Raw genomic sequence first — 41,883 nt, 5'->3', positions numbered from 1 at the left:
CCGAAGGATATTACTGTTCGTTAATCGCGATAAAGAGTATGAGTTAGCTCATAAATTTTGTTGTTAAACACAACTAGAATTAACGTTGACGTTTTTGTTTGTTTAGTTTTCAAAGAACAATTTATTCGCCTGTTAATCGTTGGCGACTTTTGTTATTATATCTTCACGTTTGTGTGATGTCAACTGTTTTTTGAGATTGTTTTTTTTAAAACTGTTCTCGTATCAGCGACATGTAATAATATACCACCCCTCTTCATCGAAGTCAACTTCTTTTATAAGTTTTTTTCTAATCATATCAAGAATACGAAATTTTTCTCTGATAAAGGGTAGCAGAGCAAATGGGACAAGGAACTGTCCCTCCATTTAAACGATCACTCGCCAATTATGATTACATTCGGCGCGAATGATTTTCCTATCCATTAACTGCTGTGCTATTAACTCTGTCATATCAGTTTGAATTTCTTTTAAGACAGATTTATTTTGAAACATTGGGAAATTCCCCGCTCCTGAAGCACGGTAGCTGTTCATCACGACTGTAAACTTTCTTTCTGGAACAATTGGTTTGCCGTTAACGAGAAGCTTTGTAACCCGTTCTCCAATAGGATTAGAAATCTTCAATTCATATTCGATACCTTCCCACATATCGTAGTTATAATACTGCTGTTTTGGATACTCAAATTTCGGATTGATACTGATTTCCCCATCTTTCAGCGCAAAATATGTTGCCGACTGTTCAAGTGCTTCCTTTATATCCATGCCGCTTAATTCAATCACCTTCAGTGTATTCGGGTAAATATAATTTGCTACAATTTGCCGCATCGTTACATGATTAAGAAATCCACCCGGTTTATTATGAAAAAGGGCTGTACAGGAAATTTCTGCTCCCGAAACGTGAAGCTGTACGCTATTGATAAATTCAACATATGGATGTTCCTTCAGCCTTGCTTGGAATGGATCATGAATATACATATCACCCTCAACTACACCAATCGGTCGATTCAGCCACTCTTCTGTTTCATCATAAAGTGGTCGAAGCTGCGTGCATACTTCCTCATCGGCCTGTACCTGATCATCAACATAGATTAGAGAAGGTTCATGCGAGATCGAAACGATGCGCTCCTCATCTTTTGTAACGGTAATAACAATTTCACCAAGACAAGAACCTTTTGTCCCCGGTTGGATCACAGTTTTGCCCAGCACCTTTTCCGCAATTTCCCGATGCTGGTGGCCCGTAACGAGAACATCGATCCCTTCAAGTTCCCGGCACATGGCATAGCCTTGATTTTCCCCTGACTCTTTTTCTACTAGCTCCCCTGTTTGCAAATCACGCTCGAATCCACCATGATAACAGACAATAAGCAAATCAATCTCTTCATGACGGCGAATATAATTGACCCATTTCTGTGCAGAATGAAGAGCATCTTCAAACTGAAGCCCTTCAATATGGACAGACTCTTCCCAATGGGGTACGTAATGGGTTGTCAGACCTAAAAGCACGATCCGGAGACCTGCAATAACTTTGACCACATATGGTGTCCCTAAATAGCCCCCATCATCATTTATTATGTTGGCTGACAGCCAGGGGAACTCGGATTGGACCATTATATCCTTTAAGACAGACAGACCGAAATTAAATTCGTGATTGCCCAACGTCACCGCATCGTATTTCAAATAATTGGCTGCTGTGACCATTGGATTCTTCATCTTATCTCTAAATTTATGATGATAAAAGGTAAGTGGACTTCCCTGGATAAAATCGCCATTATCGATTAATATGACATGTCCTTCCTTCCGCTTCTCTTTTATGATCGTCGCCAGTTTGGCCAATCCTAGATTTTCTTCTTTCTGATCCCGAAATGATGTTGGAAAGACATACCCATGGATATCACTGGTTATTAAAAGTCGAATTTCTATGTTTTGCATTTGCACACCCTCCTTTGCAACGTAATGAAAGCTTGAGGAAATGTCCCTCAAGCTTCTTTTTCTTTCTTCACTTGCTCAATCCAGTCCTCTGGCATATCTTCTGAACGGATTTTATCAATCGGTACAAATACTTCAAAATGACGGTACAAATTGACGAACTCCGCCGGCAGCAGTCCACCGAACTCACCGTCTAAATTTAATTGCACCTTTTCCTCTGATGTTACTTTGATGCGATTTGCTAATGTATAGATAACATTCGGATCATTAATATGTTCTCCCCTGATGGCCAATGAAGCAATCCGAATAAAATCGGCAAGATTCGTATCCTTCAAAATTAAAAGCGAGAACATGCCATCATTAATAGAGGAGTTTGGTGACAGCTTTTCAAAACCGCCGACTGAATTGGTTAAGGCGACTAAAAAAAGCATAACCTCGCCTTCAAACAGCTTCCCGTCATATTCAATTCTCACTTGGGTAGCCTTTAAACCCGGCAGCATTTCCATTCCTTTTAAATAGTAAGCAAGTTGTCCTAGCATCGTTTTCAGTTTGCTTGGAACGTCATAGGTCAATTCTGTTAAACGGCCTCCGCCAGCGATGTTAATAAAATATTTATCATCCATTCGTCCGATATCCACAGGAATCGTATCGCCTTTGGCAATGATTTCAGCGGCTGCTGAAATATCACGGGGAATTTGCAATGCTCTGGCAAAATCATTGGTTGTCCCGACTGGAATGACACCCAGCTTTGGACGGTATTCCTGCTCAGCCATCCCATTCACAACTTCATTAATCGTTCCATCCCCGCCGGCTGCCACAACTAAGTCAAAGCGGCGTTCCACAGCACGCCGCGCCTCAGTAGTGGCATCACCGGCAGCGGTTGTTGCATGACAGGAGGTTTCATAGCCTGCGTTTTCCAAAATATCCAGCACTTCCGGCAAATGTTTTTTAAATGATTCGCGGCCAGAAGTAGGATTATATATCACTCTTGCTCTTTTCATACCCATCATCCCATTTTATAAAATAATGCAGAAATTTTTTATCACTTTTCATCTTTTCCATAATAGCCCAAACAAACGGACAAGGCAATTTTTTCACCCATTCTCCTGCCATTTGGAAGATTATTTCCAAACGAAAATTTGCATTAAAACGGTTCTTTTGTTAATCAAACGATTGATTAAGATATATGTTCGTACAAGGGGTGAACTCTTCAGATTTCCATCCAAAAACTGAGCTTTCTATGCCATAATTAAATGGTAATCACCTCTTATTTTCAACTTCTTCATCAACTTTTTTTAAGCTCTGTTAAACTTGATTGTTGATTTCCGTTCCAGGCACGCACGGTTCTGCGGGCGACCGACGAGCCTCCTCGACACTTCGTGTCTCCGGGGTCTCGTCTGTCTCGCTTCTCCCGCGGGAGTCTTCGTGCCTTCCACTCCAATCAACAAAGGACATAAAAATCAACATTGATCTTTAACACAGCCTTTTTTTAAAAAAATACTAGCAAAAAGGATGGTATTATGACATTTTTATTCGTATTTATTCTTGCCTACTTAATTGGTTCGATTCCCACAGCATTGATGGTCGGAAAGATTTTTTTCGACGTCGATATCCGCGAGCACGGGAGTAACAACCCAGGTGCCACCAATACGCTGAGGGTACTTGGGAAAAAGGCGGCCATTATCGTTCTGCTCATCGATGTAGGAAAAGGAGCCCTAGCTTCGTTGCTGCCGTTATTTTTTCATGCAGATATTTCCCCGTTCTATCCCGGACTTATAGCGGTGATTGGACATTGTTTTCCCATCTTTGCCGGATTTAGAGGCGGGAAGGCGATTGCGACCACAGCGGGCATGCTGCTGATAGCAGATGTGCAGCTTTTCTTTATTACTTATATTTGTTTCTTTCTTGTCATCTTTATTTCGAAATATGTTTTCTTTGGCTCCCTTTCTGTTGGAATGGTCCTGCTGATGTATTCTCTCATGGATGCAGATCCGAAAAATGACCTCATTTTTTTATCTTTTCTTCTATTGCTTATTTTTCTGCATCGGACAAACATTCGAAACTTTATCAATCATAAAGAACCAAAGATAAATGATAAGAATTTAGCAAAGGATCGAATACAACCAAAGAAGAAAATAAAATAGCAGAATAGTAATCTCGTATTAAGGACCATATTGGAAGTTCCAGTATTAAACAGGTTGTCAATACTCCCAGAAAACTATAAAATATAAAAGATTGTTAAAAAAGTTATTTTGATAAAATATTTGCAAAATAATGAAAAGGAGGGAAATAGATGTCTGATGGAGGATATCAACTGATTTCAATTGCGGTTTATATGGCTGCTATGCTAATCATCGGATGGTTTTCTTATAACAAGACAAGAAATTTATCTGATTTTATGCTTGGCGGGCGTTCATTAGGTCCAGCCGTTACGGCATTAAGTGCAGGGGCTGCGGATATGAGCGGCTGGCTCTTAATGGGGCTGCCCGGGGGGATTTATGTCACTGGTTTAGCTGATGCCTGGATTGCTGTCGGCCTGACACTTGGCTCTTATGCAAACTGGTTTTTCGTCGCCCCGCGCCTGCGCTCTTATACAAAAGTAGCAAACGATTCGATTACGATTCCCGGCTACCTCGACAACCGTTTTAAAGATTCAACAAAACTATTAAGAATTATATCTGGTATTGTTATCTTAATCTTTTTTACCTTTTATGTTTCTTCCGGAATGGTTTCTGGCGGCGTTTTCTTTGAAAGCTCCTTTGGCATCGACTATCATACAGGCTTATTAATTGTAGCTGGAATAACCGTTGCCTATACCCTTTTCGGAGGGTTCCTTGCAGTAAGCTATACGGATTTCCTTCAAGGATTAATGATGCTGGTGGCATTATTGCTCGTTCCGGCTATTGCTATTTTCCATACCGGAGGACCTGTTGAGACATTTGATACCATCCGGTCTATCGATCCGGCCTTGCTTGACTTTTTTAAAGGAACAACCACCGTCGGTATCATTTCTGCATTAGCATGGGGACTCGGCTACTTTGGCCAACCGCACATCATCGTTCGTTTTATGGCCATCAAAACCGTTAAGGAAACAGCAAGCGCCCGCCGCATTGGCATGAGCTGGATGATTTTTTCCTTACTTGGCACGGTTTTTACAGCCTTGATCGGGATTGCCTTTTTTGAAAAATTTCCGCAGTATAATCTTGAAAACCCTGAAGCAGTGTTCCTAACACTCGGACAAATCCTAGTTCACCCGCTTGTGGCCGGATTTCTGCTCGCAGCTGTACTGGCCGCCATTATGAGTACTGTCTCATCGCAGTTAATCGTTACTTCAAGTGCTCTGATACAGGATTTATATAAGGTGTTATTGCGTAAAAACGGAAGTGACCGTGAATATGTCTTTTTAGGAAGAATGGCCGTTCTCGTCGTTTCAATTATTGCAGCAGTCCTTGCCTTTGAACAGGATAATACCATCTTGAATCTTGTTGCCTATGCTTGGGCTGGCTTTGGCGGTTCATTTGGTCCGGTGATTCTCCTCAGCTTATTCTGGCGAAAAATGACCAACTGGGGGGCTATTGCAGGACTCATTTCCGGTGCCGCAACGGTCATTATTTGGGCAAAATTAACGGATATTGGCGTTATTCCATTCCAATTATACGAAATTGTCCCTGGCTTTATCGTGAACTTAATCGCCATTATTATCGTTAGCTTACTCACTTACAAACATAATGAGACGATTGAACAGGAATTTAGCGAAAGCGTACGATTGCTAAAAGACGAAAATTAAAACAAGAAGGATAGATAAGCGCATACCTGTCTTATCTATCCTTCTTTTCGATCTAAGGGAATGTCGGCACGGTCATCCGCTTCCGGCAACTTTTCAATCCATTGATTACGAATAGCAATTGACCCCCAGCTCGGCATTAGCTTTAACCCCCTTAAAATGGCCGCCTCGCAATGTGATATTAAATCCACTCTTAGGCTTGCAACTAAGGCAGTACCGTAATACGAGAGTGATGCCCCTAGCAGAAACCCTGTCTTCAGCATCATCAGCCTATCAGAAAAGGGGGGAATGGTTGATTTCGTCACCTGTGTATCCAAAAGCGAAGGTGATTGGAGATTATTTTCCGTTAGCACTTTTGAAAAAATCCCATAGTTTTTATTAATCACTTTTATGACTTCTTCTAAAAACTCCTTTACCTCTTGGCTCCTTACTACTTGATGAAATCCAAGACAAAGCCCCTTTGCCAGTCGAGTCATCGTTAAATTAACATAGACATTTCCTGCCTCTGCTACATTTAAAGGTCTCTTTTTACCAAGCACATTCAATGTGTAGCCTAAGCCCTTTATATATTCAACTTTTTTTGGAACAGCAAAATAGGGCGGTGGTTCAAAATTTCCTTTTTCTAAAAGAAGATCGGTTATTTTATTGTATAAATCCATAGCTTCAAGATTACATTGATAGTAATAATCGCGAATATCTCTGCGCACAGAAATACTGAGAGACAAACTATATCCCGATAGCCCAATATGGATTAAAGAATATAAATATTCCAGCCAAAAAGAATCCGTAAATAACGGTGGAGCCTCTAAATTTACATCTTCTTCAGTAAGACCGTGAGGCACAGGGAATTTTTCAGTTTTAAAAAGTTCCTTCATTTTTTTCAAATGCTTTTCAGATATTTCCAGTGAGCGCTGGTATAGAGAATGGATTTGAGCATCCTTTACCGTTGCTAATACATACTTGCCAACACAAACAGACATCGTTTCCTGCTCGAACTGGGTAATTAAATTGGTGATCTCTGCAGAAGTCAGCCTTCTATTATTTTTTTCCACATTTCTACCTCCAGGGAAATACATAAGTCATACCATTATTTGTTCCCTTATAACTCTTTTTATATGTAAAATAAACAGAAGGCTATGGCTGCATTTCTTAAATCCACACTTAAAAAGACACTGATGAACCTTCACCAGTGCCTTTCATTTTATAATTTATTTAATTCTTCGACTAATAACTTATTCACCATTTGCGGATTCGCTTGTCCTTTTGATGCCTTCATCACCTGACCGACAAGGGATCCAACCGCTTTTCCTTTTCCGTTTTTGTAGTCTTCTACAGACTTCGGATTGTTAGCGATGGCTTCTTGGACCCATTTTAATAAAGCACCTTCGTCAGATACCTGAACAAGGCCTTTTTCTTTGACGATTTTTTCAGCGTCGCCGCCGTTTTCAAATAGCTCTTTAAAGACCTGTTTGGCAATCTTAGAAGAAATCGTGCCATTTTCAATTAATTTGATCATGCCGGCAAGACCTTCCGGAGTGAGAGCTGCTTCATGTAATTCTTTTTGCTCCGCCTTCAATGACGCTGACACATCACCCATCATCCAGTTCGAAGCGAGCTTTGCGTCTGCACCTGCTGCAACAGTCGCTTCAAAGAAATCAGCCATTTCTTTCGTTACCGTTAAAACAGCCGCATCATATTCAGGCAGACCAAGTTCTTCAACATAGCGTTTTTGGCGCGCATCCGGAAGCTCCGGAATTTCCGCACGAACTCTTGCCTTCCACTCGTCGTCAATGATTACGTCAAGTAAATCCGGCTCAGGGAAATAACGGTAATCATCTGATCCTTCTTTTACCCGCATAAGAATCGTTGTATTCGTTGCTTCATCATACCGGCGTGTTTCCTGTTCAATCACACCACCGGAGCGTAATACGGCAGCTTGTCTGATTTCTTCATGCTCAAGCCCTTTGCGGACAAAGTTGAAGGAGTTTAAGTTCTTTAACTCTGCTTTTGTTCCGAATTCTTCTTGACCAACCGGACGAAGAGAAATATTCGCATCGCAGCGCAGAGAACCTTCTTCCATTTTACAATCGGAAACGCCAGTGTATTGAATGATTGATTTTAATTTTTCCAAATAAGCATAGGCTTCATTAGGAGTACGGATATCAGGTTCTGAAACAATTTCAATTAATGGTGTTCCTTGACGGTTATAGTCGCATAAAGAATAGCCGTAGCCATGATTTAATTTACCGGCATCTTCTTCCAAGTGAATGCGGGTAATACCGATCTTTTTCTTATATCCGTCGACTTCAATTTCAATCCAGCCGTGCTCACCAATCGGCTTATCAAATTGTGAGATTTGGTATGCCTTTGGATTATCCGGATAGAAGTAGTTTTTCCGGTCAAACTTTGTCTCTGTTGCAACCTGACAGTTTAAAGCCATACAAGCCTTCATGCCGTAGTCGACAACTTTTCTATTTAATACCGGCAGCACTCCCGGATATCCCAGTTCAATGACCGATGTATTTGTATTTGGCTCAGCACCAAATTTATTTGGGCTCGCGGAAAAAATTTTCGATTCCGTTTTTAACTCTACATGGACCTCTAGTCCAATGACTGTTTCAAATTCCAATGTTCTCCCCCCTTACAGTGCAGGCTTTTGCTTATGATAATCTGTTGCTTGTTCATAGGCATGTGCCACGCGGTATACTGTGCTTTCATCAAAGTGCTTTCCAATAATTTGCAGTCCTAATGGAAGACCACCCACAAATCCGCATGGAACGGATATTCCCGGTACACCTGCAAGGTTCACTGGAATAGTTAAAATATCGTTCGCATACATCGTTAACGGGTCAGAAATCTTTTCACCGATCTTGAAGGCAGGTGTCGGTGTTGTTGGACCAACGATCACATCATATTTTTCAAAGACATCTTCAAAGTCTTTTTTAATCAGTGTACGAACCTTTTGTGCCTTTTTATAGTAAGCATCATAGTAGCCGGAGCTTAATGCGAATGTGCCCAGCATAATACGGCGTTTTACTTCATCGCCGAAGCCTTCTGCTCTTGTATTTTTATAAAGGTCCATTAAACTTTCCGAGTTTGGTGAACGGTAGCCGTAGCGGACACCGTCAAAACGGGCTAAGTTTGCTGATGCTTCTGAAGAAGAAAGCAAATAATAAGCCGCTAATGCATATTTGGAATGCGGTAATGATACCTCTTCCCAAACGGCGCCAAGACCTTCTAATACTTTCAGTGCGTCTAATACAGACTGGCGTGCTTCTTCACCGACACCCTCGCCTAAGTATTCTTTCGGTACAGCGATTTTCAAACCTTTGATATCGCCTGTCAAGCCGGCGGTAAAGTCGGGCACTTCAATATTAGCTGAAGTTGAATCCATTGGATCCAAACCGCAGAGTACGTTCAATAAACGGGCATTATCTTCCACTGTGCGGGAAATCGGTCCAATTTGATCTAAGGAGGAAGCAAAGGCTACTAAGCCAAAGCGTGATACCCGTCCATAAGTCGGCTTCAATCCTACAACGCCGCAGAAAGATGCAGGCTGGCGGATAGAGCCTCCTGTATCAGAGCCTAATGAAAAGAGAACCTCGCCGGCTGCCACAGATGCTGCGGAACCGCCTGAAGAACCGCCTGGAACTGTATCGAGATTCCAAGGGTTGCGCGTTTTGCGGTAGTATGAATTCTCCGTTGAAGATCCCATCGCAAACTCGTCCATATTTAATTTACCGATCGTTATGGTTTCTGCATTATGTAAATGTTCCACTACTGTCGCATTGTAAATCGGGTCAAAATTTTCGAGAATTCGGCTGGCACAAGTTGTACGTAGGTCTTTCGTGACGATATTATCTTTTACTCCAATCGGCATGCCAAAAAGAAGCCCTTTGGATGCATCAGTACCAAGCTTCTCGTCAAATTTCTTCGCTGTTTCTCTGGCTCTTTCTTCATCTAACGTTAAAAATGCCTGTACCTTGTCATCTACTTCATGAATCCTTTTAAAAGATTCATCGACAAGGTCAGACACTGTGAGTTCTTTTTTTTGCAGCAGTTCCTGAAGATCTGCTACTGTATGATCAAACAAACTCAACCGTCTCTCCTCCTTAGTCTATAATGGCCGGCACCTTAATTTGACCATCTTCATGATCTGGTGCATTTTTCACTACTTCTTCCACCGGCAATCCCGGCTTCGCCACATCTTCGCGGAAAACATTTTTCATATCCAGCACGTGGGATGTTGGCTCAATGTTGTCTGTATCTAATTCATTTAATTGCTCGGCAAATGTGATAATGGCATCCAGCTGTTTGGCAAACTTGTCAGCCTCATCTTCGGTAATCGCAAGTCTCGCTAAATTCGCTACATGCTTTACTTCATCGATTGTAATTCTTGTCATTTCATGTCACCTCCAAGGTTATCGAACAATCGCACAATAATATTGATAATATCAAACTTTACCGCTCTAAACAAGAGGATCAGCCCTCGATATGCTAGCGTGGCTGACCCTTTTTTTCTACTTATTAAGAACCAAGGATTTTATTAAAAAAAGAAAAGATCCCCTTTTTTTCTTTCTGCTGCTCAGAAATGTCAAATTTCTTTGTGACAAAAATATTTTCCTTATCGACCGCTTCTTTATGTGCCAAGACGAGTCCAATATCTGAGTTATGGTCTTCATTGGTTACCATAGTATAAGGGATGTTATTTTGATCCGCTATTTTGATATATTTTGATAAATATCCATAATCGAGATGTCCATTTAACAGGAGCTGGGTTTCTTTATGATTCTTCATGGCCTGCTCTACTTCCTGGTAGACGGCATCCTCCTTTACTTGTTCCTGGGTCAGGGCAATTTCTACCCGTTCCCGCAGACCGCCAAGAAATTTTCTTCTTTCATCAGGATTCGTTTCCTTCGCGCCATGTATTCCCTGCGTAAGATAATCTTCAACATCCGGCTTATTCAAATCAGATCCCTCCTCCTTTTATATTTACTATTATGTATGCCTCAAATGCAAATAAAGTGAATATTGTCAGCATCCCCAATTTCTGTGAAAAGCATGCAGCGGCGGAGGGGGGGCGGATTGATATGAATATAGCAAAAAATCCTCCCGCACGGCAGAATCAGCATCTCTTACTGCCTCACGGGAGGATTTATCCATTCTAATGTTAAATGGTAATAATTAGTGGAACAGGAGAATCGTCCCCCTGTTTATACTTCTCTTGTATATACGTAGGTTTGGCCATTTGCTTTGATGTAGATTTTTACAGAGCTGGTGTCGGGATTTAGTCCATAGGACCAGTCTATATGCATAGTCCAACGCATATTAGGGGTAATGGACGTTGTGATGTTATTGCTCTCAAGCTCAGCTTTTGTGTAGGTTTCATCAATCGTTACGCCCTCGTAAACCTCAATTTTTTCCAATGAAACGGTATTGGAGCCATTATTATTAATAGCAAAATTGATTCTCTTAATCCAGTTGTTGCTATCTACGATACCGGCATAAGCATTCACTTCAAGATTTGGTACATAGTTATCAACGACAGTAATCGTAGCTGCAGCCGTTTTTCCATTAGCGGTTGTGACAACGATGACAGCCTGACCTGTGGCAACAGCTGTTACGTTGCCGGATCCATTAACCGTTGCGACAGAGTTATTGCTTGAGGACCAGTAAACAACTTTATTTGTCACATTGCTTGGGTAAAGCACAGCATTCAGCTGAATAGATGTTCCTTTTTGCAGCGTGACAGATGATGTATTCAATTCTACTCTGTCCGGATATCGATCTTCTGTCACAATGACCTTAACCGTTGCCGTCCATTGCGTATTAGCAATGGCTCCGGTCAGTACATATTCGCCTGACTTGTTTAAATTTAATCCGGAGACATTCCAGGTGACATTTTTGTATTCATAAGTTCCGTCATTGTAAAGAAGTTTAACCTGCGTTGGCAGCGGAACATCCTTCAATGCCGTTCCTTTTGCTACTTTAATATCCTGCAGTGCTTCCACATTCGTATTCTTTACAATCACCTTAATCGTCGTGTATCGGTATAGTCGGTCTACTTCACCGCTTAACACATAAGTACCGGCCTTATCTAAATCAAGACCTGTTGTATCCCAAGTAACATTTCTGTTTACCGTCATACTGCCATTGTAAGTTAGTTTGACTTGTTTTGGTAAATTGACATTGGCAAGGCTTGTTCCCTTCACAACCGTGATATCACTAGGCTGCTGTACGCTAGGATTATGAACAACCACTTTTACGCTTGCTTTTAAAGCCGTTCCCTCAACTGCCCCTTGCAGCGTATATTCTGCTGATGTGTTTAAATCTAATCCGGTTGTATTCCACTGTACCTTTCTTGTGCCGGCGGCTCCGTCATTATAAACGACACCCACAGTCTGCGGCAGATTGACCTCTGCTAAGACAGCGCCAGCGGGAACATGAATCGGATCGATGGCGTTCACATTTTTCACCGTAGATTCAGCAGCCAGTTTCATAGTTTTATAAAGCAGGAACGTAAAATCACCGCGTTTAATTTGTTCGTTTGTTCCATACTTCGTGGCAGAGATTCCACCGGTAATACCTGCACCATAAAGCGCCTCGATTTCATCCTTGAAGGAGATGGACAAATCGGTAAATGGAGTTGGTTTGGCATAGTTCTCTAAGTTAAATGCGTGTACAAGGATACTGGCCATTTGCCCGCGGGTCAGATAACTATCCGGAGAAAATACAGTATCACTGAATCCATTCATAATTCCTTCTTTAACTAGAGCATTCACATGTCCTTTCATGCGGCTGTTTACATCTTTAAATCCCGCATCTGGCGCATTGGCTGCGTCTAAACTCAAAGCTCTAGATAGAATAACCGCCGCGTCCCCCCTTTTCAAGGAGTCATATGTGCCAAATTCCGTTTTACTTGTCCCGTTAATTACCCCGGCATTGTAAAAATAACCAACGGATTCATCATACCTGGAGATAACATCTTTAAATGGATGCTGAGCGGCAGCCATTACCGGTGCTCCGAAGGCTAATAAAACAGATAGTATCACCGCCAGACAAATATAGAAGCCTTTTGCCGTTTTCCTCATGAAAAATCCCCCTTTTCAACTTGACCACTATTCAAAATTATCTTAATAATAAATCTACAATTAATATATAGTACCTTATAACTGTTAGAATTTTACATATTTTAACTAAAATTGGAGATTAGGCGCAGAAATAAGAACAATGGCATAATTTGATCGCGTAATTTACGATTCTACCATCTGCTCTACCAGCTATTCATACTTAAGAAATACACCCATAATCCCATATTTTAACAAAATTGTACTTTTATTTATTAACTGAAAAGAGGGTATGCGAAAACAAACGTGCCCCAATGTAAAACCCCCTTCAAAGAAGGGGGTTTTCTTAAATATTGGATACCCTCACACGATCGAAGCAGCGAAGCCGGACTGCCGCGCGAGGGGATATGGAAGTAATTAGGGAAACGGGAGAACCGTCCCCTTGTTTTATTTGGAAGTAAACTGTGCTTCCTCTGTTGAACCTTTTAGTGCCGTTGTGGAAGAGGTTCCTCCTGATACAATGGTTGCTACTTGATCGAAGTAGCCTGTTCCTACTTCGCGCTGATGTCTTGTTGCGGTATAGCCGTACTGTTCACTTTGGAATTCTCCCTGCTGCAATTCAGAATAAGCAGCCATTCCACGATCTTTATAACCGCGGGCTAATTCAAACATGCTGTGGTTCAACGCATGGAAACCGGCAAGGGTTACGAATTGGAATTTATAGCCCATTTTTGCGATTTCACTTTGGAACTTAGCAATGGTTTCTTCATCAAGTTTTGCTTTCCAGTTAAAGGATGGCGAACAGTTATAAGCAAGCGGCTTGCCAGGGAACTTTTCATGGATGGCATCAGCAAAACGTTTTGCATCTTCGAGATTCGGTTCAGATGTTTCGCACCAGATCAGGTCGGCATATGGTGCATAGGCAAGTCCCCGAGCAATCGCTTGGTCAAGGCCCGCTTTAGTACGGAAAAATCCTTCCGCTGTCCGCTCACCTGTAATAAACGGTCGATCATATGGGTCAACATCACTTGTAATCAGGTCTGCAGCATCCGCATCTGTCCGTGCCACTAAGATTGTTGGTACTCCCATCACGTCTGCTGCCAAGCGGGCTGCAATGAGATTGCGCACAGCTGTTTGCGTAGGAAGGAGAACCTTTCCTCCAAGATGGCCGCATTTTTTCTCGGAAGAAAGCTGGTCTTCAAAGTGAACCCCGGAGGCACCCGCTTCAATCATACCTTTCATGAGTTCAAATACGTTTAACTGACCGCCAAATCCTGCTTCCGCATCTGCCATAATTGGAGCAAACCAATCAATGGTATGATCTCCTTCAGTATGATGAATTTGGTCTGCACGTTGAAGAGCCTGGTTGATACGTTTCACTACAGACGGAACACTGTTAGCCGGATATAAGCTTTGGTCAGGATACATTTGTCCGGCAAGGTTTGCATCTGCCGCTACCTGCCAGCCGCTCAAATAAATCGCCTTAAGACCCGCTTTTACTTGCTGAACAGCTTGATTTCCGGTCAATGCACCTAATGCATGAACATAATCCTCTTCTTTTAAAAGCTTCCACAGCTTTTCAGCGCCGCGGCGTGCCAGTGTATACTCAATGTCAATGGAACCCCGCAGTTTGATGACATCCTCTGCAGAATAAGGTCTTTTAATTCCGTTCCATCTTTCTTGGCTCCAGCTTTCACGTAATTGTTGTACTCTTGCATCTGTCATATTAAAATCCTCCCTTAGTATATTTTTATTATAATAAATTGAATATTCCGTCACTTCTTTATACCAAAGGACTTAATCCCAGTAATCCCCCGGCATGATAACTAGTATTTTGTCTTTACAGTGCTTCATAACCAGGCAAAGTTAAGAAGTCCGCAAACTCATCCTGTAAGATTAAACGGTCAAATAATTTAATTGCTTCTTCAAAACGTCCATTTCTGTAGGCTTCCTCGCCCAACTCCGATTGAATCCGCACTAATTCTTCCGCCTTCAGTCTCTGATACATTTCAACTGTGATTTTTCTTCCGTCATCTAAGATTCCTTTAGGATGACGAATCCATTGCCACAGTTGGGCGCGGCTGATTTCAGCAGTTGCTGCATCTTCCATGAGGTTATAAATCGGTGCAGCACCTCTGCCGCATAACCAGGAGGCTGTATATTGAATACCGACATTAATATTCATTCGCACCCCAGCTTCTGTAATGGTTCCATCCGGAACAGCCAACAGCTCCTCCGGCGCTACGGTAATATCCATTTGTTTTCCTGAATTGATTTGATTCTTTTGCGGCATTTCACGATTGAAAACTTCCAGCGCTACCGGAACAAGCCCTGGATGTGCAACCCATGTTCCATCATGTCCGTCGCGTGCCTCGCGTTCCTTGTCTGCACGAACCTTGGCAAATGCTTCTTCATTTGCCTGCGGATTATTCCGCACCGGGATTTGTGCCGCCATTCCCCCGATAGCGGGTGCATTACGCCGGTGGCAGGTTTGAATGGTTAACAGTGAGTATGATCTCATGAATGGTACAGTCATGGTGACTTGGGAACGATCTGGAAGGATGATTTCATCTTGATTACGGAGTTTCTTGATATAGCTAAAAATATAATCCCAGCGGCCGCAGTTTAATCCTGCTGAATGATCTTTTAATTCAAAGAGAATTTCATTCATTTCAAAGGAAGCAAGAATGGTTTCAATCAGCACTGTCGCTTTAATCGTCCCCTTCGGAATACTCAGGTAGTCCTGGGCAAAATTAAAGACATCATTCCACAGTCTGGCCTCTAGATGGCTTTCGAGTTTTGGTAAGTAAAAGTACGGACCTGTGCCGCGTTGGAGAAGTTGATTCACGTTGTGGAAGAAATACAGTCCGAAATCTACGAAACTACCGGAAATCCTTTTTCCCGCTAATAATAGATTCTTCTCTTCCAAGTGCAATCCACGGGGACGAACAAGCAATACAGCTGTTTCATCCTGCAGCCTGTATTCTTTTCCATCTGGATTCTTAAAAGAGATTGTTCGATTCACTGCATCTCTTAAATTGATTTGTCCTTCGATAATGCTTTCCCATGTTGGCGATGTAGCATCTTCACAGTCTGCCATAAACACTTTTGCACCTGAATTCAGGGCATTAATGATCATTTTCCGATCGGTCGGTCCTGTGATTTCCACCCGCCGGTCTTGCAGATCCTTCGGCAATGGTCTAATTGTCCAATCACCATTGCGAATGTCTTCTGTTTCAGGCAGGAAGGTTGGCAGTTTTCCCCGGTCAATGTCTTGCTGCCTGTTCCGTCTCATTTCCAAAAGTTCTTTTCTCCTTGCACTAAACCTTGTTTCAATTTCTTCAAGAAACTTGAGTGCTTGTGGAGTTAGTATTTCCTCATATCCTGGTTTCAGTGCTCCAACAATTTGAATTCCGGTAGTTTGAGTGGACATACTATTCAAATCACTCCTTGTTATAATACATATTTTAGTTACTAAACGTATTATATAACAGTTAAGACTAAAATGAAACATGTTTTTTCTAAAATTTAGCACTTTTCAAAATAGATCTACTATTCCCTCAACAACATCTAAACAAACTATAGTTCAGTCTATTATCCATCCGGAAAGATTAGTCTTATTTTTCACACGCAGTAGGTGAAATTTACACTTATAGTCATAGTCCCCGCTTTTGGCGTCCATGCAATGACCGCCTTTTGAAACTGCACGCAAAAAAAGAAGACACAATCTGTGCCTTCTTATGCATTATTGATAAATATGAACGAATGGCTCCTTCTGTTCGGCTTTCTTGACAATTAACGCTTCAGGTCCATTTACCGAAGATACATTGACTTCAACCGCAATATAATCCGGAAAATGCTCCATTACTTTTCCCGTTACAAATTGCGTAAAGCCGATTGCCTCTGTTTTTCCGTAAAATTGAATCGGAATGTCGATACTTAAGCTTTGCAAGTTCCCTCCTGCATAAAATGCCTTGCCGACAACCCCGTTAAAGTTCGGAAAATATTTTTCTACATCCTGTTTAAAATTCGAAAATGCCGTAGCATCATCCCGGTGCTGTTCCGTTGCTTCACCTGAAGGGAATAACATATATTTCTCGTTAATCTTTTTCCAATCATTGATTTCCGAATTGCCGCTGTTCACAGTGGCATAACTGAAGAAATTCCCTGGAACGACCGATGTTCTGCTTTTCTGTTCAAATAAAGCAATGGTAATCGGTACATCCTTCAGCCCGTCAATCGTCCGCAGCCGGTTTATGACCTCTTGGGCGATTTCCTTGCCTTTCTGTTCTACCACCTCATGGGATATATCCGTTTCATAAGTTGCTCCGTATTGAACCTCTTGATAGTAGTGAACAGAGTTTAATGCCAGACCAATGACCACACCGCCAAGACTGACTTTGTCATTTTCCCCTTTAATTAAGTAGTTGTGCTCCAATATATGCGCCAAATAAATTGGACTTTTTTCATTTCGTTCTTTGACCGTACCTACTCCCGCGTCGATAGGATTAAGACCGATATTATCGGATTCCTTGAGCTTTTTGTTTTCTTTCATTTTTTGCGCAAATTGTTCATCCGTAAATTTGCGATTCAGCCATAAACTGACTGTTTCTCTTTTTAAATACTGCCCTTCCTGAAACAAATACTTGTCCGGATCAAATTGAGTCTGTGCCACCCGCATTAACCCTGTTTCAAATTCACTAATATCATAGCGGGTATTTAAATTATTGACGACCAACCCCCGGGACTCAGACGCTTTAAAGGGAAGAATAGTCCGGTAATATTCTTCAGATATTTTATATTTCGGTATAATCGCCTTTTCCTCGGAATCCTTTTGATTCTGCACAACCTCTTCTTGTTTTTGAAAATTAGGTGCACATCCGGCAAGCAATAACACAGCAACGAGAGTCCCATAAATGATTTTCCTCACGATCCACACCTCTTACTTTGATAGTTCTTCAACCAGTCTCTCCTCATTCCACACAGCAATTCCTAATTCTTCTGCTTTTTTTAGTTTCGAACCTGCATCTTCTCCAGCAATCACGAGATCCGTTTTTTTGCTTACACTTCCAGTGACATTTCCGCCTAACGCTTCGATTTTCTCTTTCGCTTCATTTCTGGTCAAAATCGCTAGTTTCCCGGTCAAAACAACCGTTTTGCCGGCAAAATAAGAGTCAGATTGACTAACCGCAGCCGGTCTAGTACCGGTATAGGCCATGTTTACCCCAACATCCTTCAGTTCTTGAATCAGATCTTTTGCCTCTTCCTGTTCGAAAAAAGTAACAATCGAGTCGGCCATTTTTTCACCGATTTCATTGATAGATGTCAATTCTTCGCGGGTTGCAGCAGCTAATCTGTCCATATGTTCAAATTCCAGTGCCAATGTTTTCGCCGCCTTCGCTCCAACATGGCGGATGCCGATCCCAAATAACAGCCTTTCAAGCGAGTTGATCTTTGAGGCTTCAATGGCGGCTAAAAGGTTTGATACAGATTTCTCCCCCATCCGCTCCAGAGCAAGCAATTGTTCGCGTGTTAATTTATAAAGGTCTGCTACATCTTTAATTAATTTTTCCGCAAACAGCTGGCTGACGACCTTTTCACCCAGACCATCAATATTCATCGCGGTACGGGAAACAAAATGAATCAACCCCTCACGGATCTGAGCCGGGCATTTCGGATTAATACAGCGCAGCGCGACTTCGCCCTCTAAGCGGACAAGTTCACTTTCACACTCAGGACAGTGTTCCGGCATTCTGAATTCCTGCTCCTCACCAGTTCTTCCTTCTGGAACCACGTTTACAACTTCAGGGATAATATCTCCGGCTTTCTTGATCACTACCTGATCGCCGATTCTGATATCCTTCTCGCGAATCAAATCCTCATTATGCAATGACGCCCGCTGTACCGTCGTACCTGCCACCTTTACCGGGGTTAAAACCGCGGTCGGAGTGACGACACCGGTACGGCCAACATTTAATTCAATATCAAGCAGGGTTGTGACCACTTCTTCAGCCGGAAACTTGTACGCAATGGCCCAGCGCGGACTTTTCGCTGTTGTTCCAAGCTCGTCCTGCTGTGCTAACGAGTCCACCTTCACGACGATCCCGTCAATTTCATATGGCAGATGAGGTCTTTTTTCAACCCAGCCATCAATAAAAGAAATTACTTCTTCCATGCTGGCACATTTTTTCCGTTCTTGGTTTGTTTTAAAGCCGAGCTGCTCAAGCCAATCAAGGCTCTCGCTATGGGATTCAACACCGATATTCACTACATTAGCCAGTGCATATAAAAAGATATCTAAATGCCTGGATGCCGCAATTCTTGGATCGAGCTGTCTTAAAGAACCGGCTGCAGCGTTGCGTGGATTAGCAAACGGTTCTTCTCCGTTTTCCTCTTTTTCTTGATTTAATTTTTCAAATGAACGCTTTGGCATATAAGCCTCCCCGCGCACCTCAAGCGTTAGCGGATCGTTTAACTTAAGCGGAATGGAACGGATTGTTTTTAAATTAGCGGTAATGTCCTCACCTGTCATGCCGTCCCCACGGGTTGCTCCCTGCACAAATAACCCATTTTCATATTTTAATGAGATAGCAAGACCGTCAATTTTCAATTCACATACATAGGAAATATGATCGCCGACAGCTTGTCTTACCCGCCTGTCAAAATCCCGTAAATCTTCAGGACCGAACGCATTTCCTAAGCTGAGCATCGGTGATTCATGCTGTACTTTATTGAACATTTCAAGCACCTGACCGCCGACGCGCTGTGTCGGCGAATCAGGTGTAATCAATTCCGGATGCTCCTCCTCCAGAGAAGCTAACTCGCGGTAAAGCCGGTCATATTCAGCATCCGTTACGGTCGGGTTGTCCAGAACATAATACGCATAGTTATACTGGTTTAACGCTTGGCGTAATTCATTTATTTTCTTTTCAGCATTTTGAAGGTCCATACAAGCTTCCTTTCCTGCAAAACTTTGTAAGAAATTATTTTTTGCTAATCAATCAAATGCGCCTTGGCGTATTTGCGCCCTATACTCACGAGCTCGCTCGAAAAATTTCCTTTGAAAAATCGAGGCATCCGCCGGAGGCGCACTCTTATCTCTTATTCAGCCGGGGTTTGAACCCCCACTGAATTGGTAAAGTAATGCATTCATCCATGCCACTTATAGAAATGGGGGACTTCTGCTCCTGCGATTACTCGTCGCAAAAAAACTTGCTGAATAAAGTTATACTTGTTTTATTGGGGCGAATTTTGCCAGCAGACGTTTAATGCCGACAGGACTTGGAAAGGCAATATCAAGCTCTGTCCCTTCACCGGCTCCTCTGACACTGACAACTGTGCCAATGCCCCATTTGCCATGCTCAGCCTTGTCTCCTACCTTCCATTGTGCTTCATTGCCGCCTGTCGAGGTTACAGCCGGTCTCATGACAGCTTTGCGCTGTGCCTGAGGATGGCGCGCTCTAGACGCAAACGGTGCACCCGCGCCCGCTGCACTCTGAGCTTGAACTTGTCTGCTTTTTCGCGACGGATCGATCCCTTCGAATAATTCCTCCGGTATTTCTTTAATAAAACGGGAAGGGGGATTCAAGTTGGTCCGGCCGAATAACGTTCTCATCTGCGCATTTGTAATAAAGAGCTGCTTTTCAGCGCGGGTACAGCCAACATACATCAAACGTCTCTCTTCTTCCATTTCCTCTGGTTCTGCAAGTGAGCGGCTGTGAGGAAATACGCCTTCTTCCAGACCGATAAGGAAAACGACCGGGAATTCAAGACCTTTTGCCGAGTGAAGCGTCATTAATACCACAGCATCTGTTTTGCCGCCGTCATCATCTAATTTATCAATATCTGCGACTAATGCCAGGTCTGTTAAAAAGCCGATTAAACTTTTGTCTTCACTGTTTTCTTCGAAGTTTTTCGTAACAGAAAGAAATTCCTCTAAGTTTTCCAGACGGCTTTCGGCTTCAATGGACTTTTCCGCTTTGAGCATTTCACGATAGCCCGTTTTCTCCAGTACCTCTTCCACAAGTTCTGTTACCGATAAGTACTCCTGCATTTGCGTATAGCCGCTGATTATATTTCTGAATTCTGAAGCTGCCTTCGTAATTTTTGGACTTAATCCAATCAGGTCAATCGATGCGAGTGCCTCATACATTGATATATCATGTCTCAAGGCAAAGTTTGCTATTTTGTCGACTGAACTGGAGCCGATTCCTCGTTTCGGTACATTAATGACCCTTGTCAAACTGATATCGTCGTTTGGATTGGCAATCAGGCGCAGGTAAGCAAGGATATCTTTAATTTCCTTCCGATCATAGAATTTTGTTCCGCCTACGATGGAATACTCAATATTGGACTTTAGGAGCGCTTCCTCCATTACACGGGACTGGGCATTGGTCCGGTAAAGGATCGCTATTTCCGACCATTTCCTGTTTTCCTTTTGCACAAGCTCCTTCATTTTCCCAACAACAAACTGGGCTTCTCCCTGTTCACTGTCCGCTCTGTAATATTGAATTTTATTCCCCTCAGGGTTTTCTGTCCATAAATTCTTCTCTTTACGGTTGTGGTTATGTGAGATCACATGGTTTGCTGCCTGAAGGATCCGCTTCGTTGAGCGGTAATTTTGTTCCAACAGGATCGTTTGCGCTCTTGGGTAATCTTTTTCAAATGAGAGGATATTTGTAATATCCGCGCCGCGCCAGCGGTATATCGATTGGTCCGAATCACCGACGACGCATAAATTTTGGAAACGTGCAGCCAATAGTTTAACAAGCGTATACTGGGATTTATTGGTATCCTGATACTCATCAACGTGGATATATTGGAATTTCCGCTGGTAATATTCAAGAACATCCGGTACTCGTGTGAAAAGTTTAATCGTTAGCATGATGAGATCATCGAAGTCGAGGGCCTGGTTTTTCTGCAGGCGTTTTTGGTACTCCTTATAGACATCGCTCACAACCAGTTCAAAGTAGCCATTCGCTAAGCTGCCGTATTTTTCCGGGTCAATTAATTCATTTTTCGCAGAACTGATGGCTCCTAGAAGGGCACGCGGGTCATACTTTTTCGGGTCAATATTCTTATCCTTGAGAATCGCTTTGACCACAGACTGCTGATCCGTAGTATCTAATATGGTAAAATTCCGGTTAAATCCGATTCGATCAATATCCCGGCGGAGAATTCTTACGCACATGGAGTGAAAGGTAGAAATCCAGATTTCATCTGCAGCGCCGCCCATCAACTGATAAATCCGTTCCCTCATCTCGCGCGCGGCCTTATTTGTGAAGGTAATGGCAAGAATATTGTAGGGATTCACCCCTTTTTCGACCATTAAAAAAGCAATACGATGAGTCAGTACCCTTGTCTTGCCGCTTCCGGCACCTGCCATGAGCAGCAAGGGGCCTTCTGTTGCCTTCACGGCTTTTTGCTGCTGCGGGTTTAAGCCGTTTAACAATTTTTCCGATAAAAAATTCATTATTATTTATACACCGCCTTAAACAAACGTTTGTTCCTATTTTATACCTTTATGTCCCCATAATCAATGTCCGAATTACTTCAAAACAGTTTGCAATGCTGCATTGATATCTTCATAAATAATATTTCCGACAATAATGACATCAGCCAATTCTGCCATTTCTTCAGCCTGACTGCGGCTTGTAATGCCGCCGCCGTAAAATAGCAGGGTGTGGTCAAGCTTTTTCTTCGCTTCTGCCACAAAGGAAGGGTCGCCATATGAACCGCTGTATTCTAAGTAAAAAATGGGCAGATGAAACATCTTTTCTGCCAACATGGCATAGGCCGCCACATCGTCTTTAGTTAATTTCGTGTTGGCATCCGTTAGTTTAGCAGCTTTACAATCCTCATTTAAAATACAATAACCTTGGACTAAAAACTCCTCCCAGTTCATCAGCTCCCCGTATTCCTTCAACGCCTCATGCTGAAGTCCGGTAATCCATTTCGTATCAGCACTGTTTAATACGGTTGGAATAAAATAAAGATCAAAACCGGGTGTAACCGTCTCGATAGAAGAAATCTCTAATCCGCATGGGACGGCATAGCGGCGGACCCTGGCCATTAGATTTAATATATTTTCCAGTGTTACACCATCCGTACCACCAATGATTATCGCATCGGTTCCTGATTCACATAACTTTTCCAGTGCTTCATCAGATATCGTTTTATTTGGATCAAGCTTAAAAACATGCCTCCATTCACGAACATCGTACATGCAAACTGCCTCCATTCTGTCATTACATCTAAACATTATATCATCCCAGCATCGATTAAAAAAATATATTCGGTGATGTTTTTGGGGACGGCGAACTAAGGAAATAGGCATCTTTCTTTCCCTTCCATCCCCTTTTTCTCTCGTGACGGAGATGGAAGACAGCAAAAAACCGATGGAATCCTTCTCCATCGGTTTTTTGTTATTCTTCTGCCGCTTCCGCTTCTTGGCTTTTTTGTTTTTCTTTTACACGTTCTAATGCCATTTCGTAGGCATCATTTCCATAGTTTAAGCAGCGTTTCACACGGGAAATCGTCGCTGTACTTGCTCCGGTTTCCGATTCAATCGAGTGATACGTTTTTCCTTCTCTCAGCATTCTGGCAACTTCCAAGCGCTGAGCCAAGGATTGAATTTCATTTACGGTACACAGATCATCGAAAAAGCGGTAACATTCCTCTACATCTCTTAGTGAAAGGATGGCCTCAAATAATTGATCTAATGCACTTCCTCTTAATTTATCAATTTGCATCATTTATTTCTCCTTTTTACGAGCTGCAAAAGCTGGTCCAATCAAACCTATTTCGATTCCATTCATTCCATCCAAATCATTGCCAACGATACGATTTATTAAACGTTTCCCTGCACTAAACGCGAGTTCAGCCCAGTTAGACAGCCGTTCGGCTGCAACTCCTTCATACCGTCTTATTCATAAGTGACATCTTGATCGAGACCGGTCTTTACAGGAATAATATTAATCCATGTTTTTCCCGGAACCAATCCGACAGGCTTTCCGTTTAAATACGGCAGGATCCTTCCAGCAGCATTTTCCCATTCTACTTCAAACATCTGGCCCTTTTGGAATAAAAAAGCCCTGCCTCCGGAAGTAAGGTCAATTTCCCGGTGTCCTACATCACTGACGATTTTATGTGCCGTTTCTACAACGAAAATATTGTCTACTAAAACAGGTTCATCGGTATCGTAATCGACTGTTTGCGCTCCATTTGAAAATCGCTTATATTTTTGTGTTTCCTCATCAAACGCGAAGGATGAGTTAAACAATTGGTCATGATAGGAGATGGACACCTTTTTCACAGCAGCACCTGCTAATTTCTCCACTTCAGTCTCTGATAAAAATGTCAGCGGATCCGGCTCATCTTCCATATCATAGTCTTTTTGTTCTGCACCTTTTAGGATGTTTGCAAATGAAATATATGAATTGTGCGGTGCTTTTCGAAAACTTACCCTTTCAAAGAGCGTTCCATCATAATACAAGCCATTTAAGTTATCAATATAACCGCTTTTCAAGAGCCTCTCGGCAGTAAGACTGTTCCCGTGAGCCACATACATGCTGTCATAGCCCTTGGCCAGTTCAATATAATAATCCCGGGCGCTGCGGACAGGTCCAATTCTTTCCGGCTGCTCACTTTGAAAAATAGCAAGAAACCGATTCACATTTCCCTCCGCTAGTACCTCATAAACAATATCTGCTTTATTCAGTCCAGATTGCGGTCTTGCTGCAGGATGATTATTCACCATTACAGCAACAGCTCTTCCGTCTGCTGCCTCTTCAGTGCCGATGCCTGTAAGAGGATAGTAAAAAGAATATTCCTGTTCCTTTTCTTCTTGCTGCGGCTCTCCTGTTACATCATGATTTGGTTCCTCGTTGTTTTGCACTACAGGTTCTTTTTTGCTGCAGCCGGCTGTGATCAGCAGGGCTGCTGCGAATAAGACCAGCCACCTTCTCAACATGGAAAACACCTCATTATGTTCTATTCTTTCCTGCACTCTTTTACATTTTAACGCATTATAGTCGGAAAGAGTATCATTTTATTCATAACGTCGTACATCCCTCTCGGTGTTACCCGAATGTAGGGCAAATGCGTAGTAGAGAAAAATAGCAAAGAATGGAATGGATCCTCGAATCGATATCCCTTTTCACGCAAATAATGAGCAAAATCCTTTAATTCTATAATAAGTTCATCCAGATTTTTATTAGACATCAAACCTTTAAGAGGCAATGAGATTTCCTTGATTATTTCTCCGTTTTCAGCAATCACTATCCCCCCGCCAATCTCCTTCATTCTGGCAAAGGCCTTTAATAAGTCAGATTTCCTTTTTCCAATCAGGATAATATCACCGGTATGAGAGAAAGAAGTAGCCAGGCCGGAAAGGTTTTTTGCAAAGCCCTTCACCAATGTATTGATTCTCCATTTACCTTGGCGGTCCACCAGCATGAAGAAGCATTCATCTTCACTGTGTTCGAGTTGGTCATTATAGACATCAATGGAAATCGAATAAGGTTTTGTAATGACCGCATTTTCCATTGATATACCAAACGGCATAGAGAATTGCAGATCTTCCATTGTTAAATCCCAATCCATTTCTAAAGGCTCTAGATCATATTCACTCCAATTCAGCGGCTCATACAATTCCGGATGATGCACACCGTTACGTTTAACCCATTTTCCTTTCGCCAAAACCGATACAGGAGTAGGATTTTTTTCATCCGTTAAGAAATTAATATTGGCAATTCTTCCTGTGGCAATATTCCCATGTAAATATTCGATATTATGATAACGGGCCACATTAATGGTAGCCATATTATAGGCGTCAATGATCGGTACACCGTTTTCAATAGCTATGCGGATCATATTATCAATAATTCCTTTTTCATAGAAATTAGCGGTTGAACCATCCGTTGTGAGCATAAATTTATCATATGTTGTGATTCCCAGCTCATGTATTTCATGCAAAAGCTTAGCTAAATCAGCACGAATGCCGGAATTACGAAGTGATACCATATACCCTTGCATCAGGCGATCGTATACTTCCTTTCCGGTCATGGCTTCGTGATCGCTGTCTGCGCCAAGCAGATTCATTTTTGCCAGTGTTTTTTCAGAAGCGCCCGGAAAATGACCCTCAATTTTCTTTCGCATTCTTTTGGCTTCCTGAATCCAATGGAGCATCATATCATCGCCGTCTAATAATTTAGGCCAACCGGTTAATTCTCCCCCTTGCAGGACAGCATCGTGCTCCAGCCACGATTTAATATGGCTATGTGAGAATGTTTGTTCTTCAAATTGTATTTCTGTCTGTGAATCAAAACGGCACCACCAGTACATACTAGTAGGTATATGCCTCATTTCACGAAGGAAAGAAAACGCTTTCTTTTTTTCGGTTTGTAAAAACAAAACAAGGTTATCATTGATTAGCGTCGTTGTCCCAAACTTCGATGCATACGCAGCCAAAGATAGGGGATTATATAAAAGAAACGGATGGGCATGAGGTTCAATATAACCCGGGACTAAGTGCATATCTGAACAATCTACGATTTCACAACCGTCCAGGCGGGATGGCAATTGGTCACCAACATACACGATACGATCTTCATAAATCCATATATTTGCAGTCATCCATTGACGGAATATTTGATTTAAATATCGGGCGTTTTTTAATAATAAGGTTGGTGCATGCTTGCCGTCGATGATAGCAACGTGTTCACGTAATTGCTTATTTTTCCAGCGGTAGCGCTGTTCCAGCATAAAAACACCCCTCCTTTTGTTCCACATTTTTGTTAACACTATAGGTGATTTGTTATCTATAGTAACATACTTTATCTTTTAACGCACTAAAGAGATTTTAATATTTAGTGAAAATATTTGTTAGTGAATGGGGGTCATATAAAATGATGAAAGTGAAAGAAAATATTGGGATCATCAATGCGTTGATCAGAATTACTGCCGGTCTGACTATTCTTGCATGGGCCACAACGAAAATGACCAGGATGCCTTGGCGGAATACTTATTTATTCATGATGATCTGCGGAGCGATGAAGGTTGCGGAGGGAATTGTCCGTTATTGCCCGATAACCGCGCTGCTGCAAAAAGAAGAATGCTGTATTCAACTGAAAACAAAACAGACCAGCACTGAATCAGATTTAGAAGAACCGCTTGATTATAATCCAACTTAATTATTGTCTGTACTATAAAAGTATGTCCAAGAAGATCAAAAAAGAAGGCAGAGTTCACAATTCCTCTGCCTTCTTTTTTTGCTGTTAGGCTTGTTGTGCTGCAATCGCTCTGAAACCGATATCTTTACGGTAGAAGACTCCATCACATTGAAGTTTTTCAAGTCCTTTATAAACGGCCTGCTGGGCATCTTTAAGGGAATCAGCTTTCGCGCCTGCAAGCAGAACACGGCCGCCGTTTGTTTCGAATTCTCCGTTAGCGCTTGTTTTAGTACCTGCATGGAAAACAAATACTTCCTCTGCAACAGCATCCAGACCGTGCAGTACTGCACCTTTTTCATAGTCTTCAGGATATCCGTTCGCTGCTACTACCACACCGATCATCGATTTATCATCCCAATCGATGGCAACATCCTCGCCGGCAATGACCTTTTCCAATACTTCAACAAGATCAGAATTCATTCTTGGAAGAACAACCTGTGTTTCTGGGTCGCCAAAACGGGCATTAAATTCAATAACCTTTGGACCATCCTCTGTTTTAATCAAGCCTGCATAAAGAACACCGCAAAAATCACGGCCTTCTTTTACCATGGCGGCTGCAGCCGGCTTCAACACTGTCTCAATGGCAATATTCACCGTTTCCTCACCAATATGTGGAACTGGTGAATAGGCACCCATACCGCCTGTATTCGGTCCTTTATCACCATCATAAGCGCGCTTATGATCCTGGGCAATTTCCAATGGAATAACCTTTTCACCATTCACCAATGCCATAAGAGAGAATTCCTCTCCTGCTAAAAACTCTTCGACAACAACAGTTGCTGAAGCATCACCAAATTTAGCATCTACCATCATCTCTTTAAGTGAAGCCAAGGCATCATCCAATGTTAATGCAACCGTAACCCCTTTACCAGCTGCAAGTCCGTCTGCTTTAATAACGATTGGCGCTCCCTGTTCTTTCACATAGGCTACTGCCTTTTCATAATCAGTAAATACAGCATATGCTCCTGTTGGGATTTGGTACTTTTGCATTAACTCCTTGGCAAAAGACTTACTTCCTTCAATTTCAGCCGCTTTTTGTTTCGGTCCGAATACCTTTAATCCAGCCGCTTCAAATCTATCCGCAAGTCCCGCTAATAGAGGTACTTCAGGACCAATAATCGTTAGACCTACATTATTTGCTTTAGCAAATTCAACAAGCTGTTCTTGGCTGCTTTCATCAATTTGAACGAGCTCAGCAACATCGACCATTCCTGCATTTCCTGGTGCTGCATAAACAGTTTCTACCTTTGAACTTTCTTTTACTTTCCGGCAAATCGCATGTTCACGGCCGCCGCGGCCGATAACCAATACATTCATTCTTCTCAGCTCCCGCGATTTTAATGTTTGGTAATGTTCATGTCGAAATTCAAATGATGCGGTCGTTTCATTTCAAAACAAAACGGCTAAAGCTCCCGCTGCAATATCGACGCAAAAATCTGTTGATTAATGTTTGAAATGGCGAACGCCGGTTAATACCATAGCAATGCCATATTCATTTGCTTTTTTAATGGAATCTGCATCTTTAATCGATCCGCCAGTTTGGATAATAGCTGTAATGCCGGCTTTCGCTGCTGCTTCTACTGTATCATCCATTGGGAAGAAGGCATCAGAAGCCAAGGCAGCACCTTTTGCTTTTTCCCCTGCTTGTTCAAGAGCAATTTTAGCAGAGCCTACACGGTTCATTTGACCAGCACCGATTCCAAGTGTCATGTGTTTATCAGATACCACAATTGCATTTGATTTAACGTGTTTTACCACTTTCCAGCCGAATTTTAATGCTTCCCACTCTTCTTCAGTAGGCTGTCTGTCAGTTGCAACCGTAATGTTTGCATCATCAAGTGAATGACGGTCTGCATCCTGTGTTAACAGTCCGCCTTCAACAGAAGTGAGGGTCATTTCCTTTGTTCCTTGTTCATTGAAGTCGATGGTTAACAAACGAATATTTTTCTTAGATGTTAAAACAGCTAAAGCTTCTTCAGTGAATGAAGGAGCAATCACGATTTCAAGGAAAATTTCATGAAGCTTTTCCGCAGTCTTTTTATCTACTTCACGGTTCAGGGCAATGATACCGCCAAAAATAGAAACCGGGTCAGCGGCAAATGCTTTTTCAAAAGCATCGAAAATATCGCTGCCAGTACCAATTCCGCATGGATTCATATGCTTAACGGCTACTGCTGCAGGGGCATCAAATTCTCTTACCATTTGCAATGCAGCATCAGCGTCATGGATGTTATTATAAGAAAGCTCTTTTCCATGTAATTGTGTCGCATAGGCAATGGAGAATTTTGAACCAAGCGGCTTTTGATAGAAAGCAGCTTTTTGATGCGGGTTTTCTCCATAACGCAGCGGCTGCTTTAATTCATATGTAACCGTTAATTTTTCCGGAGTTTCAAGACCAACTAACTCAGTCATGTAGCCGGCAATAATGGAATCATATGCTGCTGTGTGGCGGAATACTTTAGCAGCTAATGCACGTTTTGTTTCAAATTTAACTTCACCGGCTTCTTTTAAGTCGCTGATGACTTTTTCATAATCAGCTGGATCGACAACAACTGCTACATATTGATGGTTTTTCGCAGCAGATCTCAGCATGGTTGGCCCGCCGATATCAATATTTTCAATCGCGTCGTCTACGGTGACATCTGGTTTTTCGATGGTTTGCTGGAATGGATAAAGATTAACACAAACAATTTGAATTGGGTCAATTTTATGTTCAGTCATTTGCGCAACATGACTTGGATCGTCAAATTTCGCTAAAAGACCGCCATGAATTAAAGGATTTAATGTTTTTACACGTCCATCCAAAATTTCAGGGAATCCAGTTACATCACTTACTCCGATAACGGGTACTCCATTGTCAGCCAATGCTTTTTTCGTACCGCCGGTTGAAATGATTTCAAAGCCAAGACCCGCTAATTGTTTTGCAAATTCTACTACCCCAGTTTTATCAGATACACTAATTAATGCACGTTTTTTCATGAGTTTCCTCCCCTGGTAATTTGTTCACCTGACTTAATAGAAATTTCCCATAAATTATTGTCCTGCTAGCCATTTATATCGTAAAAACAGCCTTTGTTATATGAATTTATTTCGCTGCTTTTTCAGTTTGAAATAGTCTTTGTAAAACGGCAGGATATAACTTATGCTCAACTGCATGAATTTTCTCTGCCAAGCTTTCCAAAGTCTCATTTTCCTCAATGGTTACTGATTGCTGATCAATGATAGGTCCTGTATCCATACCTTCATCAACATAATGGATTGTGACGCCGGTTTCGTTTACTGCTGCTGCTAAAGCTTGTCCAATGGCGTCTTTTCCTGGAAAGGACGGAAGCAAGGAAGGATGTATATTTACCATTTTCCCTTGGAAAGCAGCTAATAATGTATGTCCGATTAAACGCATATAGCCCGCTAGCGCAATAAATTCTACCTGGCTCTCATGCAGCTTTTCGAGAATGGCTTTTTCATAAGCTGCTTTATTTTCGTATTCTTTCGCCGTAAAGGTGAAGGTTGGAATATTTTCCGCTTCAGCTCGTTTCACACAATAAGCATCTGTATGGTCACATACTAATAGTTGAATGGATGCATCTATAGCACCCGATTTGATGGCATCAATAATCGCTTGGAAATTTGTCCCGCTGCCGGAAGCAAACACAGCAATCTTTTTCATGAAACTTTCCTCCGTTTTCCTAATACAGTGCGTATACCCTGTTTATGGATGCCTTATTTTAAATCTATTTGAATTCCCGAAGCATCAGTTACCGTTCCCATTGCGTATGCTTTTTCCCCGGCAGCATTGAAGTGGTCAAGGACTGCTTGTGCATCCTTTTCATCAACCGCAATAACCATCCCTGTTCCCATATTAAATGTGTTATACATATCTAATCGGTCCAATCTTCCGAGAGATTGCATTAAATTAAATACAGCCGGTACTTCCCATTTTTCCTCTTGTAAATGTGCTCCAAGTCCTTCAGGCAGCATACGCGGTATATTTTCGATAAAACCGCCGCCGGTAATATGAGCGAGTCCTTTTAAAGGAAACTTCTTCAACGCTTCTAAAATAGGTTTTACATAAATTTTTGTCGGTTTTAATAATTCTTCGCCAAGCGTACTTCCCAATTCTTCCACATGATCGTTCACATTCATTTTTGCATCCTGGAAGAAGATTTTGCGGACAAGTGAATAGCCATTGCTGTGAATACCGCTTGATGCCAACCCAATCAATACATCGCCTGATTTGATGTCCTGACCTGTAATAAGACCGCTTTTTTCGCATGCTCCAACAGAAAAACCGGCTAAATCATATTCTTCTTCGCTGTACATTCCAGGCATTTCTGCAGTCTCGCCGCCAACAAGGGCACAGCCTGCTTGTTCACAGCCATCAGCAACGCCCTTCACAATGGCTTCAATTTTTGCCGGGTCTGCTTTACCACAGGCAATGTAATCTAAGAAATAAATCGGTTCTGCTCCCTGAACGACAATATCATTAACACACATCGCAACGGCATCAATGCCGATCGTGTCGTGGCGATCCATCATGAAGGCAAGCATTAACTTTGTTCCAACTCCGTCTGTACCGGATACGAGAACAGGTTCTTTCAAATTTAATGTTGATAAATCAAACATGCCGCCGAAACCGCCTAATCCTCCAAGGACACCGGGTCTCATTGTTTTTTGAACATGCTTTTTCATCCGTTGCACAGCCTCATAGCCAGCTTCAATATTTACACCTGCTTGTTCATATGCTTTGGCCATATCGATCCTCCATTAACGGTTTTAGCCGGTTATTTAACGCTTTAACAACCGGCACTTATTTTTTAAAAAAATATATATCCTGTAATACAGCAAGATTTGCCTTTCGAGAAACATACTATCATCAATGTATGGTCCCGAAAGGAAAATCAATGGACTGTTCTGCTTTTCGATTAGTTCTTCGCTGTCAAAGCATCTGATTCTTCATGCTCTTCTTTATGCTGTTTTGGATAGATTTCAGTTGGATATTTTCCAGTGAAACATGCCAAACAGTGCCCGCCGGTTTCACTTCCATCTTCACGGCCAATCGCCTCAACCATTCCTTTTGCACTTAGGAAGGTTAATGTATCTGCTCCAATGATTTGTCTGATATCCTCAATCGATTTGTCGCTGGCAATCAGTTCTTCTCTGGTAGATGTATCAATTCCATAGAAGCACGGATTTTTAATTGGCGGCGAACTAATGACAACATGCACTTCAGTGGCACCTGCATCGCGAAGCATGTTCACAATACGTCTAGATGTCGTTCCACGGACAATCGAGTCATCCACCATGATCACCCGTTTTCCTTCCACAACGCCGCGAACAGGAGAAAGCTTCATTTTAACCCCTTGTTCCCGCAGTGATTGCGAAGGCTGGATGAACGTACGACCGACATAACGATTCTTGATTAATCCCAATTCATATGGAATCCCGGCAGCTTCTGCATAGCCGATTGCCGCAGAAATACTTGAATCAGGTACACCTGTGACAACGTCCGCTTCAATTTTTGCTTCTTCCGCCAATTTTTTACCAAGGCGTTTCCGTGCGGAATGAACATTAATCCCATTAATATTGCTGTCCGGACGGGAAAAATAAACATACTCCATCATGCACATCGCTTGATGTGACGACTGGGCATACATTTCGGAACGAAAGCCATTGTCATCAATAATCAAAAGTTCACCCGGTAAAATATCACGGATAAATTCCGCACCGACTACATCAAATGCACATGTTTCAGATGCGACTACATAAGCATCGCCCAGTTTTGCCAGTGATAAAGGACGCATTCCATTCGGATCCAGTGCCACCAGCATTTCTGTTTCAGTCATAATCAGAAAGGCGAAAGCTCCTTTAATCATACTTAAAGCATTTTTTACCCTCTCTTTATAAAGAGCTGTTCCGCCCCTTCTAATTAGATGGGCTAAAACCTCTGTATCTGAGCTTGTTTGAAAAATACTTCCCTGACCCTCTAATTGACCTTTTAATTGTTCAGCATTGACTAAATTCCCGTTATGGGCAAGGGCAAGACTTCCTGTCTGAAAGTGGAATACAAGCGGCTGCACATTTTCATAACCGCTTCCGCCTGCTGTTGCATAGCGGACATGACCGATTGCAGCTTTTCCTCCTTGCAGTTCCTTCATGGCGTCAGCTGTGTAAATTTCAGTAACAAGACCTTCACCTTTTACCAATTTCACGCTTTTCCCATCGGAAACCGCAATTCCTGTGCCTTCTTGACCGCGGTGCTGCAAACTATGAAGACCGTAATAGGTAATTTGAGCAGCATCAGCATGCCCCCAAATACCAAATATACCGCATTCTTCATTCATCCCTTTTAATTCAGCAAGCATGGAATAGCTCCTCTCCAAGCAGACTCTAATGTTTCAACAGGAGTATTAACGATTGTTGCCCCGTTATGAAGCATTTGCAGTAATGGCTCTTCTGTTACTTCACCAATTAAAGTGGCGCCTGTCAATTTTTCAAATTCAGATTGATGTTCTTTTTTCACAGTTAATAAGAAACGTGATTGTGATTCACTAAATAGTGCCGATACTGGATTTCCTGTTACATCCACTTTTGCACCTAATCCTTTTGCATCAATTAAACTTTCTGCTAAAGCTACAGCAAGTCCGCCTTCGGCTAAATCATGTGCAGATGCTACAAGACCCGCTTGGATCGCATCAAGGACAGCCTTTTGATACTTCGCTTCAACAGCTAAGTCAATTTCAGGAGATTTCCCTGAAATTTGGCCTTCTAATAATTTTTGCAGTTCGCTTCCGCCAAACTCGTCTTTTGTTTCACCTAATACATAAATGAAATCGCCGGCTTGTTTAAAGGACTGCGTCGTAATATGATCGATGTCTTTAACAAGTCCCACCATCCCCACAACAGGAGTTGGATAAACGGCTGTTCCGTTCGTTTCATTATATAAAGAAACGTTTCCGCCAATGACAGGAGTTTTTAATTCTGTACATGCTGCACTCATACCATCTGCTGACTTTTCAAGCTGCCAGAAAATTTCCGGTTTCTGTGGATTTCCGAAGTTTAAGCAGTCTGTAATCGCAAGCGGCTCAGCTCCTGAGCAGACGATGTTTCTCGCTGCTTCAGCAACAGCAATTTTCCCGCCTGTTTCCGGATCTAAGTAGATGTATCTTGCATTACAATCCGTTGTCATTGCAAGAGCTTTTCTTGTCCCGCGAATTCGAAGAACACCAGCATCCGAACCAGGTGCAACGACTGTATTTGTCCGTACCATATAATCATATTGGTCATAAACCCATTCTTTGCTTGCAACGGTTGGCTGTTTCAACAGCTTAACAAGGGTTTCTTCATAATTTGTGATCTCAGGAACTTTACTTTCCATTGCCTGAAACTCGCGATAGTACGCAGGTTCTTCTGAAGGCATATGGTAAACAGGTGCATCTTCAGCAAGAGCGTCTGCCGGTACCTCTGCAGCGATCTCTCCTTTATGAAACAGACGAACCATTTTATCATCCGTTACTTTACCTACTGCCACGCAATCTAAATCATATTTCTTAAAAATTTTCTTGATTTCATCTTCACGGCCGACTTGTACGACAAGAAGCATACGTTCTTGTGATTCCGAAAGCATCATTTCGTATGGTGTCATACCTGTCTCGCGCTGCGGTACTAAATCAAGATTCATTTCAATTCCGTAACCGGCTTTACTTGCCATTTCCGATGAAGAACTGATAAGTCCAGCAGCACCCATATCTTGAATCCCGATCAGTGCATCAGACTTCACCACTTCCAGACACGCTTCAAGTAATAGTTTTTCCATAAATGGGTCCCCTACTTGAACAGCCGGTCTTTTCTCTTCAGATGCTTCTGTTAATTCCTCTGAAGCAAATGTGGCTCCATGGATACCGTCGCGGCCAGTTTTTGCACCGACATACATGACAGTATTTCCTGTCCCTTTCGCCTGACCTTTTTGAATGTCTTTATGATCAATAAGACCGACACACATCGCATTTACTAATGGATTTCCCTCATAGCATGGGTCAAAATAAATTTCTCCGGCTACAGTTGGAACCCCGATACAGTTACCATATCCGGCAATCCCGGCAACAATTTCTTTAAATAGATATTGCGTACGTGCCGAAGAGTCCAGCTCACCGAATCGAAGTGAGTTCAACATGGCAATCGGTCTTGCTCCCATTGAAAAAATATCACGGAGAATTCCGCCGACACCTGTAGCTGCTCCTTGATACGGTTCAATTGCGGATGGATGGTTATGGCTTTCAATTTTGAAAACGACGGCCTGTTCATCACCGATATCAACAACACCGGCTCCTTCACCAGGTCCCATTAATACACGTTCACCCGTTGTTGGGAATCTTTTTAGCACTGGTTTTGATGTTTTATAACTGCAGTGCTCTGACCACATTACAGAAAATAATCCCAATTCTGTGTAGTTAGGCAGACGGCCAAGAATCTTTTCAACCATCGCAAACTCTTCGGTCGTCATGCCCATGCTTTTGTAAATTTCTTCTTGTTTAATTTGCTCCGCACTTGGTTCAAGCTTTAACGACATGTGTTTCCCTCCATTGTTTGACGATTGATTGGAATAACTTCAGACCATCAGCACCGCCTAAAAGCTCATCTACAGCTCTCTCAGGGTGCGGCATCATTCCTAATACATTTCCTTTTTCATTCACGATTCCGGCAATATCTACAAGGCTGCCGTTTGGATTACTTTCATATGTGAAAACAATTTGATTATTTTTCTTTAATGCAGCAAGTGTTTCTTCATCACAGTAGTAATTTCCTTCTCCATGGGCAATTGGAATGGTGATAACTTCATCTTTTTCATACACATTGGAGAACATTGTTTCATTATTGACAACCTTTAATTCAACCGGACGGCAGATAAATTGAAGGCTTTCGTTTCTTTTCATCGCTCCTGGCAATAGTCCAGCTTCCAATAAAATTTGGAATCCGTTGCACACACCAAGCACCGGTTTGCCGGCTTCAGCGGCCTTTACAACTTCCTTCATGACATTACTGAAACGGGCAATCGCGCCGCAGCGTAAATAGTCTCCATAGGAGAAACCGCCTGGAAGCAGAATTCCGTCATATCCTTCTAGGCTTTCAGTATCGTGCCATACATACTCAACTTCTTCGCCTAATTCATCCTTAATTGCATGATACATGTCTATATCGCAGTTTGATCCTGGAAAAACGATGACTGCAAACTTCACTGAGCAACAGCCTCCTCAATTTCAAAGCGGTAGTCTTCAATTACCGGGTTCGCCAGCAAACGGTCACAAACTTCTTTTACTACCTCTTCAACCGGGCGGTCAGATTTTTCAACTTGCAGTTCCATATATTTACCGATACGAACATCGGAAATTTCGTTGTAGCTCATTGCATGCAATGAATGCATTACTGCTGCTCCTTGTGGATCTAATACACTTTCTCTCAACGTCACATATACTTTTACTTTATACATTTTGGCTGCCTCCTAATTTGGCTAAAATAATTTCATATACATCCGTTAAATTTCCCAGGTCACGGCGGAAAACGTCTTTATCTAGCTTTTGATTGGTTTCAGCATCCCACAGTCGGCAAGTGTCAGGCGAGATTTCATCTGCAAGCAGGATATTTCCTTCGGCATCTTTACCAAATTCAAGCTTGAAATCAATCAATTTAATGTTAAGTTCAGCAAAAAGGCTTGACAATACTTCATTGACCTGAAGAGCTTTTTCTTTAATTAATTCTTTTTCTTCTTTTGTCGCAAGCTCTAGCACTTCAATATGATCATCTGTTAAAAGCGGGTCGCCTAACGCATCGTCTTTATAATAAAATTCAACAATCGGTCTTGATAGTTTCGTACCTTCTTCTACGCCCAGTCTTGCTGAAAAGCTTCCTGCAGCTGTATTGCGAACAACTGTTTCAAGTGGAACGATGGTGACTTTTTTGACAAGCTGTTCCGTTTCTGAAATGCGTTTAATGAAATGAGATTCGATCCCTTTTTCTTTTAGTTTTTCAAAAATCAAACTAGTTATTTCATTGTTTAAACGGCCTTTACCGGCAATTTCTGCCTTTTTAACGCCATTAAAAGCAGTTGCCGAATCTTTATATTCAATCCATACAACTTGATCATCATCTGTTGCATAAATTTTCTTTGCTTTGCCTTCGTATAGCTGTGCACCTTTTTCCATTAAGAAGCCTCCCTTTTTCATGAGGCCAGCCTGTAAGGCCAGCCTTCTAAGACTTATCCTGATCTTAAAGTATTCATTTCCGTACTGAATGACTCGTCCCGGAGCTTAATGCAGGCGGGGATTTTAATTTATTACAGACCCAGTCTTGTAAAGATCGGATCTACATTTTTCAGATGGTAATTATAGTCAAAGCAATCGGCAATTTCTTCTGACGAAAGTTTTGCAGTAATTTTTTCATCAGCTTCAACCAAAGAGCGGAAAGAAACTTGTTTATCCCAAGCCTCCATCGCTCTCTTTTGTACAGTATCATAAGCTTCTTCTCTTACAAGACCTTTATTAATTAAAGCAAGCAATACACGTTGTGAATAGATAAGACCATGCGTACGTTCCATATTACGTTTCATGTTGTCAGGGAAAACCGTTAAGTTCTTCACGATATTACCGAAGCGATTTAACATATAATTTAATGCGATAGTTGCATCTGGGATAATGACGCGTTCCGCAGATGAGTGGGAGATATCCCGTTCATGCCATAATGCTACATTATCATAAGCAGTCATCATATAGCCGCGAATCACACGCGCCATACCGCACATGTTTTCTGAGCCGATTGGATTCCGTTTATGAGGCATTGCAGATGATCCTTTTTGACCCTTAGCAAATGCTTCTTCCACTTCACGGATTTCACTCTTTTGCAAACCGCGTATTTCGACGGCGAATTTCTCGATTGATGTCGCAATAAGGGCAATCGCGGACATATAATGAGCATGGCGATCTCTTTGTAATGTTTGCGTAGAAATTGGGGCTGGTTTTGTTCCAAGCTTTTCACATACATACTTTTCTACAAATGGGTCAATATTTGCGTATGTGCCGACTGCACCGGAAATTTTCCCGTATTCGATACCCTCAGCGGCAATTTTAAAACGTTCCAAATTGCGTTTCATTTCTTCATACCACAGGGCCATTTTCAAACCAAATGTTGTTGGTTCAGCATGAACTCCATGAGTACGTCCCATCATAACTGTATATTTATGTTCTTGAGCTTTATTTTTTAACACTTCAATGAAATTTTCGATATCGTTTAAAAGAATGGTATTGGCTTGTTTGATTAGATAAGACCAGGCTGTATCCACAACATCTGTTGATGTTAAACCATAATGAACCCATTTTCTTTCATCGCCTAATGTTTCCGAAACAGCACGGGTAAAAGCTACTACGTCATGTCTTGTTTCTTTTTCAATTTCATAAATCCGTTCAATATCAAATGAAGCATTTTCGCGAATCTTCGCTACATCTTCCTTTGGAATGACTCCAAGCTCTGCCCATGCCTCATCAGCTAATATTTCTACTTCAAGCCATGCTTTATATTTGTTTTCTTCGGTCCAAATGGCACCCATTTCTGGTCTTGTGTAACGATCTATCATATGTTTTCCTCCGCTCTATTCTGCTACTGTCATTTTACCATATATTGCTTTCGTCAATTTCCTTAAGCGCATCCTCAATGGAATGGCGTAAAATGGTCGCGTGCCCCATTTTTCTTTTCTCTTTGGCATCTTTTTTTCCATATAAATGAATTTTCCAGTTGTTAAACTCTGGGATTTTTTCAATGATTCCCGCCTGGTGTTCCCCAAGAATATTGACCATTACAGCCGGCTTTAGCAATTCTGTACTGCCTAAAGGCCAATTGCAGACGGCACGGATATGCTGTTCAAACTGCGATGTTTCACAGGCTTCAATGCTGTAATGACCAGAATTATGCGGTCTTGGCGCCAATTCATTTACGTAAATGCCATCACTAGTGACAAACATTTCCACTGCCAGAGTACCAACTAGCTGCGATCTCTCAGCTAATTGAGCAGCTATTTTAATTGCTGCTTGCCGTGCTTTTTCATCAATTCTTGCCGGAACGATCGTTTCGTGAAGAATATTATCGCGGTGAATGTTTTCCCCTACTGGAAAAACAGCTGTTTCACTATTACTATTTCGGCAAACAATAACTGAGATTTCTTTTTCAAACGGAATCCATTTCTCGAGGACACAAATCCCTGCATTCAAGAGGGTGGCAGCTTTAGAAATTTCATCTTCTTGTTTAATGACGAACTGTCCTTTTCCGTCATAACCGCCTCTGGCTGTTTTTAGAACGGCAGGATAACCAAGCTCCGCCAGCCCTTTTCTTATGTCCTCTTCACTTTCAATGACGGCATATGGTGCCACCTCAACGCCGGCATGCTGAATCGCTACTTTTTCAGTTATCCGGTTCTGAGTGATTTCGAGCAGTTTCACACCTTGTGGAACATAAGTGTTTTCATTGAGCCACTTTAGGCAATCCGCATCAATATTTTCAAATTCATATGTGATGACGTCACTGACATCCGCCAATTGTTTAATGGCAGACAGATCATCATAGGCAGCAGTAATCGCTATATCAGCAACTTGAGCGCACGGACAATCATCGGTAGGATCAAGAACAGCAATACGAAAACCTTGTGCCTTCGCAGCAAGTGCCATCATCCTCCCAAGCTGTCCTCCACCGATAATTCCTATCGTTTGACCTGGCAGTATTACTTTGTTAGACAAGCTGATCACTACTTTCTATAGCGGCTTTTTTCATCTCCAATCTGTATTCTTCCAGATTGGCAGCTAATTTATGATCAAATGCAGCCAGGATTTGGGCTGCTAAAAGGCCGGCATTGGTTGCTCCTGCTTTACCGATTGCAACTGTTGCAACAGGGATACCCCCTGGCATTTGTACAATGGACAGTAAGGAATCAAGTCCATTCAATGCTTTTGACTGAACCGGTACACCGATTACGGGCAAAGTCGTTTTTGCTGCTACCATACCAGGTAAGTGTGCCGCACCCCCTGCACCCGCAATAATGACCTTTATGCCTTTAGCTCTTGCCCCTTCGGCAAATTCAAACATTAAATCAGGCGTTCTGTGCGCTGAAACAACTTTCTTTTCATAAGGAATATCAAATTTCTCCAGCATATCACATGCATGACGCATTGTTTCCCAGTCTGACTTACTACCCATGATCACGGCAACTTGGGCGTTCATCGAATCCCTCCTGCATTTTTAGATTAATCATGAAACCAGAATTTTCATTACTGTATAATGATAAATACCTTCAAGTATTTATTATTCCAAAAAAAAACTTTGTTAAAGACGCTTGTTGAAAATGACCGGCTTTTCTTGGATTAAAAATAACTGTAATCATTCGGATCAACAAGACTGTGCAACAAAGTACAAAAAAGTCCGGACAGAAGCCTCTCACTCTATAAGAGAAAGCAATCTGTCCGGACTGTTAAAGGGCATAATAAGACATAGATTAATAGTTTATATCAAACTCTTTAATCCAGCTTCCGGGCAATTGACTCCCCCTCATAGTCCGGTTATTTCGGTAACCAGGTAGAAACTTATGGGCCTATTCCCATTATTATATGAGGGTATTCACGATTTTTTTCACATACCCATATTACAAGTCTATGTACAGAATGTCAATAGAAATAGCGAACAATCATTTTAAGATGATTATTATTGTTCGGATTTGATATATTTCGTGATTTTTCGCGAAAATATTTGGTTTGACTCAAAGATTGGTCATGCCTATCGTTCGGTTTTATCGTACTTCGGCCTTTTTTGCTTCAAACACAATCCTTCTGCCTGCAGGCACATATTTTATTTCACCTCCTTCTTTTTCTTCCTTGAATATGGGCTTCTCAGTTCGTTTGACTGGCATATATCCATCTTTCTGGATACGGTCGAGACATTGACCGATTGTTTCATTCTCTTCTACTTCATATACTTTCTTCATTACCTTCCCCTTCTTTATCCATTAGTATTTCGTTTCAGTACGATTCTTGTCCAGATGCCTCTATATAATATAGATTGAAAAATTGTATTAATTATCTCCATATATCGGTTAATATGATGATTCATTAATAGCTTCTCCAAATCAGTGATGGTTTAAAATGATAGGAGCATTGCTCTTGTATTATACTTGAACAATTATTCATTTATCCAAAATTTGTTACAAAAGTCCGAATTTCGTCGATATTAGTTCCTTCGACTGATGTAAACCCTTACATTGTGATTTAATATGGGATTGCGCGCAAATAATGTTATATTTCTACAAATGGACTTGAGGAATGCATCATTATTCTCTTCCTTTTCACTTTTACATTTTGCCAGCTGTGTTAACTGATCTACCTCTAACAATCAGTTTATGTGAAAAGAAACAGGCTAGTGGGACATTCTTTCAATTGGATTCAAAAGGAGTAGAGATATTTGCATTATTTCAATGTAATAATCTTAACACTCAATAGAAAAAATACCTCTCACCCTTTTCTATTGAGTAATTTGAAGCCGCTATTCAAATACAAGAGTAGCGGCCTTTTTTTGCGGTTATTGGATGGCGGGGTCTTTAATGATTTCTGGATATTGGAGCCTAGAGGGTCCGTGAAGCTTTGCTTCACTCTTGTGTTGGAATGAGTTTTATGCGTAGAACCTTTTTTTGTTTCGTTTGCGGCTCTTTCGAGCCTTTTATCATATACAAAAAAAGAGCACCCACTCAGGGTACTCTTTGGCTTGCTTGGCGGCGTCCTACTCTCACAGGGGCAAAGCCCCAACTACCATCGGCGCTGAGAAGCTTAACTTCCGTGTTCGGGATGGGAACGGGTGTGAC

33 protein-coding genes, 1 rRNA gene and 1 riboswitch are annotated in these 41,883 nt (G+C 41.9%); of the genes, 3 read left to right on the top strand and 31 right to left on the bottom strand.

The genetic code is table 11. The annotated features are described in order from the left end of the window. Window positions 1-363: 363 nt before the first annotated feature. A complete protein-coding gene (locus HNR53_RS21745) occupies window positions 364-1,923 on the bottom strand; it encodes a bifunctional metallophosphatase/5'-nucleotidase (RefSeq protein WP_184530050.1) in 1,560 nt (519 codons plus the stop codon). Window positions 1,924-1,970: 47 nt separating this feature from the next. Continuing rightward, window positions 1,971-2,921: a diacylglycerol kinase gene (locus tag HNR53_RS21740; RefSeq protein ID WP_184530048.1), complete on the bottom strand. Its 951-nt coding sequence runs from the start codon at window positions 2,919-2,921 to the stop codon at window positions 1,971-1,973. A gap of 519 nt (window positions 2,922-3,440) precedes the next feature. Between HNR53_RS21740 and plsY the strand changes: the two genes are divergently transcribed. Then, window positions 3,441-4,064 carry a glycerol-3-phosphate 1-O-acyltransferase PlsY gene (plsY, locus tag HNR53_RS21735; RefSeq protein WP_184530046.1) on the top strand — a complete coding sequence of 208 codons (624 nt, stop codon included), beginning with the start codon at window positions 3,441-3,443 and terminating at the stop codon, window positions 4,062-4,064. 149 nt (window positions 4,065-4,213) lie between these two features. After that, on the top strand, window positions 4,214-5,707 hold the full coding sequence (gene putP, locus HNR53_RS21730) for a sodium/proline symporter PutP (RefSeq protein ID WP_184530044.1): 1,494 nt from the start codon (window positions 4,214-4,216) through the stop codon (window positions 5,705-5,707). Between the two features lie 35 nt (window positions 5,708-5,742). Here putP and HNR53_RS21725 read toward each other — a convergent pair whose 3' ends face one another. From HNR53_RS21725 to HNR53_RS21655, 15 genes are all read right to left on the bottom strand, one after another. After that, window positions 5,743-6,756, bottom strand: a complete 1,014-nt coding sequence (locus tag HNR53_RS21725) for a DUF3231 family protein (RefSeq protein ID WP_343065373.1) — start codon at window positions 6,754-6,756, stop codon at window positions 5,743-5,745. A 149-nt stretch (window positions 6,757-6,905) separates the two neighbouring features. Further along, window positions 6,906-8,333, bottom strand: a complete 1,428-nt coding sequence (gene gatB / locus HNR53_RS21720; protein ID WP_184530040.1) for an Asp-tRNA(Asn)/Glu-tRNA(Gln) amidotransferase subunit GatB — start codon at window positions 8,331-8,333, stop codon at window positions 6,906-6,908. 12 nt (window positions 8,334-8,345) lie between these two features. Continuing rightward, entirely contained in the window at window positions 8,346-9,803 is a 1,458-nt protein-coding gene (gene gatA, locus HNR53_RS21715) for an Asp-tRNA(Asn)/Glu-tRNA(Gln) amidotransferase subunit GatA (RefSeq protein ID WP_184530038.1), read from the bottom strand. Window positions 9,804-9,816: 13 nt separating this feature from the next. Continuing rightward, window positions 9,817-10,107, bottom strand: a complete 291-nt coding sequence (gene gatC, locus HNR53_RS21710) for an Asp-tRNA(Asn)/Glu-tRNA(Gln) amidotransferase subunit GatC (RefSeq protein WP_184530036.1) — start codon at window positions 10,105-10,107, stop codon at window positions 9,817-9,819. A gap of 124 nt (window positions 10,108-10,231) precedes the next feature. After that, window positions 10,232-10,672, bottom strand: a complete 441-nt coding sequence (locus tag HNR53_RS21705; protein WP_184530033.1) for a YueI family protein — start codon at window positions 10,670-10,672, stop codon at window positions 10,232-10,234. 245 nt (window positions 10,673-10,917) lie between these two features. Continuing rightward, entirely contained in the window at window positions 10,918-12,795 is a 1,878-nt protein-coding gene (locus tag HNR53_RS21700; RefSeq protein WP_184530031.1) for an Ig-like domain-containing protein, read from the bottom strand. Window positions 12,796-13,218: 423 nt separating this feature from the next. Next, entirely contained in the window at window positions 13,219-14,496 is a 1,278-nt protein-coding gene (aceA, locus tag HNR53_RS21695; protein WP_184530029.1) for an isocitrate lyase, read from the bottom strand. 115 nt (window positions 14,497-14,611) lie between these two features. Further along, window positions 14,612-16,204 (bottom strand): malate synthase A, encoded by a 1,593-nt coding sequence (gene aceB / locus HNR53_RS21690; RefSeq protein WP_184530027.1) that lies wholly within the window; start codon window positions 16,202-16,204, stop codon window positions 14,612-14,614. Between the two features lie 312 nt (window positions 16,205-16,516). Next, window positions 16,517-17,701: a CamS family sex pheromone protein gene (locus tag HNR53_RS21685; RefSeq protein WP_184530025.1), complete on the bottom strand. Its 1,185-nt coding sequence runs from the start codon at window positions 17,699-17,701 to the stop codon at window positions 16,517-16,519. Window positions 17,702-17,713: 12 nt separating this feature from the next. Then, window positions 17,714-19,720, bottom strand: a complete 2,007-nt coding sequence (gene ligA, locus HNR53_RS21680) for an NAD-dependent DNA ligase LigA (protein ID WP_184530023.1) — start codon at window positions 19,718-19,720, stop codon at window positions 17,714-17,716. 276 nt (window positions 19,721-19,996) lie between these two features. After that, window positions 19,997-22,243 carry a DNA helicase PcrA gene (pcrA, locus tag HNR53_RS21675; RefSeq protein WP_184530021.1) on the bottom strand — a complete coding sequence of 749 codons (2,247 nt, stop codon included), beginning with the start codon at window positions 22,241-22,243 and terminating at the stop codon, window positions 19,997-19,999. A gap of 75 nt (window positions 22,244-22,318) precedes the next feature. Next, entirely contained in the window at window positions 22,319-22,996 is a 678-nt protein-coding gene (pcrB, locus tag HNR53_RS21670; protein WP_184530018.1) for a heptaprenylglyceryl phosphate synthase, read from the bottom strand. Between the two features lie 199 nt (window positions 22,997-23,195). Continuing rightward, a complete protein-coding gene (locus HNR53_RS21665; protein ID WP_184530054.1) occupies window positions 23,196-23,522 on the bottom strand; it encodes a YerC/YecD family TrpR-related protein in 327 nt (108 codons plus the stop codon). A 173-nt stretch (window positions 23,523-23,695) separates the two neighbouring features. Continuing rightward, the gene (locus HNR53_RS21660) at window positions 23,696-24,742 is read right to left on the bottom strand and encodes a DUF3048 domain-containing protein (protein ID WP_184530016.1); all 1,047 of its coding nucleotides are present in this window, start codon (window positions 24,740-24,742) and stop codon (window positions 23,696-23,698) included. A gap of 47 nt (window positions 24,743-24,789) precedes the next feature. Continuing rightward, window positions 24,790-26,535, bottom strand: coding sequence for an adenine deaminase C-terminal domain-containing protein (locus HNR53_RS21655; RefSeq protein ID WP_184530014.1), 1,746 nt, complete (start codon window positions 26,533-26,535; stop codon window positions 24,790-24,792). 143 nt (window positions 26,536-26,678) lie between these two features. Between HNR53_RS21655 and HNR53_RS21650 the strand changes: the two genes are divergently transcribed. Further along, window positions 26,679-26,963 carry a YgaP family membrane protein gene (locus tag HNR53_RS21650; protein ID WP_343065372.1) on the top strand — a complete coding sequence of 95 codons (285 nt, stop codon included), beginning with the start codon at window positions 26,679-26,681 and terminating at the stop codon, window positions 26,961-26,963. Between the two features lie 84 nt (window positions 26,964-27,047). Here the strand turns inward: HNR53_RS21650 and purD are convergent, their stop codons facing one another. From purD to rrf, 14 genes are all read right to left on the bottom strand, one after another. Further along, the gene (gene purD, locus HNR53_RS21645) at window positions 27,048-28,319 is read right to left on the bottom strand and encodes a phosphoribosylamine--glycine ligase (protein WP_184530012.1); all 1,272 of its coding nucleotides are present in this window, start codon (window positions 28,317-28,319) and stop codon (window positions 27,048-27,050) included. Window positions 28,320-28,445: 126 nt separating this feature from the next. Beyond that, window positions 28,446-29,981 carry a bifunctional phosphoribosylaminoimidazolecarboxamide formyltransferase/IMP cyclohydrolase gene (gene purH / locus HNR53_RS21640; protein ID WP_184530010.1) on the bottom strand — a complete coding sequence of 512 codons (1,536 nt, stop codon included), beginning with the start codon at window positions 29,979-29,981 and terminating at the stop codon, window positions 28,446-28,448. Between the two features lie 106 nt (window positions 29,982-30,087). Next, window positions 30,088-30,669, bottom strand: coding sequence for a phosphoribosylglycinamide formyltransferase (gene purN, locus HNR53_RS21635; RefSeq protein WP_184530008.1), 582 nt, complete (start codon window positions 30,667-30,669; stop codon window positions 30,088-30,090). Window positions 30,670-30,722: 53 nt separating this feature from the next. Continuing rightward, window positions 30,723-31,754, bottom strand: a complete 1,032-nt coding sequence (gene purM / locus HNR53_RS21630; protein WP_184530006.1) for a phosphoribosylformylglycinamidine cyclo-ligase — start codon at window positions 31,752-31,754, stop codon at window positions 30,723-30,725. 170 nt (window positions 31,755-31,924) lie between these two features. After that, entirely contained in the window at window positions 31,925-33,364 is a 1,440-nt protein-coding gene (purF, locus tag HNR53_RS21625; RefSeq protein WP_184530004.1) for an amidophosphoribosyltransferase, read from the bottom strand. Continuing rightward, window positions 33,349-35,568, bottom strand: a complete 2,220-nt coding sequence (gene purL, locus HNR53_RS21620; protein ID WP_184530002.1) for a phosphoribosylformylglycinamidine synthase subunit PurL — start codon at window positions 35,566-35,568, stop codon at window positions 33,349-33,351. The genes purF and purL overlap by 16 nt, the downstream gene beginning before the upstream one ends. Further along, window positions 35,552-36,235 (bottom strand): phosphoribosylformylglycinamidine synthase subunit PurQ, encoded by a 684-nt coding sequence (purQ, locus tag HNR53_RS21615; protein ID WP_184530000.1) that lies wholly within the window; start codon window positions 36,233-36,235, stop codon window positions 35,552-35,554. Before purQ ends, purL begins: the two co-directional genes overlap by 17 nt. Further along, window positions 36,232-36,486, bottom strand: a complete 255-nt coding sequence (gene purS, locus HNR53_RS21610) for a phosphoribosylformylglycinamidine synthase subunit PurS (RefSeq protein WP_184529998.1) — start codon at window positions 36,484-36,486, stop codon at window positions 36,232-36,234. Before purS ends, purQ begins: the two co-directional genes overlap by 4 nt. Further along, on the bottom strand, window positions 36,479-37,198 hold the full coding sequence (gene purC / locus HNR53_RS21605; RefSeq protein WP_184529996.1) for a phosphoribosylaminoimidazolesuccinocarboxamide synthase: 720 nt from the start codon (window positions 37,196-37,198) through the stop codon (window positions 36,479-36,481). The genes purS and purC overlap by 8 nt, the downstream gene beginning before the upstream one ends. Before the next feature lie 131 nt (window positions 37,199-37,329). Next, window positions 37,330-38,622: an adenylosuccinate lyase gene (gene purB / locus HNR53_RS21600; protein WP_184529994.1), complete on the bottom strand. Its 1,293-nt coding sequence runs from the start codon at window positions 38,620-38,622 to the stop codon at window positions 37,330-37,332. A gap of 34 nt (window positions 38,623-38,656) precedes the next feature. Beyond that, entirely contained in the window at window positions 38,657-39,775 is a 1,119-nt protein-coding gene (gene purK, locus HNR53_RS21595; protein ID WP_184529992.1) for a 5-(carboxyamino)imidazole ribonucleotide synthase, read from the bottom strand. Further along, window positions 39,768-40,256: a 5-(carboxyamino)imidazole ribonucleotide mutase gene (gene purE, locus HNR53_RS21590; RefSeq protein WP_184529990.1), complete on the bottom strand. Its 489-nt coding sequence runs from the start codon at window positions 40,254-40,256 to the stop codon at window positions 39,768-39,770. The genes purK and purE overlap by 8 nt, the downstream gene beginning before the upstream one ends. Before the next feature lie 307 nt (window positions 40,257-40,563). Beyond that, window positions 40,564-40,663: riboswitch (purine riboswitch) on the bottom strand. A gap of 155 nt (window positions 40,664-40,818) precedes the next feature. Then, the gene (locus tag HNR53_RS21585) at window positions 40,819-41,013 is read right to left on the bottom strand and encodes an NETI motif-containing protein (protein WP_184529988.1); all 195 of its coding nucleotides are present in this window, start codon (window positions 41,011-41,013) and stop codon (window positions 40,819-40,821) included. Between the two features lie 775 nt (window positions 41,014-41,788). Beyond that, window positions 41,789-41,883, bottom strand: a 5S ribosomal RNA gene (gene rrf, locus HNR53_RS21580); the annotation flags it as partial.

This window comes from Bacillus benzoevorans, from assembly GCF_014207535.1.
Lineage (GTDB): Bacteria > Bacillota > Bacilli > Bacillales > Cytobacillaceae > Bacillus_BD > Bacillus_BD benzoevorans.
The sequence above is the reverse complement of the archived record's forward strand: the minus strand, read 5'-3'. Positions and strand labels throughout refer to the sequence as shown.

What these genes read in the sequence shown, in the direction of transcription:
- ligA (WP_184530023.1), bottom strand. Translation starts at nt 19,720, where the DNA reads ATGGACCTTCAAAATGCTGAAAAGAAAATAAATGAATTACGCCAAGCG.
- HNR53_RS21745 (WP_184530050.1), bottom strand. Translation starts at nt 1,923, where the DNA reads ATGCAAAACATAGAAATTCGACTTTTAATAACCAGTGATATCCATGGG.
- purC (WP_184529996.1), bottom strand. Translation starts at nt 37,198, where the DNA reads ATGGAAAAAGGTGCACAGCTATACGAAGGCAAAGCAAAGAAAATTTAT.
- aceA (WP_184530029.1), bottom strand. Translation starts at nt 14,496, where the DNA reads ATGACAGATGCAAGAGTACAACAATTACGTGAAAGCTGGAGCCAAGAA.
- aceB (WP_184530027.1), bottom strand. Translation starts at nt 16,204, where the DNA reads ATGTCCACTCAAACTACCGGAATTCAAATTGTTGGAGCACTGAAACCA.
- gatC (WP_184530036.1), bottom strand. Translation starts at nt 10,107, where the DNA reads ATGACAAGAATTACAATCGATGAAGTAAAGCATGTAGCGAATTTAGCG.
- purM (WP_184530006.1), bottom strand. Translation starts at nt 31,754, where the DNA reads ATGGCCAAAGCATATGAACAAGCAGGTGTAAATATTGAAGCTGGCTAT.
- HNR53_RS21650 (WP_343065372.1), top strand. Translation starts at nt 26,679, where the DNA reads ATGATGAAAGTGAAAGAAAATATTGGGATCATCAATGCGTTGATCAGA.
- HNR53_RS21665 (WP_184530054.1), bottom strand. Translation starts at nt 23,522, where the DNA reads ATGCAAATTGATAAATTAAGAGGAAGTGCATTAGATCAATTATTTGAG.
- putP (WP_184530044.1), top strand. Translation starts at nt 4,214, where the DNA reads ATGTCTGATGGAGGATATCAACTGATTTCAATTGCGGTTTATATGGCT.
- purS (WP_184529998.1), bottom strand. Translation starts at nt 36,486, where the DNA reads ATGTATAAAGTAAAAGTATATGTGACGTTGAGAGAAAGTGTATTAGAT.
- HNR53_RS21585 (WP_184529988.1), bottom strand. Translation starts at nt 41,013, where the DNA reads ATGAAGAAAGTATATGAAGTAGAAGAGAATGAAACAATCGGTCAATGT.
- purN (WP_184530008.1), bottom strand. Translation starts at nt 30,669, where the DNA reads ATGAAAAAGATTGCTGTGTTTGCTTCCGGCAGCGGGACAAATTTCCAA.
- purE (WP_184529990.1), bottom strand. Translation starts at nt 40,256, where the DNA reads ATGAACGCCCAAGTTGCCGTGATCATGGGTAGTAAGTCAGACTGGGAA.
- purB (WP_184529994.1), bottom strand. Translation starts at nt 38,622, where the DNA reads ATGATAGATCGTTACACAAGACCAGAAATGGGTGCCATTTGGACCGAA.
- HNR53_RS21700 (WP_184530031.1), bottom strand. Translation starts at nt 12,795, where the DNA reads ATGAGGAAAACGGCAAAAGGCTTCTATATTTGTCTGGCGGTGATACTA.
- HNR53_RS21660 (WP_184530016.1), bottom strand. Translation starts at nt 24,742, where the DNA reads ATGTTGAGAAGGTGGCTGGTCTTATTCGCAGCAGCCCTGCTGATCACA.
- purH (WP_184530010.1), bottom strand. Translation starts at nt 29,981, where the DNA reads ATGAAAAAACGTGCATTAATTAGTGTATCTGATAAAACTGGGGTAGTA.
- HNR53_RS21655 (WP_184530014.1), bottom strand. Translation starts at nt 26,535, where the DNA reads ATGCTGGAACAGCGCTACCGCTGGAAAAATAAGCAATTACGTGAACAC.
- purD (WP_184530012.1), bottom strand. Translation starts at nt 28,319, where the DNA reads ATGAATGTATTGGTTATCGGCCGCGGCGGCCGTGAACATGCGATTTGC.
- pcrB (WP_184530018.1), bottom strand. Translation starts at nt 22,996, where the DNA reads ATGTACGATGTTCGTGAATGGAGGCATGTTTTTAAGCTTGATCCAAAT.
- pcrA (WP_184530021.1), bottom strand. Translation starts at nt 22,243, where the DNA reads ATGAATTTTTTATCGGAAAAATTGTTAAACGGCTTAAACCCGCAGCAG.
- HNR53_RS21740 (WP_184530048.1), bottom strand. Translation starts at nt 2,921, where the DNA reads ATGAAAAGAGCAAGAGTGATATATAATCCTACTTCTGGCCGCGAATCA.
- purF (WP_184530004.1), bottom strand. Translation starts at nt 33,364, where the DNA reads ATGCTTGCTGAATTAAAAGGGATGAATGAAGAATGCGGTATATTTGGT.
- plsY (WP_184530046.1), top strand. Translation starts at nt 3,441, where the DNA reads ATGACATTTTTATTCGTATTTATTCTTGCCTACTTAATTGGTTCGATT.
- purL (WP_184530002.1), bottom strand. Translation starts at nt 35,568, where the DNA reads ATGTCGTTAAAGCTTGAACCAAGTGCGGAGCAAATTAAACAAGAAGAA.